The 54,761-nt window shown below is 68.7% G+C and carries 54 protein-coding genes, 1 other RNA gene and 3 pseudogenes (2 of these 58 cut by a window edge); 27 read left to right on the top strand and 31 right to left on the bottom strand.

Annotated elements, in window-relative coordinates; genetic code table 11:
- Positions 1-127, bottom strand: partial view of a LysR substrate-binding domain-containing protein gene (locus AC07NN_RS16580; RefSeq protein ID WP_494643144.1) — the beginning only. Its footprint begins 764 nt before the window's first position; only the first 127 of its 891 coding nucleotides appear in the window; the start codon lies at positions 125-127; the stop codon falls past the left edge of the window.
- Between the two features lie 95 nt (positions 128-222).
- Here AC07NN_RS16580 and AC07NN_RS16585 point away from each other — a divergent pair, with 95 nt between their 5' ends.
- A complete protein-coding gene (locus AC07NN_RS16585; protein WP_494643146.1) occupies positions 223-921 on the top strand; it encodes an FMN-dependent NADH-azoreductase in 699 nt (232 codons plus the stop codon).
- A gap of 47 nt (positions 922-968) precedes the next feature.
- Positions 969-1,550 (top strand): hypothetical protein, encoded by a 582-nt coding sequence (locus AC07NN_RS16590; protein ID WP_494643148.1) that lies wholly within the window; start codon positions 969-971, stop codon positions 1,548-1,550.
- Here the strand turns inward: AC07NN_RS16590 and def are convergent.
- Both def and AC07NN_RS16600 read right to left on the bottom strand, forming a co-directional pair.
- Positions 1,547-2,068: a peptide deformylase gene (gene def / locus AC07NN_RS16595; protein WP_494643150.1), complete on the bottom strand. Its 522-nt coding sequence runs from the start codon at positions 2,066-2,068 to the stop codon at positions 1,547-1,549. The two genes, AC07NN_RS16590 and def, sit on opposite strands and share 4 nt — an antisense overlap.
- An 8-nt stretch (positions 2,069-2,076) precedes the next feature.
- Positions 2,077-3,372 carry a DNA recombination protein RmuC gene (locus AC07NN_RS16600; RefSeq protein ID WP_494643153.1) on the bottom strand — a complete coding sequence of 432 codons (1,296 nt, stop codon included), beginning with the start codon at positions 3,370-3,372 and terminating at the stop codon, positions 2,077-2,079.
- Between the two features lie 50 nt (positions 3,373-3,422).
- Between AC07NN_RS16600 and AC07NN_RS16605 the strand changes: the two are divergent.
- A pseudogene (locus AC07NN_RS16605) lies at positions 3,423-3,535 on the top strand (hypothetical protein); the annotation flags it as partial.
- A gap of 8 nt (positions 3,536-3,543) precedes the next feature.
- Here the strand turns inward: AC07NN_RS16605 and AC07NN_RS16610 are convergent.
- The 6 genes from AC07NN_RS16610 to ffs form a co-directional block, all read right to left on the bottom strand.
- Positions 3,544-3,696 (bottom strand): hypothetical protein, encoded by a 153-nt coding sequence (locus AC07NN_RS16610; RefSeq protein ID WP_494643159.1) that lies wholly within the window; start codon positions 3,694-3,696, stop codon positions 3,544-3,546.
- Between the two features lie 124 nt (positions 3,697-3,820).
- The gene (gene recR, locus AC07NN_RS16615; protein ID WP_494643163.1) at positions 3,821-4,423 is read right to left on the bottom strand and encodes a recombination mediator RecR; all 603 of its coding nucleotides are present in this window, start codon (positions 4,421-4,423) and stop codon (positions 3,821-3,823) included.
- Positions 4,423-4,860, bottom strand: a complete 438-nt coding sequence (locus AC07NN_RS16620; protein ID WP_494643169.1) for a nuclear transport factor 2 family protein — start codon at positions 4,858-4,860, stop codon at positions 4,423-4,425. Before AC07NN_RS16620 ends, recR begins: the two co-directional genes overlap by 1 nt.
- A gap of 34 nt (positions 4,861-4,894) precedes the next feature.
- Positions 4,895-5,224 carry a YbaB/EbfC family nucleoid-associated protein gene (locus AC07NN_RS16625; protein WP_494643171.1) on the bottom strand — a complete coding sequence of 110 codons (330 nt, stop codon included), beginning with the start codon at positions 5,222-5,224 and terminating at the stop codon, positions 4,895-4,897.
- Between the two features lie 152 nt (positions 5,225-5,376).
- Positions 5,377-7,212: a DNA polymerase III subunit gamma/tau gene (locus AC07NN_RS16630; protein ID WP_494643173.1), complete on the bottom strand. Its 1,836-nt coding sequence runs from the start codon at positions 7,210-7,212 to the stop codon at positions 5,377-5,379.
- A gap of 186 nt (positions 7,213-7,398) precedes the next feature.
- An RNA gene (ffs, locus tag AC07NN_RS16635) (signal recognition particle sRNA small type) lies at positions 7,399-7,496 on the bottom strand.
- 93 nt (positions 7,497-7,589) lie between these two features.
- Here ffs and nudC point away from each other — a divergent pair.
- The gene (nudC, locus tag AC07NN_RS16640) at positions 7,590-8,546 is read left to right on the top strand and encodes an NAD(+) diphosphatase (protein WP_494643175.1); all 957 of its coding nucleotides are present in this window, start codon (positions 7,590-7,592) and stop codon (positions 8,544-8,546) included.
- A gap of 63 nt (positions 8,547-8,609) precedes the next feature.
- Entirely contained in the window at positions 8,610-9,848 is a 1,239-nt protein-coding gene (locus AC07NN_RS16645; protein ID WP_494643178.1) for an acetyl-CoA C-acetyltransferase, read from the top strand.
- Between the two features lie 28 nt (positions 9,849-9,876).
- On the opposite strand, the pseudogene AC07NN_RS16650 reads toward AC07NN_RS16645, so the two are convergent.
- Both AC07NN_RS16650 and AC07NN_RS16655 read right to left on the bottom strand, forming a co-directional pair.
- Positions 9,877-10,006, bottom strand: a pseudogene (locus AC07NN_RS16650) (hypothetical protein); the annotation flags it as partial.
- Entirely contained in the window at positions 10,005-11,459 is a 1,455-nt protein-coding gene (locus AC07NN_RS16655) for an AMP nucleosidase (RefSeq protein WP_494643180.1), read from the bottom strand. The pseudogene AC07NN_RS16650 and the gene AC07NN_RS16655, both read right to left, overlap by 2 nt.
- Before the next feature lie 313 nt (positions 11,460-11,772).
- Here AC07NN_RS16655 and AC07NN_RS16660 point away from each other — a divergent pair, with 313 nt between their 5' ends.
- Entirely contained in the window at positions 11,773-13,032 is a 1,260-nt protein-coding gene (locus AC07NN_RS16660) for a dicarboxylate/amino acid:cation symporter (protein ID WP_494643182.1), read from the top strand.
- A 158-nt stretch (positions 13,033-13,190) separates the two neighbouring features.
- Entirely contained in the window at positions 13,191-13,619 is a 429-nt protein-coding gene (locus AC07NN_RS16665; protein WP_494643185.1) for a DUF6491 family protein, read from the top strand.
- Positions 13,620-13,771: 152 nt separating this feature from the next.
- On the opposite strand, the gene AC07NN_RS16670 is transcribed toward AC07NN_RS16665, so the two are convergent.
- Both AC07NN_RS16670 and AC07NN_RS16675 read right to left on the bottom strand, forming a co-directional pair.
- Positions 13,772-14,644, bottom strand: a complete 873-nt coding sequence (locus AC07NN_RS16670; protein ID WP_494643187.1) for a 2-dehydropantoate 2-reductase — start codon at positions 14,642-14,644, stop codon at positions 13,772-13,774.
- Positions 14,645-14,835: 191 nt separating this feature from the next.
- Positions 14,836-15,873, bottom strand: a complete 1,038-nt coding sequence (locus tag AC07NN_RS16675) for a ribonucleotide-diphosphate reductase subunit beta (RefSeq protein ID WP_494643194.1) — start codon at positions 15,871-15,873, stop codon at positions 14,836-14,838.
- 139 nt (positions 15,874-16,012) lie between these two features.
- Here AC07NN_RS16675 and AC07NN_RS16680 point away from each other — a divergent pair, with 139 nt between their 5' ends.
- Together AC07NN_RS16680 and AC07NN_RS16685 are read left to right on the top strand one after the other, a co-directional pair.
- Entirely contained in the window at positions 16,013-16,681 is a 669-nt protein-coding gene (locus AC07NN_RS16680; RefSeq protein WP_494643197.1) for a glutathione S-transferase family protein, read from the top strand.
- Positions 16,682-16,788: 107 nt separating this feature from the next.
- Complete coding sequence (locus AC07NN_RS16685; protein WP_494643199.1) at positions 16,789-17,502, top strand: hypothetical protein; 714 nt, start codon at positions 16,789-16,791, stop codon at positions 17,500-17,502.
- A gap of 7 nt (positions 17,503-17,509) precedes the next feature.
- Here the strand turns inward: AC07NN_RS16685 and AC07NN_RS16690 are convergent, their stop codons facing one another.
- Positions 17,510-18,163 (bottom strand): glutathione S-transferase family protein, encoded by a 654-nt coding sequence (locus AC07NN_RS16690; RefSeq protein ID WP_494643201.1) that lies wholly within the window; start codon positions 18,161-18,163, stop codon positions 17,510-17,512.
- 168 nt (positions 18,164-18,331) lie between these two features.
- On the opposite strand from AC07NN_RS16690, the gene AC07NN_RS16695 reads away from it, so the two are divergent.
- Together AC07NN_RS16695 and AC07NN_RS16700 are read left to right on the top strand one after the other, a co-directional pair.
- Positions 18,332-18,409, top strand: coding sequence for a hypothetical protein (locus tag AC07NN_RS16695; RefSeq protein WP_492816578.1), 78 nt, complete (start codon positions 18,332-18,334; stop codon positions 18,407-18,409).
- Between the two features lie 101 nt (positions 18,410-18,510).
- Positions 18,511-19,554, top strand: coding sequence for an aspartate-semialdehyde dehydrogenase (locus AC07NN_RS16700; RefSeq protein ID WP_494643203.1), 1,044 nt, complete (start codon positions 18,511-18,513; stop codon positions 19,552-19,554).
- Positions 19,555-19,626: 72 nt separating this feature from the next.
- On the opposite strand, the gene AC07NN_RS16705 is transcribed toward AC07NN_RS16700, so the two are convergent.
- Positions 19,627-20,574 (bottom strand): LysR family transcriptional regulator, encoded by a 948-nt coding sequence (locus tag AC07NN_RS16705; protein ID WP_494643205.1) that lies wholly within the window; start codon positions 20,572-20,574, stop codon positions 19,627-19,629.
- A gap of 99 nt (positions 20,575-20,673) precedes the next feature.
- On the opposite strand from AC07NN_RS16705, the gene AC07NN_RS16710 reads away from it, so the two are divergent.
- From AC07NN_RS16710 to AC07NN_RS16735, 6 genes and pseudogenes are all read left to right on the top strand, one after another.
- Positions 20,674-21,837 carry an MFS transporter gene (locus AC07NN_RS16710; protein WP_494643208.1) on the top strand — a complete coding sequence of 388 codons (1,164 nt, stop codon included), beginning with the start codon at positions 20,674-20,676 and terminating at the stop codon, positions 21,835-21,837.
- A 14-nt stretch (positions 21,838-21,851) separates the two neighbouring features.
- Positions 21,852-22,865 carry an aldo/keto reductase gene (locus tag AC07NN_RS16715; protein ID WP_494643212.1) on the top strand — a complete coding sequence of 338 codons (1,014 nt, stop codon included), beginning with the start codon at positions 21,852-21,854 and terminating at the stop codon, positions 22,863-22,865.
- Between the two features lie 10 nt (positions 22,866-22,875).
- Positions 22,876-22,960: pseudogene (locus tag AC07NN_RS16720) on the top strand (hypothetical protein); the annotation flags it as partial.
- Positions 22,961-23,009: 49 nt separating this feature from the next.
- Positions 23,010-23,780, top strand: a complete 771-nt coding sequence (locus AC07NN_RS16725; protein WP_494643218.1) for a sulfite exporter TauE/SafE family protein — start codon at positions 23,010-23,012, stop codon at positions 23,778-23,780.
- A gap of 151 nt (positions 23,781-23,931) precedes the next feature.
- A complete protein-coding gene (trhA, locus tag AC07NN_RS16730) occupies positions 23,932-24,615 on the top strand; it encodes a PAQR family membrane homeostasis protein TrhA (protein ID WP_494643223.1) in 684 nt (227 codons plus the stop codon).
- Positions 24,616-24,642: 27 nt separating this feature from the next.
- Positions 24,643-25,902, top strand: a complete 1,260-nt coding sequence (locus AC07NN_RS16735) for a patatin-like phospholipase family protein (protein WP_494643226.1) — start codon at positions 24,643-24,645, stop codon at positions 25,900-25,902.
- Between the two features lie 65 nt (positions 25,903-25,967).
- On the opposite strand, the gene AC07NN_RS16740 is transcribed toward AC07NN_RS16735, so the two are convergent.
- From AC07NN_RS16740 to AC07NN_RS16800, 13 genes are all read right to left on the bottom strand, one after another.
- The gene (locus AC07NN_RS16740) at positions 25,968-26,459 is read right to left on the bottom strand and encodes an SRPBCC domain-containing protein (RefSeq protein WP_494643229.1); all 492 of its coding nucleotides are present in this window, start codon (positions 26,457-26,459) and stop codon (positions 25,968-25,970) included.
- A complete protein-coding gene (locus AC07NN_RS16745; protein WP_494644016.1) occupies positions 26,440-26,802 on the bottom strand; it encodes an ArsR/SmtB family transcription factor in 363 nt (120 codons plus the stop codon). Before AC07NN_RS16745 ends, AC07NN_RS16740 begins: the two co-directional genes overlap by 20 nt.
- An 80-nt stretch (positions 26,803-26,882) precedes the next feature.
- A complete protein-coding gene (locus AC07NN_RS16750) occupies positions 26,883-27,224 on the bottom strand; it encodes a hypothetical protein (RefSeq protein ID WP_494643233.1) in 342 nt (113 codons plus the stop codon).
- An 83-nt stretch (positions 27,225-27,307) separates the two neighbouring features.
- Entirely contained in the window at positions 27,308-28,312 is a 1,005-nt protein-coding gene (locus AC07NN_RS16755) for a lipid A-modifier LpxR family protein (RefSeq protein WP_494643236.1), read from the bottom strand.
- 187 nt (positions 28,313-28,499) lie between these two features.
- Positions 28,500-30,380, bottom strand: coding sequence for a ribonucleoside-diphosphate reductase subunit alpha (locus AC07NN_RS16760; RefSeq protein ID WP_494644021.1), 1,881 nt, complete (start codon positions 30,378-30,380; stop codon positions 28,500-28,502).
- Between the two features lie 384 nt (positions 30,381-30,764).
- Positions 30,765-31,007, bottom strand: a complete 243-nt coding sequence (locus AC07NN_RS16765; protein ID WP_494643238.1) for a hypothetical protein — start codon at positions 31,005-31,007, stop codon at positions 30,765-30,767.
- Between the two features lie 72 nt (positions 31,008-31,079).
- Positions 31,080-32,315 carry an OmpA family protein gene (locus AC07NN_RS16770; RefSeq protein ID WP_494643241.1) on the bottom strand — a complete coding sequence of 412 codons (1,236 nt, stop codon included), beginning with the start codon at positions 32,313-32,315 and terminating at the stop codon, positions 31,080-31,082.
- A gap of 335 nt (positions 32,316-32,650) precedes the next feature.
- A complete protein-coding gene (locus AC07NN_RS16775; RefSeq protein WP_494643245.1) occupies positions 32,651-33,808 on the bottom strand; it encodes an ABC transporter permease in 1,158 nt (385 codons plus the stop codon).
- A complete protein-coding gene (locus AC07NN_RS16780) occupies positions 33,805-34,725 on the bottom strand; it encodes an ATP-binding cassette domain-containing protein (protein ID WP_494643246.1) in 921 nt (306 codons plus the stop codon). Before AC07NN_RS16780 ends, AC07NN_RS16775 begins: the two co-directional genes overlap by 4 nt.
- The gene (locus AC07NN_RS16785) at positions 34,722-35,717 is read right to left on the bottom strand and encodes an HlyD family secretion protein (RefSeq protein WP_494643249.1); all 996 of its coding nucleotides are present in this window, start codon (positions 35,715-35,717) and stop codon (positions 34,722-34,724) included. Before AC07NN_RS16785 ends, AC07NN_RS16780 begins: the two co-directional genes overlap by 4 nt.
- Positions 35,714-36,355: a TetR/AcrR family transcriptional regulator gene (locus tag AC07NN_RS16790; RefSeq protein ID WP_494643252.1), complete on the bottom strand. Its 642-nt coding sequence runs from the start codon at positions 36,353-36,355 to the stop codon at positions 35,714-35,716. The genes AC07NN_RS16785 and AC07NN_RS16790 overlap by 4 nt, the downstream gene beginning before the upstream one ends.
- 219 nt (positions 36,356-36,574) lie before the next feature.
- Complete coding sequence (locus tag AC07NN_RS16795; RefSeq protein WP_494643254.1) at positions 36,575-37,405, bottom strand: class I SAM-dependent methyltransferase; 831 nt, start codon at positions 37,403-37,405, stop codon at positions 36,575-36,577.
- A 104-nt stretch (positions 37,406-37,509) separates the two neighbouring features.
- On the bottom strand, positions 37,510-39,180 hold the full coding sequence (locus AC07NN_RS16800; RefSeq protein WP_494643258.1) for a serine hydrolase: 1,671 nt from the start codon (positions 39,178-39,180) through the stop codon (positions 37,510-37,512).
- A 127-nt stretch (positions 39,181-39,307) separates the two neighbouring features.
- Here AC07NN_RS16800 and AC07NN_RS16805 point away from each other — a divergent pair, with 127 nt between their 5' ends.
- Positions 39,308-40,717 carry a LytTR family DNA-binding domain-containing protein gene (locus AC07NN_RS16805; RefSeq protein WP_494643261.1) on the top strand — a complete coding sequence of 470 codons (1,410 nt, stop codon included), beginning with the start codon at positions 39,308-39,310 and terminating at the stop codon, positions 40,715-40,717.
- On the opposite strand, the gene AC07NN_RS16810 is transcribed toward AC07NN_RS16805, so the two are convergent.
- The gene (locus AC07NN_RS16810) at positions 40,714-42,504 is read right to left on the bottom strand and encodes a cation:proton antiporter domain-containing protein (RefSeq protein ID WP_494643263.1); all 1,791 of its coding nucleotides are present in this window, start codon (positions 42,502-42,504) and stop codon (positions 40,714-40,716) included. The genes AC07NN_RS16805 and AC07NN_RS16810 overlap by 4 nt on opposite strands.
- Before the next feature lie 19 nt (positions 42,505-42,523).
- Positions 42,524-42,772: a helix-turn-helix domain-containing protein gene (locus AC07NN_RS16815; protein ID WP_494644025.1), complete on the bottom strand. Its 249-nt coding sequence runs from the start codon at positions 42,770-42,772 to the stop codon at positions 42,524-42,526.
- A 71-nt stretch (positions 42,773-42,843) separates the two neighbouring features.
- Between AC07NN_RS16815 and ybaL the strand changes: the two genes are divergently transcribed.
- From ybaL to AC07NN_RS16845, 6 genes are all read left to right on the top strand, one after another.
- Entirely contained in the window at positions 42,844-44,505 is a 1,662-nt protein-coding gene (ybaL, locus tag AC07NN_RS16820; protein ID WP_494643268.1) for a YbaL family putative K(+) efflux transporter, read from the top strand.
- 79 nt (positions 44,506-44,584) lie between these two features.
- Positions 44,585-45,217 (top strand): ankyrin repeat domain-containing protein, encoded by a 633-nt coding sequence (locus tag AC07NN_RS16825; RefSeq protein WP_494643273.1) that lies wholly within the window; start codon positions 44,585-44,587, stop codon positions 45,215-45,217.
- A gap of 111 nt (positions 45,218-45,328) precedes the next feature.
- Entirely contained in the window at positions 45,329-45,703 is a 375-nt protein-coding gene (locus AC07NN_RS16830; RefSeq protein ID WP_494643278.1) for a DUF2946 family protein, read from the top strand.
- Between the two features lie 66 nt (positions 45,704-45,769).
- Positions 45,770-47,818: a TonB-dependent receptor family protein gene (locus AC07NN_RS16835; RefSeq protein WP_494643282.1), complete on the top strand. Its 2,049-nt coding sequence runs from the start codon at positions 45,770-45,772 to the stop codon at positions 47,816-47,818.
- An 11-nt stretch (positions 47,819-47,829) separates the two neighbouring features.
- On the top strand, positions 47,830-48,318 hold the full coding sequence (locus AC07NN_RS16840; protein ID WP_494643284.1) for a copper chaperone PCu(A)C: 489 nt from the start codon (positions 47,830-47,832) through the stop codon (positions 48,316-48,318).
- 103 nt (positions 48,319-48,421) lie between these two features.
- On the top strand, positions 48,422-50,566 hold the full coding sequence (locus AC07NN_RS16845; protein ID WP_494643287.1) for a M13 family metallopeptidase: 2,145 nt from the start codon (positions 48,422-48,424) through the stop codon (positions 50,564-50,566).
- A 57-nt stretch (positions 50,567-50,623) separates the two neighbouring features.
- Here AC07NN_RS16845 and AC07NN_RS16850 read toward each other — a convergent pair whose 3' ends face one another.
- Positions 50,624-52,297 carry a hypothetical protein gene (locus tag AC07NN_RS16850; protein ID WP_494643291.1) on the bottom strand — a complete coding sequence of 558 codons (1,674 nt, stop codon included), beginning with the start codon at positions 52,295-52,297 and terminating at the stop codon, positions 50,624-50,626.
- A 236-nt stretch (positions 52,298-52,533) separates the two neighbouring features.
- Here AC07NN_RS16850 and AC07NN_RS16855 point away from each other — a divergent pair, with 236 nt between their 5' ends.
- The 3 genes from AC07NN_RS16855 to AC07NN_RS16865 form a co-directional block, all read left to right on the top strand.
- Entirely contained in the window at positions 52,534-53,649 is a 1,116-nt protein-coding gene (locus AC07NN_RS16855) for a sensor histidine kinase (protein ID WP_494643294.1), read from the top strand.
- The gene (locus tag AC07NN_RS16860) at positions 53,649-54,377 is read left to right on the top strand and encodes a LytR/AlgR family response regulator transcription factor (RefSeq protein WP_494643296.1); all 729 of its coding nucleotides are present in this window, start codon (positions 53,649-53,651) and stop codon (positions 54,375-54,377) included. The genes AC07NN_RS16855 and AC07NN_RS16860 overlap by 1 nt, the downstream gene beginning before the upstream one ends.
- A gap of 97 nt (positions 54,378-54,474) precedes the next feature.
- Positions 54,475-54,761 carry the 5' portion of a winged helix-turn-helix domain-containing protein gene (locus AC07NN_RS16865; protein ID WP_494643298.1) on the top strand. Its footprint extends 778 nt past the window's final position, so only the first 287 of its 1,065 coding nucleotides appear in the window; the start codon lies at positions 54,475-54,477; its stop codon lies off the right edge, out of view.

Consider the following 54,761-nt stretch of genomic DNA (forward strand, 5'->3'; position numbering starts at 1 on the left):
GGCTGACCGCCGTCGGGGTCACGCCCAGCTCCTCGGCGGCCAGGCGGAAGCTCTCCAGCCGCGCGGCGGCCTCGAAGGCGCGCAGGGCGCCCAGGGGCAGGCGGCGGCGCGAGACAGATGAATTCACCTCATCCATGACCTGACGATTACGCGTTCGTCGGCGCGCCGTCACGCGCGCAGAACGTCCTTCGAGATGATTTCTCATCAGCCTTGGAGTTGTCCATGACCACGGTTCTGCACATCGACGCCAGCGCCCGCCCCGGCCGTTCCGGCCAGACCCCGCACGGCTCGCACACCCGCCGGCTCACCCACCGCTTCATGGAGGCCTGGCGCGCCCTGCGGCCCCAGGACGAGACGCCCTATCGCGACGTCGGCGCGCGGCCGCCCCGTCCGGTCAGCGGCGACTGGGTCCATGCCGCCTTCACCAAGCCCGAGGCGCGCGAGCCCTGGATGCGCGAGGTGCTGTCCGAGAGCGACGCCCTGGTCGCCGAACTGAAGGCCGCCGACGTCATCGTCATCGGCGCGCCGATGTACAATTTCGGCCCGCCCGCGCCGCTGAAGGCCTGGATCGACAACATCGTCCGCGTCGGCCTGACCTTCGGCTTCGACCGGTCGCGCGAGGGCGAGCCCTACTGGCCGCTGCTGGCCGATCACGGCAAGACCCTGGTCGTGCTGACCGCGCGCGGCGACTACGGCTACGACCCCGGCGAGCGGATCGCGGATCGGGAGTTGGTCGTCCCCAGCCTGGCCAAGCCGCTGGCCTATCTCGGGATCACCGATGTCCGCACCGTCGCGGTCGAGTACGACGAGTTCCAGGACGAGCGCCTGGCCGCCTCGCTGGCGAGCGCGGAGGCGGCGGTAACGGCGCTGGCGGAAGCGATCGCGGCGGAACGCGGTGAAGGCGCGGCGCGAGCGGCCTGAGTTCTGCGGGCGGTTGACGGGTCACGGCGCTTCCCTAGGTTGAGACCATGCTCAGTCTCGCCACCTTTGCCCTTGTCGCCGCCCTCGGCCAACCTTCGGCGGTCAGTCCGCTGGAGAAGATCCCGCCCGTGCGGGTGCGCCAGACCTATCGCGTCATGCAGCAAGGCGGCGGCCTCGGCGTCTTCGTCGACGAGGCCGCCGTGTTCCATGAGATCGGCGAGGGCGCGGCGCGGGTCTGGGTGGTCGAGCGGCGGCGGCGCGATGACCGGATGGGCCAGACCACCCTTCGCCACGAATGGATCGATGGTCGCGCCTGTCCGGCGCTGGCGGACGTGCTGACCAACATTGCCGGCATCCCGCCGGTGTCGTTCGCTGGTCCCAAGCCCGGACCGCGCGGCTGGGTCAGCGACACGCCGCTCGTCACCCTGATCGGCCCCACGGCCGACGGCCGCGAGGGCGACGTCATGCTCCAGCGTGATCTGGATGGGGCGGTGTCCGAATGGTGGTGGCGCAGCGAGAAGGCGCTGACGGACTGCTGGACGCCCAAGAAGCCATACATCGCCGGCGCCTACGATCTGCGATCAAAGCTGTCGACGGCTCAGGACGAGGTGGACGTGATGCGGCCCTAGGCCGCGCGGCGGGCCTTCTTCACCTTGGCCATGGCGCGGTCGCGGCGCAGGCGCGAGAGGTGGTCGATGAAGAGCACGCCTTCCAGGTGGTCCATCTCGTGCTGGATGCAGACGGCGAACAGGCCTTCGGCTTCCTCGACGACGGTCTCGCCCTGGTAGTTCATGTAGCGGATCGTGACCTTCGACGGGCGCTCGACCTCGTCGAAATATTCCGGCACCGACAGGCAGCCTTCCTCGTAGCCGAGGGTCTCTTCCGAGGTCGACAGGATCTCGGGATTGACGAAGTAGCGCGGGGCCGGCGCCTCACCCTCGCGGGCCAGGTCCATGACGATCACGCGCACGGGCTCGCCAACCTGCACGGCGGCCAAGCCGATGCCCGGGGCGTCGTACATGGTCTCCAGCATGTCATCCATCAGAGCGCGCAGCTCGTCGGTGACGGTCTCCACGGGGGTGGAGATCTTCTTCAGCGTCGCCAGGTCGGCGGCGCTATCGACGGCAAGGATGCGACGGATGGCCATAACGATGGTCAGGTAGGCGTCTCATTTCCGAGCGTCAAGGTGGGAGATTGTCCCACCGGCCCCGCTCCCAGCTTCGTGAGCGGACGAACGCCCTGCTCCACGGGCGCCGGCTCGGCGATCTCCTTGCCCTCGTGATCGACCGACAGCTCCTCGAAGCGGCGGGCCTGGGTCAGGACCTGGCTCTCCAGCGAGCCGACGAACTGGTTGTACTTGCCCACGGCGCTTTCCAGCGCCTTGCCCATGGCCCCGGCATGGGCGCCCATGACCGATACGCGCTTGTAGAGCTCGCGGCCGACCTCGACGATGCGGGCGGCGTTCTTGGCCTGGTCCTCGGCCCGCCATCCATAGGCGACGGCCTTGCAGAGGGCGAACAGGGTGGTCGGCGTGACCAGCACCACCCGGCGGTCCATGGCTTCGGCCATCAGCTCGGGCAGGCGGTCGAGCGCGGCGGCCAGGAAGCCGTCGCCGGGCACGAACATGGCCACGAAGTCGGGCGAGCCCTCGCCGGCGAACTGGTCCCAATAGGTCTTGGACGACAGGCTCTGCATGTGGGACCGGACGCTGGCGGCGTGGCGGACCATGGCGGCCTCGCGCAGCACCTCGTCGGTGGCCTCCTGCGATTCCAGGAAGGCGTTCAGCGAGCACTTCGCGTCGATCACGAACACCCCGCCGCCCGGCAAGGTGACCTTCACGTCGGGCCGGCGACGGCCTTCCTCGGTGTCGACGCTGAACTGCTCCTGGAAGTCGAAGCGGCTATTGAGGCCGGCGGCCTCGAGAACGTTCCTGAGGGTCTGCTCGCCCCAGCGTCCCTGGACCCCGGCGCCGCGCCGCAGGGCGGCCGACAGCTTGCGGGCTTCGGCCTGGGTGGCGGTCGAGGCTTCCAGCAGGGCGGTGATCTGGGCCTTGAGGCCGCCGGTCTCTTCCGCGCGAGCCTTCTCGACGGCGGTGACCTGGGCCTCGAACTTGGCCAGGGTCTCGGCCACCGGCTTCAGTTGGGCCTCCAGGCGGGCCTCGGCCAGGCGCTCGCGGCTCTTGGCGTTCTCGTCGGCGCGCTTGATCAGCTGCTCGGCGATGCTGTTGGCGCTCTGGGCGGCCTGGGCGCGGATCAGCTCGATCTGGGTGGCGCTCTGGTCCTCGAGGAGACGATGGCGCTCCTCGGCCTGGACGACCTTCTCGTTCAGCATCCAGGCTTGGGCCTCGGCCTTGGCGGCGCGGCGGTGACCGGCCAGCGCCCACAGGGCGCAGGCGACAGCGATCAGCGCGAAGACGATGGTCAGGATGAGGAACGGGTCGGAGAAGTTCATGCTCCGTTCTTAGCGGGAGTCGCTGCGGAGCGGAAGTTTCCCTTCTCCCCTTGCGGGAGAAGGTGTCGCTGCAAGCGACGGGTGAGGGGTCGCGCGGAAAGGCCGGCACAACCCCTCACCCGACCCACTTCGTGGGCCACCCTCTCCCACAAGGGGAGAGGGCTACGATCGTCAGGCGTCGCCGTCCGCGAGGTCGGCGATCAGGCCGTTGATCGGCTCGTCGTTGAAGCTGGTGACGTTGTGGCCCTTGTCGATCACGCCGACCTTGGCGACGTGCGGGGCTTCGGTTTCGGCTTCGGGAGCCTTGTCTTCGGGCGTGCTCATGAACTCAGTCCCTCCACTGGCGCCGGCGGGGGCCGGACGCGGTGGGGGAAGCTAGGCCGGAAGACGCGGTGTTGTCAGCCGTCGATAACGGTCACAGGGCAAAACAACCTGTGGGCGCCCGATCTCAGGCCGGACGGCGGGCCCGCAGCGCCTGGGCGATGGTGCCGTCGTCCAGCCAGTCGAGGTCGCCGCCGACCGGCACGCCGCGCGCCAGCATGGTCACCGGCACATTGGTCCGGGCCAGGCGGTCGGCGATGTAGTGCGCCGTCGTCTGCCCATCGACCGTGGCCGGCAGGGCCAGGATCACCTCGGCCACCGAACCGTCGCTCACCCGGGCGACCAGCTCGCCGATCCGCAGGGCCTCGGGCCCCACGCCATCGAGAGCCGACAGCAAACCGCCCAGCACGTGATAGCGGCCCTTGAACGAGCCGCCGCGCTCCATGGCCCAGACCGAGCCGACCTCCTCGACCACGCAGATCAGCCGGCCGTCGCGGGTGGCGTCGGCGCAGATGGCGCAGGGCTCGGTGACGTCCAGCGAGCCGCAGGTCCCGCAGGTGCGGACCTTCGCCTGGGCCTCGGCCATGGCGGCGGCCAGGGGCGCCAGCAGGGTGTCGCGCTTCTTCAGCAAGGCCAGGGCCGCCCGCCGGCCCGAGCGCGGACCCAAGCCCGGCAGCTTGGACAGCAGGGCGATCAGGCGCTCGATCTCGGGTCCGGCGGAAGACGCCATCAGGGTTTGGCCACTCGCGTGACCTGGCTGTAGACCACGCGCCATTGACCGTCGCGCTTGGCCCAGGTGTCGACGAACCGGACCGTCAGGGCGAACTTCTGACCGCTATCGGTTCCGGTCATGTTGACCCGCCCGCCGAGGAGCGCGGTGTCACCCAGCACCTTCTCGACCGGCGCCTCGATCTTGAACGGATCGAGCTTGAAGCCCGGCGCCATGTAGTCGCGGATCAGGTCGGCCTTGGACTGGACCAGGCCCGCGCCATTGACCAGCACGTAGTCGTCGGCGACCAGCCGCTCGAGCGCTGCGCGGTCGGAATTGACCTGGGCGGCGTCATAGGCGTGGGCCGCCGCCGCCAGTTCGGGCGGCAACGTCTCGGCCAGGGCGGCGATCGGCGTGGCCGCCAGGACGAGGGCCGCGAACAAGGATTGGATCTTCATACGCGGGCTCCTCCCTGGATGGCCGGGCGTGGCGTCAGAACTTCATGCCGGGCATGCCGCCCATCAGGCCCGCCATCGGACCGGCGGCTTCCTGCATCATCTGGGCCTGCTTGGCGTCGAGCTTCTTCTTGGCGTCGGCATGGGCGGCGACGATCAGGTCGGCGATGACCTCGCCCTCGCCCGGCTCGATCAGGCTCTCGTCCAGCACGACCTTGGCCAGCTCGCCCGTGCCCTTCAGCACGACGGTGACCATGCCGCCGCCAGAGGTGCCTTCGACGCTGCTCTCGGCCAGACGCGCCTGGGCGTCGGCGAGTTTCTGCTGCATGGCCTGGGCCTGCTTCATCAGGCCGCCGAGGTCTTTCATGGTCTCAATCTCCAAACTTGCTTGCTCCCCTACCCTCGATGGGGAGGGCTAGGGGTGGGGTGATGCGGCAGCGAAGACGAGCTCCGTCCTGAAACGCTGTCACCCCCATCCCCGCCCTTCCCCCATCAAATGGGGAAGGGAGAATTCCTGCGCTATCCCTCTTCCTCGTCCGGCTCCAGAGGCGCGGCCTCGGGCGTGAGGAGCTTGCGGATCTCGACGATCTCGGCGCCGGGGAAGGCCGACAGCACCGAGGCGACGAACGGATCCTTCTTGATCTCCGCCAGCGCCTCGCGCTCCTCGCGCTTCTGGCGCTCCATCAGGCTCTCGGCCCCGCCGCCGCCCTCGGCGGCCACCAGCCAGGGCTGGCCGGTGTGCTCCTTCAGGAAACGGACCAGACGACCGGCGAGGTTGCCGGGCGCGCCCGGAGCGGCCTCGAAGGTCAGCGCGCCGGGGCGGAAGCTGATCGGGCGGACATACTGCTCGACGTCCAGGCGAAGGCCGATGTCACGCTTGGCGGCGATCAGGGCCATGACGTCGTCGAACGAGGCCACGACCGGCATGGCCTGGGCGCCGGGCGCGGCCATGGTCATGGGCGCATGGGCGGCCGATGAGGCGCCGCCACCGGAGCCGCCCCCCATGGAAACCCCGCCGCCAGGACCACCGCCGCCGCCAATGGGAGCGCCATCACGCAGGGCCTTCAGCGCTTCCTCCGGACCGGGTAGGTCGGCGGCGTAGCACAATCGGATCAGGGCCATCTCGGCCGCCGCCATGGCGTCGGGCGCGCGGCGCACCTCCTCGTGGGCCTTCAGCAGCATCTGCCACAGGCGCGACAGCGTGCCGGCCGAGGTGTGGGCCCCGATGGCGGCCAGGCGCGCGGCCTGCTCCTTGGGCATCGACAGGGCGTCCGGTCCCAGAGCCTTGGCCACCGCGGAGCCGTGGCAGTGATCCAGTATGTCCAGCATCACCACGGCCGGATCGGCCCCGAAGCCCCAGAGCGCGCGGAAACCTTCCAGCGCGTCCTTGGTCTTGCCGGCCATGACGTTTTCGAACAGGGCGATGGTCTGGCCGCGATCGGCCAGGCCCAGCATGTCGCGAACGACCGTCGAGGTGACCGTCTGGCCGCGATCGGTCTGCACGATCGCCTGGTCCAGCAGCGAGAGGCCGTCGCGCACCGAGCCCTCGGCCGCGCGGGCGATCAGGGCCAGGGCGTCGGTCTCGATCCGCGCGCCTTCCTTGGCCGAGATCCTGTCGAAGTGCTTGACCAGCACGTCCGGCTCGACCCGGCGCAGGTCGAAGCGCTGGGTGCGGGACAGGATCGTCACCGGCACCTTGCGGATCTCAGTGGTGGCGAAGATGAATTTGGCGTGCGGCGGCGGCTCTTCCAGCGTCTTCAGCAGAGCGTTGAACGCCGCCGTCGACAGCATGTGCACTTCGTCGATGATGTAGACCTTGTAGCGCGCCTCGACCGGGGCGTAGCGCACCCCGTCCAGCAGCTCGCGCATCTCGTCGACCTTGGTGCGACTGGCGGCGTCGAGTTCCAGCACGTCCATGTGCCGGCCCTCGATGATCGAGCGGCAGTGGTAGCCTTCGACGGTCAGGTCGACCGAGGGGCCTTTGACGGTGTCGGTCTCGTAGTTGAGCGCTCGGGCCAGCAGGCGCGCGGTCGTGGTCTTGCCGACGCCCCGGACGCCGGTGAGCATGAAGGCGTGGGCGATGCGGCCGGTCGAGAACGCGTTGGCCAGGGTGCGGACCATGGCCTCCTGGCCGATGAGGTCCTCGAAGGTGCGCGGACGGTATTTCCGCGCCAGCACCGTATAGGCGTCGCCCTTCTCGTTCTCGGGCGGGGACTCGACGACCGGACGCGCCTCTTCCGTGGCCACAGGCGCGGGCGCCTCGCCGAAGATGTCGGCGGTGTTCTCGTCCCGCTCAGCAGGAGCCTCGTCCCACGGCGGCGCGGAATCAGGCGAGAGGTCGTCGTGGTCGGCCATGGACAGTCCGGTAACGCCGCCCTCGTCCTTCGACAAGCTCAGGATGAGGGCTACTGACAGGGACTGGCGCCAAGGACGAGCCGAGGGCAGTCCAAATCCTCATCCTGAGCTTGTCGAAGGACGAGGGTTTGGTCCAGCGGCCATTGCGGCTGCGCTGTGGACCAATGACGATGTGGGGAAAGAAGAGGGTGGAGACCGGACAGCGACCCAGAGGTGATCTCGTTGTGGCTGCTGCCTCTCGGCCCTGACCAGGTTGGCGAGGCTTCCGTCCGCGCCGATCTCCGAGGCCTATATCGCGAGTCATTGCGGCGGATGCAAGACGCATGATGCTCGTGCGACGTCGTGACGAGCGTTCACGCTCGCGCTAGAGAAGCAGCATGCCTCTCTTGATCATCACCAACACCTTCGCCGGCAACCCGTTGAACCGCGACAGCGAGCGTCGCGGCGACGAGGCTTTCATCGCCGAAAAGCTGGCCGACGCCGAATCCCTGGCCGTGGCGCTGTGGAACGGCAAGCCGCTGGTCGAGGACGTTCTGGGCGACGACGGCAAGCCTGCCCAAGATGGAAGGGGCGGCGTCCAGATCGCCTACCTCCGCGCCGACATGGCCCAGGACCTGGCCGGCGGGAGCGAGAAGCTGCTCTATATGGGCCTCTGGAAGGACATCGCGGTCTTCGCGGTCGACATCGAGGGCGCCGCCGATCCGGCCGAGGGGCCGCTGCAGGGTCTGGGCCGGTTCGAGGACCTGCGCGCCGCCGCCGCGACCCTGCCGCCGGCCGACGCGGGCATCCTGGCCACCGCCAAGTCGATGTTCGAATGGCGTCGCCGCCACCGCTGGTGCGCCGCCTGCGGCCAGAAGACCGAGATCAGCGACGGCGGCTGGAAGCGCGTCTGCCCCGCCTGCGAGGCCGAGCACTTCCCGCGCACCGACCCGGTGGCGATCATGCTGGCCATCCACGATGGCAAGTGCCTGCTGGGCCGCCAGGCGGCCTGGCCTGCCGGCATGTTCTCGGCCCTGGCCGGCTTCGTCGAGCCCGGCGAGACCATCGAGGAAGCCTGCGCCCGCGAGCTGCACGAGGAAGCGGGCCTGAAGGCGACCGCCGTCCGCTACCACTCCAGCCAGCCCTGGCCGTGGCCCGGCTCGCTGATGATGGGCCTGATCGCCGAGGTCGACAGCGCCGACGCCGCGCCGGACCAGACCGAGCTGGAAGAGGTCCGCTGGTTCAGCAAGGAAGAAGCCGCCCAGCTGATCAAGGGCGAGCTGGAGGGGACCTTCGCCCCACCGCCCCTGGCCATCGCCCACCAACTGATCAAGGCCTGGGCCGAGGAAGCGTAAAAGCCTCTGGACTCCCGTAGCGGCGCCCTCGGTTCACTCCTCCCGACAAGAGGAGGAACACGCATGGGCGAAGCCTGGATCATTGACGCCTGCCGCACGCCGCGCGGCATCGGCAAGGTTGGCAAGGGGGCCCTGGCCGACTTCCACCCGCAGCACCTGGCCGCTACGGTCCTGAAGGCCCTGGCCGAGCGCAATGCGCTGAACACCGCCGAGGTCGACGACATCATCTGGGGCACCTCCAGCCAGCGCGGGGCGCAGGCCGGGGACCTGGGCCGCATGGCCGCCCTCGACGCGGGCTACGACACCCGCGCCAGCGGCGTGACCCTGGACCGCTTCTGCGGTTCGGGCATCACCACGGTGAACCTGGCCGCCGCCACGATCATGTCGGGCATGGAGGACCTGGTCATCGCCGGCGGGACCGAGATGATGTCCTACACCTCGGCCACCGCGAACCTGACCTCGCCGCCGATGCTGGACAGCGGCAACCTGCGCCTGCGCGCCCGCCATCCGCAGTCGCACCAGGGCGTCTGCGCCGACGCCATCGCCACGCTGGAAGGCATCACCCGCGCCGATGTCGACGCCCTGGCCCTGGAAAGCCAGCGCCGCGCCGATCTCGCGATCAAGGGCGGTCACTTCGATCGCAGCCTGATCCCCGTCTTGCGCGACGACGGCTCGGTGGCCCTGGCGCACGAGGAGTTCCCGCGGCCGCAGACCACCGCCGAAGGGCTCGCCAGCCTGAAAGCCTCGTTCGCCGCCCTGGCCGAGATCCCGGTCGATGAGGCCGGGAACACCTATGCCGGCCTGATCCGGCAGGTCTATCCGGACCTGAAGATCGAGCACATGCACCACGCCGGCAATTCGTCGGGCGTGGTGGATGGCGCGGCGGCGGTGCTGCTGGCCTCGCCGGACTATGCGCGCAGGAACGGCCTCAAGCCCCGCGCCCGGGTGCTGGCCATGGCCAATGTCGGCGACAGCCCGACCCTGATGCTGAACGCCCCGGTCCCGGCGGCCCGCAAGGCGCTGGCCAAGGCCGGGCTGACGCCGGACGACATCGACCTGTGGGAAATCAACGAGGCCTTCGCGGTCGTGGCCGAGAAGTTCATCCGCGATCTGAAGCTGGACCGCGACAAGGTCAATGTGAACGGCGGAGCGATGGCGCTGGGGCATCCCATCGGCGCGACGGGCTCGATCCTGATCGGCACGATCCTGGACGAGCTGGAGCGGCGGGACCTGAAGCGCGGGCTGGTGACGATGTGCGCCGCGGGCGGGATGGCGCCGGCGATCATCGTGGAGCGGATTTAAAGGGCAAGCGCCCCCTCCGTCTCGTCGCCTATCGGCGCCGATCCACCTCCCCCGCAAGCGGGGCAGGAGAAGATCAGCTGCGTCCTCCTGCCCCGTGAAACGGGGGAGGTGGCGCGATGCGGATACGCATCGTGACGGAGGGGGCGTTCTACAGCCTTACCGGAACGGCGGCTCGTCGAACGCCCGGAGCTTGCGCGAGTGCAGGTTCGGGCCTTCTGCGTGCAGCAGCTTGCAGGTCATGATGCCGATCTGCAGGTGCTGGCTGATCGCCCGCTCGTAGAACGCATTCGCCTGGCCGGGCAGCTTGATCTCGCCGTGCAGCGGCTTGTCGGACACGCACAGCAGCGTCCCGTACGGCACCCGGAAGCGATAGCCCTGGGCCGCGATAGTCGCGCTTTCCATGTCGATGGCCACGGCCCGGCTCTGGTTGAAGCGCAGGGCCGAGAGGCTGTGGCGCAGTTCCCAGTTGCGGTCGTCGGTGGTGACCACGGTGCCGGTGCGCAGGCGCTTCTTCAGCTGATCGCCGCTGTCGCCGCTGATCGCCTTGGAGGCGTCGTAGAGAGCGCGCTGGACCTCGGCGATCGAGGGCACCGGGATCTCCGGCGGCAGCACGGCGTCCAGCACGTGGTCGTCACGCAGATAGGCGTGCGCCAGGACGTAGTCGCCGATGGTCTGGGTGTCGCGCAGGCCGCCGCAGTGACCGATCATCAGCCAGGCCTGCGGGCGCAGCACGGCCAGGTGGTCGCAGATCGTCTTGGCGTTGGACGGGCCGACGCCGATGTTCAGCAGGGTCACGCCCGAGCCGCCCGGCGCCATCAGGTGGTAGGCCGGCATCTGGTGCTTGCGCCAGGTCGACTCCGCCACCGCCAGCTCGGGATTGGCCGTGTTGGCGGTGATGGTCAGGCCGCCCGCGCACGACAGGGCCGTGTAGGGGCTGTCGGGCTGCTGCAGCTGCTCGATGCTCCAGCGGACGAACTCGTCGACATAGCGGTTGTAGTTCGTGAACAGGATGAACTGCTGCACGTCCTCGGCCGGCGTGCCGGTGTAGTGCTTGAGGCGGGCCAGCGAGAAGTCGGTGCGCAGGCCGTCGAACAGCGACAGCGGACGGGTCTCCTCCAGCGCCGGGTTCCAGACGCCGTCGGCGATCTCGTCGCCGATGAAGGCCAGGTCCGTGGTCGGGAAGAAGCGGGCGATGTCCTCTGAGCGGACATCGGCCTGGTTCAGGTCGATGGTGGCGTCCAGCACGTAGGGATAGGGGATTTCCTGGCGCGAGCTCTCGACCTCGATCTCGACTTCGAAGTCGTCCATCAGCAGGGTCAGCTGCTCGACCAGATAGTCGCGGAACTGGGCCGGCTTGGTGATCGTGGTGGCGTAGACGCCAGGACGGCTGACGCGGGCGTACGAACGGGCCAGCTTGGGCGGCAGGGCCTCCGGGTCGTAGGTCAGGCGCAGCTCGGGATAGGCGAACGTGCCATCGAACCGCGTCTGCGGGTCCGGGCGGGTTCCATGTTCGAGATAGGCGCGCAGGGCGGTCCGGAGAGCGTCGACGGCGCGTTCGTATTCGTCATTGAGCCGTTCGACGACGGCGATTGCTTTTTCTTGGTTTGACATGGGCTCTTATAGCGACGTTTTGCGACCTTGGCGAGACACCCGCCCGCCTCAATGAATAATTTTCTTACTTACAGCGACGCAACGACGGTCGGTCCTTACGCGAGAATCTATGTCCGTTTCTTCGGCTTGACGCCCATCAACCGCCCCAGACCATCGTAAGGGCATGGACGAACCCGCGTTCGTCGGCCACAAGGGCTGAAATGCTCAAGGAACGAGCGGATGGCGGCGCGGGCGTTCTCGCGCGTCATTCCATCGTATCTTCGAAGAACCAGAACAAAGACCGTCGACGCCCGAGTTGGCGCCAGGGGGATCCATGAACAAACGTTTCGCCATTTTCATCGTCGCGGCCATGGTGCTGGGCGTGGTGGTCGGCTGGGGCTGTAACCAGTTCCTCGACCCCGCCGGCGCCAAGAAGGCCGCCGAGCTGGCCTCGCTGCTGCCCTACATCTTCCTGCGCCTGATCAAGATGATCATCGCGCCGCTGGTCTTCACCACCCTGGTGGCCGGCATCGCCCACATGGAAGACGCCGCCGCCGTCGGGCGCGTTGGCGTCAAGGCCATCGGCTGGTTCCTGGTCGCCTCGGTGCTGTCGCTGCTGATCGGCATCGGCATGTTCCACCTGCTGGACCCCGCCCACGGCGTGGTGCTGAAGGAAGTCGCCGAAGCTGGGACCCCGCCGTCGGCCGAAGGCGCCTTCACGGTGAAGAGCTTCATCGACCACCTGATCCCGGCCTCGCTGTTCGAGGCCATGGCCAAGAACGAGATCCTGCAGATCGTGGTGTTCTCGGTGTTCGTCGGCACCGCCGTCGCCACCCTGGACGACAAGGCTCCGGCCGTCCTGCAGGTCACCGAGCAGGCCGCCTCGATCATGCTGAAGGTCACCGGCTTCGTGATGTCGCTGGCCCCGCTGGCCATCTTCGGCGCCCTGGTCGCCACGGTCGCCAAGGAAGGCCTGGCCATCCTGGGCGTCTACGCCCGCTTCATTGGCTCGTTCTATGCCGGCCTGGGCGTGCTGTGGCTGCTGCTGTTCCTGGCCGCGCTGTTCTTCCTGGGCAAGCGCGCCCTGCAGCTGTTCGGCTTCATCCGCACCCCGGTGCTGCTGGCCTTCTCGACCGCTAGCTCGGAAGCGGCCTATCCGCGCCTGCTGGACGGCCTGCCCACCGTGGGCGTGCGCCGCAAGATCGTCAGCTTCGTCCTGCCGCTGGGCTACTCGTTCAATCTCGACGGCTCGATGATGTACTGCACGTTCGCCACCCTGTTCATCACGGCGGTGCACGGCGTCCACCTGACCGTCGAGCAGCAGGCCTCGATGCTGCTGCTGCTGATGGTCACCTCCAAGGGCATGGCCGGCGTGCCGCGCGCCTCGCTGGTCGTCATCATGGCCACCCTGACCTATTTCGGCCTGCCGGAAGCCTGGATCGCGCTGGTCCTCGGCGTCGACCACCTGCTGGACATGGGCCGCTCGGCCACCAACGTCGTCGGCAACAGCGTCGCCGCCGCCGTGGTCGCCAAGTGGGAAGGCGAACTGGATCCCTACGAGCCGACGCCGAAGCCGGAAGCCGCCACGGCCTAATCCGGCCTGAAATCCTTAGCCCGCAAGGGCTGGACGAGAGCCCGCCTCCAACCCTGGAGGCGGGCTTTTTCGTGTACAGTTTCAAATGTACAGTAAAAACTTGACAAGCCCCGGGAGAGGTCCAATCTCTTGAGGCGAGGGCTTATTAGGACGACGTCATGAGCAAGATCACCCACATCGCGCGCGCCGCGCTGATCGGGCTCGCCATCGCGGGTCTCGGTGTGTCGAGCGCTTCGGCCGCTCCGTCGGCGAGCGACGACACGGCCAAAGCCGCCAAGCCGGCCCGCCAATGCTTCTACCTGTCCGACTGGCGCGGCTGGACCGCCCCGGACAAGGACACCCTGTACATGAAGGTGCGCGGCCGCGACGTCTATCGCGTCGACCTGGCCTACGGCTCCAACCAGCTGACCTGGCCGGGCACGCACCTTGTCTCGATCATTCGCGGCTCCGACAGCATCTGCCACCCGCTGGACCTGGACCTGCGCGTCTCGGACGACCTTGGCTTCGCCATCCCCATCCGAGCCAAGGCGATCACCAAGCTGACGCCGGAAGAGATCAAGGCTCTGCCGAAGAAGTACCAGCCGTAAAAGGCTGACCTAGAGGCCGGACCAACGAGAACCTCGCCCTTCGACAAGCTCAGGGTGAGGTTTTCTTTTGTCGCTTAGGCTCGAATTTCGAGGCCGATGCCGTAGTCACCTGAGCCCGTCGAAGGGCGAGGACGGTCCCTCCGCCTAGCGCTCTATCCCGCCGCCGCGTTCAGCAGGGCCACGACCATCGCATTGGCTGGCGTCTCGATCCCGTGGGCCGCGCCCTTGCGGACGATGACGCCGTTGCGGGCGTCCAGCTCCATCGGACGGCCGGCGGCGCGGTCGGCGTGTAGCGAGTTCACCCCGTCCGGCGCCTGGCCCCGATAGCCGGCGATCACCTGGTCGGCCATGTCGTCCGGCAGGTCCGCCCCTTCGGCTCGTCCCACCGCCACGCACTCGCGCACCAGGGCCCGCATGACCTGCGCCGCGCCCTCGTCATGGGCGATGCGGGCCGGCTGCAGGGTCAGGGCGTTGACCGCGCCGGCGCAGTTGAGGGCCAGCTTTTTCCAGGCCTCGGTCGTGAAATCGGCCACGACGTCCAGCTGGATCGGCGTGTGGGCGAACAGGGCCGCGAAAGCCTCGCCGGCAGCGCCCACCGGAACCTTGATCCAGCCATAGCGCCGCTGCAGCACCCGCCCCGGCGCCGAGCGCTCGGCCGGGATATCGACCACCGCCGGGACCAGCCGCTCGGCGGCGATCTTGCCTTCGAACGGCGCGGTGTGCTCGACGCCGTTGCGCAGGATCGCCACCCGCGTCTTCGGCCCGACCAGCTTGTCCAGCCAAGCCCAGGTCGCGTCGGTGTCATAGGTCTTGGTCGCGACCAGCACCCAGTCGACGGGCGCCAGACCCGCCGGCAAGGTCGCCACGCGCGGGGTCGCCGTGATCGGTCCTTTGGGGGTCTCGACGGCCAGGCTTTCGAACGGCGTCCGCACGCAGACCGTTACCGCGTGCGTAGAGTTCTGGGCCAACCAGGCGGCGACGGTTCCACCCACGGCCCCCGGGCCGATCACCGCGATGCTGGTCATGTTGAAGCTCCGCACAAAAACACCCTCTCCGACGGGAGAGGGAGGGACCCATGCGCAGCATGGGAGGGTGAGGGATCTAAACCGTAAATCATTGAGATCGGGGGCGGCGCGAACCCTGCCGCGCCTTACCCCTCACCCTCCCATCGCTTTGCGATGGGCCCCGCCCTCTCCCGGTGGGAGAGGGTTTCAACCTATTCCGCCGGCAGGTTCTCGCCGCGCTTGGTCAGCATCTGGTCGAAGCTGGACCACACGCCCTCGGCGCCGTGCCATTGACCCTTGGTCGCGGCTTTCGAGTACTCGGTCGCCCGGGCCTCGAAGAAGTTGGCGTGCTCGACGCCCGACAGCAGCGACTGCAGCCAGGGCAGCGGGTTTTCCTTAATGCCGTACACTTCCGGCAGCTGCAGCTGGCGCAGGCGCCAGTCGGCGATGAAGCGGATGTACTGCTTGATGTCTTCCGGGGTCATGCCCTGGATCTCGCCGGCCTCGAAGGCCAGGTCGATGAAGTTGTCCTCCATGCCGACCACGGTCTTGCAGCAGTCGACGATGTCGTCCGCGACCGACTTGGTGACCGCGCCCGTCTCCTTGTTGAAGGCGTGGTACAGCTTGATGATGCCTTCGCAGTGCAGGCTCTCGTCGCGGATCGACCACGAGACGATCTGGCCCATGCCCTTCATCTTGTTGAAGCGCGGGAAGTTCATCAGCATCGCGAACGAGGCGAACAGCTGCAGGCCTTCGGTGAAGCCGCCGAACATCGCCAGCGTCCGGCAGATGTCGGCATTGGTCTCGACGCCGAACTTCTGCATGAAGTCGTGCTTGTCGCGCATGGCCTGGTATTCCATGAACGCGCCGAACTCGCTTTCCGGCATGCCGATGGTCTCAAGCAGCAACGCGTAGGCCGCGATATGGATGGTCTCCATATTGGCGAACGACGACAGCATCATCTTCACTTCGGTGGGTTTGAACACCCGGCCGTAGCGTTCCATGTAGTTGTCGGCGACCTCGATGTCCGACTGGGTGAAGAAGCGGAAGATCTGCGTCAGCAGGTTCCGTTCCTTGTCGTTCAGCTTGACGGCCCAGTCCTTCAGGTCCTCGCCCAGCGGCACCTCTTCGGGCATCCAGTGGACCTGCTGCTGCTTCTTCCAGAAGTCGTAGGCCCAAGGATAGCGGAACGGCTTGTAGGCGCCGGAGGGGGTCAGGAGGCCGGGCGTGGTGATCAGCTTGGCGGACATGGCGAACCCTGGAGGCGAGAATCGTGGAGGCGCGATAAGATGGTTTCACCCTACCAAAGCCCTCCGGTTCATCTAGTGGTGTCAGCGTCGCACCCCCACAAGATGTTGTGAGTGGGGTGTGGATAACCAGGAGCCACCCATGACCGCCTACCGCCTGTTCAGCGCCCTCGGATCGGGCGGCGTGCCGGTGGAAGCGGCTATGTCCTTGATCGGCCTGCCCTATGAGGTGGTCGAGGCCCCGACCTGGGAAGGCGAGGTCGAACAGGCCAAGGTCGCGACCGTCAATCCGCTGCGCCAGATCCCGGCCCTGGTCACGCCCGAAGGCGAGACCATCACCGAAAGCGCCGCCATCCTGATCTGGCTGGCCGACCGCTATCCGGAGGCGCGGTTGGGTCCGGCGATCGACGACCCGACCCGCGCCCAGTTCCTGCGCTGGATGACCTTCCTGCCGGCCTCGATCTATTCGCTGTTCTGGGTGCGGGACGATCCCTCGCGCCTATGCGGACCTGATCCGGAGATCCAGGCGCGGATCAAGGCGGCGACCGCCGAGCGCATCGTCGACTGCTGGGCGATGATGGAGAGCCAGCTCACGCCCGGGCGGTATCTGCTGGGGGACGAGCTGACGGTGCTGGATCTGTACGTCACGGTGCTCAGCCGCTGGGGCCCGCGCCGCGTGCGATTCTACGACGCAGCGCCAAGGATGACCGAGGTGGTCCGCCGCGTAGACGCCGACCCGAGACTGGCCGATTTCTGGCCCAAGCGGTTCCCGTTCTTCGAGGGTTGGGAGCGGCTGGGGCAGCAGGCGTGACACACCCGTAAAATCTTTTGAAAACGGGATGTTGGCCGCCTTGACGGCGCCCAGGAAGCGATCACACTCCTCAACCTAGGATCGCTTCTTTCGGGACCTGTTTTCCCATGCTCGCGGCTCTCGCCCTCATGGCCCTTCACGCCGCCCCCGCCGCGGCGACCCTGGACATCGGTCCGGCCTTTGCCGCGACCTATGAGTTCCACGCCAACACCCGATTTGTTGTCCGTCCCGATCGTCAGGGCGGGAAGACGACCCTGACCCTGACGCCCCGGCTGCTCGCGCCGCTGGGCGGCGACCGCTACGCGCTGGTCATCGCCGAGGACGATCCCATGGGCGCCCACGCCAGCACCGGCGCGATATCGATCGCGTACCTGCAAAGGCAGGGCGACAACTGGACCCTGATCCAGCGCTGGGACGAGATCGCGTGGACGGGCGATAGCGGCTACGCGGCCGATTATGTGCGGGTCGAGCAACTGCCCGGCCAATCGCCGATGGTCTTCGCGGTGAAGGGCTACATGGGACAAGGCGAAGGAACGACGACCGCCTGGGTCGTCCGCCTGGGGCCGCAGGCGCCGAAGCTCCTGGGCGAAGCGCGCGTGGGCGGCTCGCTGGAGCCCGGGGCGTGCGAGGTCTGCGGCGTCTGGGACTACGAAGGCCAGGTCGGTCCGCCGACCGCCAAGGGCGCGCTGTTCTCGGTGACCTATCGCGGCTGGATCAAGCGGCCGGAGATCAAGGGGCGACGCCCCATCGCCGAGACCGTGAACTATGTCCGCACGGCCAGCGGACTGGCGCCGACGCCCAAACCCCAACTGCCGAACTGATGAACGACTAGGAACCCGCCGAAGTCGCCACGAACACCGCCGCCTGATCCTCATAAGCCCGCTTGAACGCCGGCCGCGCTTCGGCCCGCGCCACATAGGCCGCCAGGTTCGGGTAGTCCGCCAGGACCCCCGAACTCCCCAACCGCCGCAGCACGCCGACCATCAGCAGGTCCCCGGCGCTGAAATCCCCATCCAGCCAATCCCCCTCGCCCAGGCGGTCGGACAGTTGGCCCAGCCGCGTCCGCACAGCCTGCTCCAGGACCGGCTGGCGATCAGCGAACCACGGCTTGTCGCGCTCGAAGATCGAGGCCATGCCGAACTCGACGACCGGCGGCTGCATCGTGGCGTGGGCGGCGAACATCCAGGCGATGGCGCGGGCCCGGGCGTCCGGATCGGCCGGCAGCAGCCCCGCATGGCGCTCGGCCAGGTGCAGCACGATGGCGCCGCTCTCGAACAGGGCCAGCCCCCCGTCCTCATAGGTCGGGATCTGGCCGAACGGCTGGATCGCCATGTGCTCGGGCGTCTTCATCTCGGGGAAGGTGACCAGGCGGACGTCGTAGGCCACGCCCAGCTCCTCCAGCGCCCAGCGCACCTGCATGTCGCGAGCCAGGCCCCGGCCACGGTCCGGCGAGGCCTTGAAGGCGGTGATCGTGGGGCTCATGGGAGATCTCCAATCTCTTGCGTGTCCCGAGGACGAACGACCAACGCGCGACCCGACATCCACCGGCAATCTTTTCGAGACGAAAGCCGACAGGGCTGAGGCAAAGGGGCTGAGGCAAATTCAACCCCATCTTTACGTGGCGACGCTTCTTGGTTAGAAGCCCCTTCGATGCAATTCGCCGCGACTAAAATTATTACCCGCAAAACGACCCGCTTCGGTGGGGCGGCGGGTATGCGCGCGATCTAGACGCAGCATCCCCGAACCAGCCCCGCCGAAAGCGCGGGGCGGCTCTCACTCACGAGACCTGACAGCTCCCCGCGCTCCACACACCCAGGAGTACGCGACCCATGAGCTTCAAGTTTTCCCGATCCAATCCTCCCCGCGTCGGCGTCGTCGGCGCCACCGGCCTCGTCGGCGGCATGATGCGCGAGCTGCTGGCCGAGCGCGACTTCCCGGTCGCCGAGCTGCGCCTGTTCGCCTCGGCCCGTTCGGCCGGGAGCAAGATCGACTTCAAGGGGACCGAAGTGGTCGTCGAGGACGCCTCGACCGCCGACTTCTCGGGCCTGGACATCGTGTTCTTCTCGGCCGGCGGCGACACCTCGCGCCAGCTGGCCCCCAAGGCCGCCGCGGCCGGGGCCGTGGTGATCGACAACTCGTCGGCCTGGCGCTCGGACCCGGACGTCCCGCTGGTGGTGGCCGAGGTCAATCCGCACGCGCTGAACAACATTCCCAAGGGCATCGTCGCCAACCCCAACTGCACCACCATGGCCGCCATGCCGGTGCTGAAGCCCCTGCACGAGAAGGCGGGCCTGAAGCGCCTGACCGTCAGCACCTACCAGGCCGCGTCGGGCGGCGGGGTCGAGGGCATCCAGGTGCTGTCCGAGCAGCTGCGCGCGGGCGCGGCGGGCGACCTGGACGGCCTGGCGATGTCGCCGAGCGCCGCGCCGCTGCCGGAAGCCCGCAAGTGGGCCGTGCCGCTGGCCTACAACGTCGTGCCGCTGAACTACGTGCTGGGCGAGGACGGCTACACCGAGGAAGAGCTGAAGCTGCGCGACGAGAGCCGCAAGATCCTCGAGCTGCCGGGCCTGCCGGTCTCGGGCACCTGCGTGCGCGTGCCGGTGTTCACCGGCCACTCGCTGTCGATCAACGCCGAGTTCGAGCGCCCGCTGTCGGTGGCTGAAGCGACCGAACTGCTGGGCGCCGCGCCGGGCGTGGTGGTGGAAGCCGTGCCGAACCCGCTGGCGGCGACGGGCCAGGACCCGGTGTTCGTCGGCCGCATCCGCCCGGACCCGACCGTCGAGCACGGCCTGGCCCTGTTCGTGGTCGGCGACAACCTGCGCAAGGGCGCCGCGCTGAACGCGGTGCAGATCGCCGAAGTGATGCTGGGCTGATGCGGTGCGTTGTCCTCGCCCTTCGACAAGCTCAGGGTGAGGACAAAGTTCAAGCCGCCTCAGTAGGGACCCTCACCCTGAGCCCGTCGAAGGGCGAGGGTTCCGCCCCATCGGCCAATCCACATCGACCTCCGCCGCCAGGAAGTCGATGAACGCCCGAACCCGCGCGGGCAGCGGTCCGGCGTGGCCGACATAGACCGCGCTGATCGTCTCCATCTCGCGCGAGTTGAACTCCTCCAGCACCGGAACCAGCCGTCCCGCCGCGATGTCGTCGGCGATGTGGAACATGGACAGCCGCGTGATCCCCTGCCCGGCCATGGCCAGCCGCGCGGCGCTCTCGCCGTCGCCGACCATGGCGCGGCCGTGGGCCGGATAGCAGATCCGCTCCCCGCCGATCAGGAACGGCCACTCGTCGCAATGGCGGGCGAAGTTGAAGACCACCAGGTCATGCGCCGCCAGCTCATCCGGATGCGTCGGCGCCCCGCGTCGCGCCAGGTAGTCGGGCGAGGCCACCAGCGCCATGCGGCTGTCGCCCAGCTTCCGGGCCACCAATTGCGAGGGCCGCAGCGGCCCGACGCGGATCGCCAGCTCGGCACGTTCGTCCAAGAGATCGATCACCTGGTCCGTCAGGGTGACGTCGACCTGCACCTCGGGATGCAGGGCGGCGAACCTCGGAACCAGGGGCAACAGGTGATGCAGGCCGAACGGCACGTTCGAATTGATCCGCAGCCGCCCCTTGGGCGCGGCGCTGGCCGCCACGGCGCGCTCGGCCTCGTCCAGGTCGGCCAGCACCCGCAGCGCCCGCTCGTGGAAGGTCAGGCCCTCTGCGGTCAGCTGCAGCTTGCGGGTCGAGCGGACGACCAGGCGCGCGCCCAGGCGGGCCTCCAGCCGCGCCACCAGCTTGCTGACCGCCGACGGGGTCATCGACATCGCCTTGGCGGCGGCGGTGAAGCCGCCCTCCTCCACGACGCGGGCGAAGACCTCCATCTCCCCCGAGCGGTTGATCTCCTGACGCGCCATCGTGCCCTCAGGTCACAAGTGAAGTTCCTACCCGCAATCTAATTCATCGAACGAAAAGGCGCCATCTGGGTGCTCGAACAACCACGGGAGCCGGCTGTCATGCCCCTCGCCCTCTATGCCCTGACTGTCGGCGCCTTCGGTATCGGCGTCACCGAATTCATCATCATGGGCCTGCTGATCCAGGTCTCCGCCGATCTCGGCGTCTCGATCCCGGCCGCCGGCCTGCTGATGACCGGCTATGCGCTGGGCGTCTTCGTCGGCGCGCCGATCCTGACCCTGGCGACCCGCCGCCTGCCTCGGAAGACCACCCTCTTGGTGCTGATGGCGATCTTCACCCTGGGCAACGTTCTGGCCGCCGTCGCGCCGAGCTACGCGATCCTGATGGGCGCGCGCCTCGTGACTGCCCTGGCCCACGGGACCTTCTTCGGCGTCGGCTCCCTGGTCGCCGTCTCCCTGGTCCCGCCCGAGCGCAAGGCCTCGGCCATCTCGATCATGTTCACCGGCCTGACCATCGCCACCCTGCTGGGCGTGCCGTTCGGCGCGTGGCTGGGCCTGGCCTTCGGTTGGCGCGCGGCGTTCTGGGCCGTGGCCGGCGTCGGCCTGCTGGCCTTCGCGGTCCTGGCCGCCCTGGTCCCCAGCGCCCAGGACAAGATCGAGCCCGCGCCGCTGCGGGAGGAGTTCGCCGTCCTGGCCCGCCCGCAGGTGCAGCTGGGCCTGCTGATGACCGTCCTCGGCTTCGGCGGGGTGTTCGCGGTCTTCACCTACATCCAGCCGATCCTGACCGAGCTGGCCGGGTTCTCGAAGGAGGCCGTCTCGCCGATCCTGCTGGTGTTCGGCGCGGGCCTGGTCGGCGGCAACCTCGTGGGCGGCCGCTGGGCCGACAAGGGACTGAACGCGGCCCTGGTCGGGACCTTGATCCTGCTGTCCGTGGTCATGGGCGGCTCGGCCTTCGCCTTCCACAGCCAGGTCGGGGCGGTGATCGCCGCCTTCCTGCTGGGCGCGGCCGCCTTCGCCACCGTCGCGCCGCTGCAGATGCGAGTGCTGAGCCAGGCCGGCGGCGCGGGCCAGGGCCTGGCCTCCAGCCTGAACATCGCCGCCTTCAACCTCGGCAACGCCTTCGGCGCCTGGCTGGGCGGGGCGGTGATCGCTCACGGCCCGGGACTGGGCGCCGTGCCCTTGATCGCCGCCGCCGTGCCGGCCTCGGCCCTACTGCTCGCCCTCTTCAGCCTGAGCCTGGAACGCCGCGCCCCCGCGCTGGCCTAGTTAGGAAAACCGCCATGGAATACCGCACGCTGGGCCGCTCCGGCCTGAAGGTCCCCGCCCTCTCGTTCGGGGCCGGCACGTTCGGCGGCCAGGGCCCGCTGTTCTCGGCCTGGGGCGACACCGACATCGCCGGCGCCCGTCGCATCGTCGACATCGCCCTTGAAGCCGGCATGACCCTGTTCGACACCGCCGACGTCTATTCGAACGGCGCGTCGGAGGAGATCCTCGGCGCGGCCCTGGAAGGCCGCCGCGACCAGGCGCTGATCTCGACCAAACTGGGCCTTAACGGCGGGGCCTCGCGCCAGCGCCTGATCCCCGGCGTCGAGGCGGCCCTGAAGCGCCTGAAGACCGACCGCATCGACCTGCTGCAGCTGCACGCCTTCGACGGGACGACCCCGGTCGAAGAGACACTCGCCGCCCTCGACGACCTCGTCCGCGCGGGCAAGGTCCTCTATGTCGGCGCCTCGAACTTCTCCGGCTGGGAGCTGATGAAATCCCTGGCCGCCGCCGATCGTGACGGACGCCCGCGCTATGTCGCCCACCAGGCCTACTATTCGCTGGTCGGCCGCGACTACGAGTGGGAGCTGATGCCGCTGGCCGCCGACCAAGGCGTCGGGGCCATGGTCTGGAGCCCGCTGGGCTGGGGCCGCCTGACGGGCAAGATCCGTCGCGGCCAGCCGCTGCCGGAAACCAGCCGCCTGCACGAGACCGCCGACGCCGGCCCGCCGGTCGACGACGAGCGCCTTTACCGCGTGGTCGACGCCCTCGACGAGATCGCCGCCGAGACCGGCAAGACGGTCCCGCAGATCGCCATCAACTGGCTGCTGCGCCGCCCCACGGTCTCCAGCGTCATCATCGGCGCTCGCACTGAGGCGCAACTGCGCCAGAACCTCGGCGCGGTCGGCTGGGCGCTCACCGCTGAGCAGGTCGCCAAGCTGGACGCCGCCAGCGCCGTCACCCCGGCCTATCCCTACTACCCCTACTGGCGCGAGGGCGGCTTCCGGCAGGTGAACCCGCCGCTGGTCTAGGGGGCGAAACCTCGTCCTTCGACAAGCTCAGGATGAGATTTCTACTGCGCGGCCCGAACTATGATCCTCACCCTGAGCTCGTCGAAGGGCGAGGATCACGCACGGACCTCGCCAAACGTCGCTTTGCCGCCTATGCCTCCGCCCATGCTGACCGATCCGTTCTTCTACGCGGTGGCGATTCCCGCCGTGATCCTGCTGGGCCTGGCCAAGGGCGGGTTCGCGGGGATCGGGGTGGTGGCGGTGCCGATGATGGCCCTGGCGGTGTCGCCGGTCATGGCCGCCTCGATCACCCTGCCGATCCTGCTGGTCCAGGACGTGGTCAGCGTCTGGGCGTTCCGGAAGAGCTGGGACAAGGGCCTGCTGATCCTGATGCTGCCCGCCGCCGCCGTCGGCATCTTCCTGGGCTGGGCCCTGGCCGCCTTCGTCAAGGAAGCGGCCGTCGAGCTGGCCGTCGGCCTGATCTCGGTGGTCTTCGCCCTGCAGCGCCTGTGGGCCGAGCGCGCGGTCAAGGCCGCCGAGCAGGTCGAGGCTGGTCCCGGTCGTCCCTGGCTGGGCGCCCTGTGCGGCGCGGCGGCCGGCTTCACCAGCCAGATCGCCCACGCCGGTGGCCCGCCGTTCCAGATCTACGTGCTGCCGCGCCGGCTGGCCCGCGACACCTTTATCGGCACCAGCGCCATCTTCTTCGCCGTCGTGAACTGGATGAAGGTGCCGGCCTATATCGCGCTGGGCCAGTTCACCCCCAAGGTGTTGATGACCGCCGGCGTGCTGCTGCCGCTGGCCATCGCCTCGACCTGGGCCGGGGTCTGGCTGGTTCGGCGCGTGCCGGCCGAGGGCTTCTACAAGGTCATCTACGTGCTGCTGGTGGCGGTCGGCGGCAAGCTGGCCTTCGACGGCGCGCGTGGGCTGTTCTTCTAGACACGGCGACCTCGCGCCGCCCCGCTCGCGCGCCATGCGTTTTTCACATCGATCGTGTCGCGCGCGCCCTTTCGCGGCCACGATGATCGACGCTTATATGTCACGGAACGAACCTAGCGTTCGCACGTACTCCCACCGATGGGACGGGGCCATGACTGACACCACGACCGAGATCGTCGTCGCCAAGCCGCCGGCGCACTATCCCACGGCCGGCGCCAAATGCGCGGACCTGGTGGTGCACTTGGCCGGTCTGGCCTGCGCTCTGCTGGGCGGCGGCATCCTGCTGGGCCTGGCCTTCGGCATGGGCGATCTGCATCAGGTCGCCGCCATCAGCGTCTACACCGTCGGCCTGATCCTGATGCTGTCGCTGTCGACCGCCTACAACTTCGCCAAGGCCCGCTGGCGGCCGCTGCTGCGCCGCTTCGACCACGCCGGCATCTTCGTGATGATCGCCGCCTCGTACACGCCCTTCACCACCCAGAACCTGACCGGCTGGTGGGCCATCGGCATGACGACGGCGGTGTGGACCGTCGCGGGCATCGGCGTCGCGGCCAAGCTGTTCCTGCCGGGCCTGGACAAGCGCTTCTGGGTCGGCCTGTACCTGGCCCTCGGCTGGCTCGTCCTGGTCGCCATCAAGCCGATGATCGACGGCCTGTCTTGGGTGGCCCTGCTGCTGCTCGCCATCGGCGGCCTTGTCTATTCGACCGGCACCATCTTCTACCTCATGCGTCGCCTGAAGTTCCGCCGCGCCATCTGGCACGGCCACGTGATCGGCGGCGCCGGCCTGCACTACGCGGCCGTGCTGGTGGGCGTGGTGCTGGCCAGTTCTCACTAAACCGTTCGCACGAAGTCAGAGGACGCCTTGGACAAGGACCCGTTCAGCCTCCAGGGCTTCCTCAAGGACTGGAACGACCCGCTGAAGGGCAAGCGCCTGCCGACGCCGCCCGCCGACCGTCAGGTGCAGGCGGTCGGCTTTCCCGGCGTGCGCCTCACCATCGACCAGGCCGACGACGCGCTGAAGCAGGCGGCCGATCGCCTGGCCCCGCTGCGCTCGCTGATCGGTCGCGACGAGTTCAACATCCTGGCCCTCTCCGGCGGCGCGGCCGGCGGCTCGTACGGCGCGGGCGTGCTGGTGGGCCTGTCCAAGGCCGGCCGCCGGCCCGACTTCGCCATCGTCACCGGCGTCAGCACCGGCGCCCTGATCGCGCCCCTGGCCTTCCTGGGCTCGGCCTGGGACGACCGCCTCAGCGAGGCCTATACCGGCGGCCACGCCACCGAATTGCTCAGCCTGCGCCGCCTGGCCCCGGCCCTGGGTCCCAGCATCTTCAAGGGCGAGTCGCTGGACACCCTGGTCGAGACCTTCGTCGACCAGGAGATGGTCGACGCCATCGCCGTCGAGCACGCCAAGGGCCGCCGCCTGCTGATCGCCACCACCAATCTCGACAGCCAGCGGGCCGTCGTCTGGGACATGGGCGAGATCGCCACGCGCGGCGGCGAGGACGCGTTGAAACTGTTCCGCACCCTGCTGGTCGCCTCGTCCTCGGTGCCGGGCATCTTCCCGCCCAAGCTGATCGAGGTGGAGGTCGACGGCCACGTCTATCAGGAGATGCACGTCGACGGCGGCGTCGCCGCGCCGCTGTTCCTGATGCCCGACGCCCTGCTGCATTGGCGGAACCTCGGCCCACGCTTCCGGCGCGGCCGGGTGCATGTGATCGTCAACACCGTGCTGGAGCCTTCCAGCCAGTCGACCCCGCCGGGCGTGGCCTCGATCATGAGCCGCAGCTTCGACACCATGCTGCGCTTCTCGTACCGCCAGGCGCTGAGCCTGACGGCCGGCTTCTGTTCGCGCCACAACCTGCCGCTCAGCGTGGCCTCGATCCCCAACAGCTTCGAGGGGATGAACCTTCTGAAGTTCGACACCGACCTGATGCGCCGCATCCACGACGCCGGCGTCCAGCAGGCGATGGACGGCTCGGTCTGGACCAGCGCGGTCGAGGAGCAGAGCCTCTGGCGCGGCCTCTTCCGCAAGCAGGTCCCGGTGACCCCGATGACCCACGGCACGGGCGTGATCATCCGCGACGAGCCCGGCCCGGTGGGCATCGAGGCCCCGCTGGAGCCCTGAAGACGGGCGCGAGACTTAGATGGCCGAGCCCGCGCCCTAGGCGACGCGGACTCGGCGCTCGGACGTCACACCGTCGCGATCAGGGACTTAAGCAGCTCGTCCAGCTGCGCGAACTGCTCGGGCAGCGCCTCTTCCGCACCGCCGTGCTCCTCGAACGCTTCCTTCGAGGGATAGCGTTCGTGAAGGACCAGACGCGTCTTGTCGTCGCCTTCCGCCTCGAAGGTCACCGTGGTGACGGCCCCCTCTTCGCCTTCATCATTGGTCCAGACCAGACGTGAAAGCGGCGTGACTTCCAGGTACTTGCCGTAGAAGGCCATCGCGTTTTCCGCGTCCTTGCCGAACACGACGCGATAGCCGCCGCCCGTGCGGACATCCATTTCGCAGGACAGCATGGGCACGCCGCCCGACTTCGGCGACCACCAGATCTGGAACAGCTCGGCCTTGGTCCACGCATCGAACACCAGGCGGACGGGACCATTGAAGATCCGTGTCACCACCAGGTCGCGATCGGATGTCCGTTCGATCGTCGTGCGGCCGTCACTCACTCTTTCGCCCATCGGCTTTCTCCCTGCGTTTCATGGCTTCGATCACCTGATCCAGCGCGTCGAAGCGCGTGCTCCAGACCCGATGACGTTCTTCGATCCAGGCGATCTCGTCTTCGAGACCGCGTTGTCCCAACCGGCAGGTCCGCACCCGTCCGATCTTCTCGGTCGAGACCAGCCCGGCCTGCTCCAGGACGCCGACGTGCTTCTTCATGCCCGTCAGGGTCATGTGGAAGCGGTCCGCCAGCTCGGTGATCGACGCGTCTCCCCGCTCGAGCTGCTCTAGGACCCCACGGCGGGTGGCGTCCGACAGCGCGGCGAAGGAGGCGTCGAGGCGGGCTGTTGAATACTGAACCATTGAGTTCAGTATATGCATGTCGTTTATCGCGCCGCAAGAGGCGCGAAGAGGCAGACTTCAGATGTGGGCGGGGTCGGCCCCTAGGCCTTCTTCAGCCAGCGGGCGCGCAGCTTGGCCACGTTCGGCGGGTCGCTGCGGAAGTCGCTGGCCAGGCCCAGGCGGGCGTTGCACGAGGGGCAGCGGACCGACTCCTCGTCGGGCAGGTCGGTCGGCGGGTCGAAGCGCGTGCCGCACGGCTTGCACTTCCAGTCACCGGTCACGACCGGCGCCGGTGGGGGCGGCGGAGGCGCGGCCTGGGGCGTGAACACGGTGGTGCGAGCCGACGGCTTGACCATGCGCTCGAGCGGCGGCGGGCCGCCAGGGGCGGCGACGCCGCTCTTGAGGCTCAGGGTCTTGCGGCGCGGGGGCTCGCTCTCGCTCATGATCTCGCTAGCAGCTTAAGGACAGACCCCGGCTTGCTGCATGAAAGCGGCCGGAAACACAAGCCTTGTGCGGGGAAACGCGGTTACCAGTGCGGCTTCAGGCTGAACGACAGGGCGACCACGTCGTCCTTCTGCGTCGCCAGGCCCATGATGCCTTCCTTGGCGCGGATCTCGCGGTGGATGTAGCCGAACGAGGCCTGCATCGGCCCCTTGCGCCAGGCGACCCCGGCCTGGCTGTCGCCGATCAGGCGGCTGGTGACGTCCTGGGTCAGGCCCGCGCGGGTCCAGTCGCCGTTCTGGCCGCGCAGCATGTTCAGGCCCACGGCCCGGCCGCTGGCGGCGGCGTAGATGTACCAGCGCCCGCGCGTCCCGAAGGCCTCGTCGCCTTCGCGCACGTTCAGGGCGTCGTTCACCCGGTCGCCCATGTTCTTCTTCTTGCCCAGGCGCACCGTGGCGCCGGCCTCGGCCGAACCACCGGCGCCGCCGAAGCCCACGCCCGCGTGCGGGGTGACGTCGAGGGCGAACCTGCGCCCTGACAGGGCCACAGCGGAGGGCCAGCCGCGCGTCACGGTCACGTCGACATCCTGGACGTCGTAGGCGTCGCTATCGGGACGGACCAGCATCAGGGGCGCGACGGCGGCGTTGCGCGCCACCCCGGCCACCGAGACGCGGACCTGGTCGATCGGACCGCCGGCCACGCCCTGGTAGGCGACGGCGTTCGAGCGCCAGGCCACCGGGCCGGCGCCATCGTAATAGCGGTCGGCGTCGAGAATGCGGACATCGCCGGCCACCGCCGCGGCGGGCGACAGGGCGAAACCGCCTTCGAGCTCGGCCTCGGGCGCGTCGACATCGCGCGCCACGAAACCGGTCGCATTGGCCGACAGGTCCAGCGGACGGACGGCCTCGGGCTTCACCTGGAAGGAAATCGTTGCGGCAGGGGTCTTGTCGGCGGCCGGAGCGGCCCCATCTACCGGCTTGGCGACCTTGCCGGCCTTCTGCGCCGCGCAGGCCGATGTGGCGTGGGCGCTTGATACGGCCAGAACGATGGCCGTGACACACAGGACGCTACGCTTCCCAATCGCCCGCATCGCGGACTCCCCAAACCCCGATATGCCCAGCCTACGCGACTCGCCCCGACTGTCTATCGTGGCGAAAGCGCACAGGCATGAACCACTCTGCGCTCGCGTGGTTCCCGGAACGTAAACCGGCGGCGCGATTGCTCGCGCCGCCGGATCACATGCCCGTCATTTGGGCCGTTACGGAGCCTTGGACGCCTTACTGGCAGGCCAGGCACTCGTCGTAGTCGGTCTTGGCCGGAGCGTCGAAGCCGCCGGTCACCTCGGCCTTCTCGCCGGCGCCGGCATAGGCCGCGCGCTGCACCGACTTGGAGCGCAGGTAGTAGAGGCTCTTCACGCCGCGTTCCCAGGCCTGCCAGTGCAGCATGTGCAGGTCCCACTTATCGACATCGCCCGGCAGGAAGATGTTGACCGACTGGCTCTGGCAGATTTCCGGCGTGCGGTCGGCGGCCAGCTCGACCACCCAGCGCTGATCCAGTTCGAAGGCCGTCTTGTAGACGTCCTTGTCGTCCTGGCTGAGGAAGTCCAGGTGCTGGACCGAGCCCTCGTGCTCCAGGATCGAACCCCACACCGCGTCGGTGTTCTGGCCCTTCTCCTCGAGCAGCTTCTCCAGATAGGGGTTCTTCACCGCGAACGAACCCGACAGGGTCTTGTGGGTGTAGATGTTGGCCGGGATCGGCTCGATGCCCGCCGACGTGCCGCCGCAGATGATCGAGATCGAGGCGGTCGGGGCGATGGCCAGCTTGTGCGAGAAGCGCTCCTTGGAACCGCGATCGGCGGCGTCCGGGCACGGCCCCTTCTCTTCGCCCAGCGCGATCGAGGCCTTGTCGGCTTCGCGGCGCAGGTGCTTGAACATCCGCATGTTCCAGCTCTTGGCCAGAGCGCTCTCGAACGGGACGTTCTGGCTCTGCAGGAAGCTGTGGAAGCCCATCAGGCCCAGGCCCACCGAACGCTCGCGCATCGCGGCGTAGGCGGCGGTCGAGGCCGCGTCCGGGGCGCGATCGATGAAGTCCTGCAGGACGTTGTCGAGGAAGCGCATGACGTCCTCGATGAACGTCGGGTGGTCGCGCCACTCCAGATAGGTCTCGGCATTGACCGACGACAGGCAGCAGACGGCGGTGCGCTCCTGGCCCAGGTGGTCGGTGCCGGTGTGCAGCATGATCTCGCTGCACAGGTTCGACTGGCGAACCTTCAGGCCCAGCTCGCGCTGGAACGAGGGCATCGCGTTGTTCACCGTGTCGGAGAAGATCAGGTAGGGCTCGCCGGTCTGCAGGCGCAGCTCCAGCACCTTCTGCCACAGGGCGCGGGCGTCGACTTCGCGCAGGACCTCGTTGGTCTTGGGCGAGCGCAGGCCGAACTTCGCGCCATCACGCACGGCGTGCATGAACTCGTCGGTGATCGACAGGCCGTGGTGCAGGTTCAGGGACTTGCGGTTGAAGTCGCCCGAGGGTTTACGGATCTCGAGGAACTCCTCGATTTCCGGGTGATGGATGTCGAGATAGACGGCGGCCGAGCCGCGACGCAGCGAGCCTTGCGAGATCGCGAGGGTCAGCGAGTCCATCACGCGGATGAAGGGGATGATGCCCGAGGTCTGGCCCTGGCCCTTGACCTTCTCGCCGATGGAGCGGACGCCGCCCCAGTAGGTGCCGATGCCGCCGCCATTGGCCGCCAGCCAGACGTTCTCGTTCCAGACGCCCAGGATGCCGTCCAGGCTGTCGTTGACGGCGTTGAGGAAGCAGCTGATCGGCAGGCCGCGATCCGCGCCGCCGTTCGACAGCACCGGAGTGGCCGGCATGAACCACAGGCGGCTCATATAGTCGTAGACGCGCTGGGCGTGCTCGGCGTCGTCGGCGAAGGCCGTCGACACGCGGGCGAACATGTCCTGGTAGCTCTCGCCGGGCAGGAGGTAGCGATCCTCCAGCGTGGTCTTGCCGAAATCGGTCAGCAGGGCGTCGCGCGAGCGATCGACCTCGACCTTCTGGACCAGCGCCAGCTGCGGGCGCTTGGCGGGCTTGATCGCCGCCAGTCGGGCCTCGTTTCGGACGCTCGTCTTCGCCGCTTCACTGCCGTTCATGACCAAATCCATTGCTCAATCAGCGTGTTCCGGTGAAGGGATAGTCCCGACCAGCCGCTATATCTTGTGGCTGAGGAGCCCCCTCAACCCAGATATGGGGCCACAGTGGTGAACGACTCGTCAACGCCTCGGGGGCGAGTTTTTCGTTAACAACCTGTGAACGGCCGGAACTTGCGTAGGCGGGACAAGGGGTTGCCTCACCGAACTTTTTTCACCCGCGACAGGACGCCGCAAGGCGCCTCAGGACATCCGCCCCCGGACAACGATGTTCGCTCACAGGATGACCACAAGGGATAGTGGCGGACGGTGGACGGCGCCCTCTGGCCAGCGCTGTCGAGGACTCCGCCGAAAGGCCCGGAAATCGGGGTTTCCAACGGAGGACGGCGTCCATCAGGCCGAAGTTCCGCTCTCCAGCGCGTCCAGATATCGGCGAAAGCGCTCGGCGATGCGGTCGCGCCAGGGCGACACCTCGGGCTTGGCGATTCCCTCGGCGCGGAGCACGAGATTCGCGAAGCGCTCGGGAGACAGCCCCTCCGTCGCCAAGATGGCCTCCACGGCCTCGGCGGACAGGCAGAAGCCCCATTCCACACAGAGCCAGGCGAACAGGGCGTCCAGATCGTCCGTCTCGATCACGGGATGCTCCGGACAAAGAGAAAGGGCCCGGCGTTTCCGCCGGGCCCTCCCGAGTAGTCAGTCGATTCGATCTTAGAAGTTGATCGAGATCGTCGAACGACGGTTCAGCGGTTCCTTCACGCCGTCGCCGGTAGCAACGGCCGGAGCGCTTTCGCCCTTCCAGTCGACGCCCAGGACAGCGGCCGGGACGCCTTGCGAGACCAGCGCGTCAGCCACGGCGCGCGCACGGCGCTCCGAGAGCTTGGCGTTGTACTTCGGCGAGCCCGAGGTGTCGGTGTGACCGACGACCACCAGCTTGGTCGCGTGACCATCGTTGGCGTACTTCGCGGCTTCCGAAACCACCGATTGCGCTTCCGGCGTCAGGACCGATTGGTCGAACGGGAAGTACACGATGAACTCGCGGGCCTCGTACTGCGGCGGCGGCGGCGGAGGCGGCGGCGGCGGCGGGGGAGGCGGCGGAGGCGGAGGCGGCGGCGGCGGGGGAGGCGGCGGCGGCGGGGGCGGCGGAGGCGGCGACGCGAACGAGTAGCGCAGACCCACGGTCAGCGACTGGTCGCGATATTGGCCTTCGAACGCGCCGGGTTGCAGCGCGTTGGACCCCAGCGACTGCCACTTGTGGTCGGCGCCGGTGGTGTAGCGGTAGGTGAAGTCGATCTTCAGCTTGTCGGTTGCCTTGATCGAGGCGCCCGCGATGGCCTGCCAAGCGATGGCCATGTCATCGTCGTCGACCGTCAGGTTCTGGACCGGCGGGTTCAGAGCGATCTGAGCCGCGGTCGAACCGGGCGGGTTCGGCTGGGTGCCGCTGAACTGACCCAGGGTCTTCACGTCCAGACGGTTCAGGCCGACGCCGGCGCCGATGAACGGGTTGAGCCACGAGTCCGGCGAGAAGTCATAAATGACGTTCGCCATGAGGGTCCACGAGTCGATCGAACCGTCCGGAGCGCCGCAGCGCTGCGAGGCCGACGTACGGGTGACGCCCGGGGTGCAGAGGCCGACCGGCTGCTGGCGAACGGCCGAGCCGTGGACGCTGTCGAGGTCGCCGGGGCGATAGCCGCCTTCGACTTCAGCGCGCCAATGCGGGTTGAACTGGTAGCCAAGACGCACGAAGCCGGTCCAGTCGTTCTGCGACTTCCAGGCCCAGTGGTAAGGAGCGCCATCCGGAGCGAAGGCGTCAGACTCGGTCTTGACGCTTTGCGGCCAGTGGTAGCCGAGGTCGACCGCGCCGTACCAGCCGGTCTCTTGGGCCGAAACGCCCGACGCGGCGAACACCGCGGCCAGAGCAGCTCCCGCCAGGAGGTTGAGTTTCATCGTTGAAGAGCCCTCTATTGCCCTGCCCAGGCCGGATACCGACCGAGCATCGTTATACCAAGGCGAACGCCACGGGAAAGTGTCAGCAAAGACACACTCGTCAGGTTTCGCCCCCCTGCCCTTTGCTCAGGAAAGCTAAACAAGACCGCCCCTCAGAATCAACTTCCGAGCGTGCTCGTCGACATCCGCTGAAGTTAGCGTCAGCTCCACTGCGTTCGCACGTGAACCGTTTGCGCGCAAGGGCTTGCAGCCATGAAAAGCTCAAGCATTCACGGATCGTGGCTGAAAATTCGCATCCTTACGCGTAATTCGTCAGGTGCTCGACCAAGTGAGGCTTAGTCCAGAGTGGTCCGGTAGCGCGCCATGGCCAGGCCCGAGATCACGAGTACGAACAGTCCGAGCGCGGAGAGACTTGGCCATAGCTCGGCGACTCCCAGCCCTTTCAGGAGGGCGCCGCGCACGACTCGCAGGAAGTGTGTCACCGGTATCACGCTGCCCAGGGCCTGGGCCCAGGCCGGCATGCCCCGGAACGGGAACATGAAGCCCGACAGCAGGATCGACGGCATGATGTAGAAGAACGACATCTGCATCGCCTGCAGCTGGGTCCTGGCCACCGTCGAGATCAGGAAGCCCAGGGCCAGCGAGCCGATGATGAACAGCATCACGCCCAGGCACAGAGCGCCCCACCCTCCGGCCATCGGCACGGCGAACAGCGCCCGCGCCAGCAGCAGGATCACGCAGGTCTGGATCACACCGACCGCCACATAGGGCGTCAGCTTGCCGATCATCACCTCGATCGGCCGGGCCGGCGTGGCCAGCAGGCTCTCCATCGTGCCGCGCTCGTACTCCCGCGTGACGCCCAGCGAGGTCATCATCACCAGGGTCATCGACAGGATCACGCCCAAGAGGCCGGGCACGATGTTGTACGAGGTGATGGCCTCGGGATTGTAGCGGCGGTGGATCACCACCTCGAACGGGTCGCCGCCGGGTTTCGCCACGGCGCCGACCAGATCGCGGGTCAGGGCCGTACGCGGAAGATTGGCCAGGGCCGCGATGGCTCCGCCGGTGGCGGCGGGGTCGGAAGCGTCGGCCTCGACCAGGATCTGCGCCCCGTCGCCCCGCACCACCTTGCGCGTGAAGTCGGCCGGAATGGTCAGGGCGAACTGCACCTCGCCGCGCGCCACGGCCTCGTCCAGCTCCCGGGGCGAGGTCGCCGTGCGGACGATCTCGAAATAACCGCTGTTGGTCAGGGCCGAGAGCGTCGAGCGCGCCATCGGCCCCTGGTCCTGCACCAGCACCGCCGTCGGCAGGTCGCGCGGGTCGTTGTTGATGGCGTAGCCGAACAGCATCAGCTGCACGATCGGCATCACCAGGATCATGGCGTAGGTCAGCCGGTCGCGGGTGAGCTGGATGAACTCCTTGATCAGCACCGCCAGGATGCGGGCGCCCGAGAGGCCGCTGGAGACCACGCCCCTGTCCGCCGCGCCACTCATTGAAAATTATCCGAGGACTGGCCCATCAGCCGGATGAACACGTCCTCCAGCGTCGGCTGGACCTCGGTCCAGGTCCGCGGCGGCTTGCGATAAGGAGCGATGGCGGCCTCCAGCGCCGCGCGGTCGGTTCCGCTGACATGCAGGGCCGCGCCGAACGGAGCGGCCATGATCACGCCGGGCTTGGCCGCCAGCTCACGCGACAGGCGGTCGGCCCCCTGCCCCTCCGCCCGGAAGGTCACCAGGCCCGATTGGTCGATGACCTCATCGGCCGTGCCTCGCGCCATCAGCTTGCCGTAGGCGATGTAGGCGATGTCGTGGCAGCGCTCGGCCTCGTCCATGTAGTGGGTCGAGACCATGACGGTCAGGCCCTCGGCCGACAGGGCGTGGATCTCGTCCCAGAACTCGCGCCGCGCCTTGGGATCGACGCCGGCGGTCGGCTCGTCCAGCAGCAGCAGGCGCGGCCCGTGCATGACGCTGGCGGCCAGGGCCAGGCGCTGCTTCCAGCCGCCGGACAGACTCCCGGCCAGCTGCTTCTTGCGCGCGGTCAGGCCCAGGCGGTCCAGGCTCTCCGTCACCCGTTCGCGGCGACGGTCCAGCTCGTGGACGCGGGCCACGAAGTCGAGGTTCTCCTCGATCGACAGGTCCTCGTAGAGCGAGAACTTCTGCGTCATGTAGCCGGTCTGGCGCTTCACGGCCTCCGCGTCCTTGCGGAAGTCCAGGCCCAGCACCTCGCCCTCGCCGCTGTCGGGGGTCAGCAGGCCGCACAGCATCCGCAGGGTGGTGGTCTTGCCCGAGCCGTTGGGACCCAGGAAGCCGGTGATGCGGCCCTTCTCGACCTGGATCGAGACGTCCTGCACCACGTGGCGCGGGCCGAACGACTTGTTCAGCCCCCGGACATCGACGGCGAGCTCGGTCACTTTCCGCCCCCTTGGCCGCTCTCCAGCGGCACGATGTCGACGGGCTGACCGGGCGCCAGGGTCGCACCGGGCTCGGGCCGCGCCTCGACCAGGAACACCAGCCGCTGGCGAGCCTCGCGGCTGTAGATCACCGGCGGCGTGAACTCCGACCGGGGACTGACATAGTTGATCCGCGCCGAGCGCTCGGCCCCGCAGCCGTCGCACGAGAAGCGGACGGTCATGCCGGGGCGATAGCGCGCGACCTCGGCCTCGGGCACGAAGAAGCGCAGGCGCACGCGGTCGTCGGCTAACAGGGCCACGACCGGCTGGTTGGCCGCCGCCCACTCGCCGGGCTGATAGAAGACGTCCTGCACCCGGGCCGCCGTCGGCGAGCGCGGGCTGATCTGGTCGAGGCGGCTCTGGGCGGCCGCCAGGGTCTCGCGGGCCGAGGCCACGGCGGACTGCGCCGCGCTCGCGGCGTCGGGCCGCGCGCCCAACTCGCCGACATTCTTGCGGCGCGCGACGGCGGCGGCGTTGGCGCGGGCGGTGTCGAGGGCGGCCTTGACCTGGTCCAGCCGCGCGGGGGCGTAGATGCCCTTCTGCACCAGCGGCGCGATGCGGTTGTAGTCGGCTTGGGCCTGGCGCACCTGGGCCTGGGCGGCCGCGCTCTCGGCGTCGTAGACGGCCAGTTCCTGCGGACGCTGACCCTTCTCGGCGTCGCGCAACTGGGCCTGGGCGATCGCCACCTGGGCGGACGCCTGGTCGCGGGCGGCGGTCAGCTGGGCGGCGTCCAGGGCGAACAGCGGCTGGTTGGCCTTCACCCGATCGCCGCGCTGCACGGCGACGGTCGAGACCGGACCGGCATTGGCGGCGGCGACATAGAGGGTCTCGCCCTCGACATAGCCGGACAGGCGGTGTGGCCGGTGGGCGTCGGGGCCCAGCAGCTTCCAGCCGACAAAGCCGACGACGCTGAGGCCGACCACGGCGGCGATGATGCGGACGGGAGGCTTCAAAACAGAACTCCCGCCCTAGGCGCGAGGCCGGCCAGCACTGTTTCCCGATGCTGAATGAACAAGCCCTTGAGATCGGCGGACGGCGCGCCCACGGGCGCAAATGTCTCCTGCCAGATCACGCCCATCAGGATGGGGCCCATGATGCTGAAAGCCTGAATGCGAGGATCGCCCAACCGGATCTCGCCACGCATCTGGGCTCGATTGAGCGCCCCGACCATCGCCCCCAGCGCCCGACTGACTACTTCGTCGTGCCAGACCCTGGCGAGCTCCGGAAAATTGCGCGACTCCCCGATCACCAGCTTAGCCACAGCCCCAAGCCGAGAGCCCTCGATGACGGTTTCCATCCGCGCGAACGCCAGGCGCAGCATGTCCGGAAACGGAATCGTCGCCTGGGCCAGCATGGCCTCAACCATGCCGATGTTGGGGACGACGGCCTCGCGGACCACCGCGCGGAAGATGTCTTCCTTGGTCTCGAAGTAGAGATAGAGCGCGCCCTTCGAGATTCCGGCCTTGGCGGCGATCTCGTCCAGCTTCGCCGCGGCGAAGCCCTTCTCCGCGAACACCTCGAGCGCCGCCTGGACGATCTCGCCCGGCCTCGCCTCGCTGCGCCGCCGCCACTTGGGGGTACCGGCCTGCATGTTTCTGGGTCCAGATATATAACTGACTGGTAGGTTATATATTGAACCTGTGGATAATTCAAGAGGGCTGACCTCACCATAAAACCCGTCATCCCGCGCTTTATGCGCGGGACCCATGGTTCAGCCTCCACGTAAGAATTTAGACCCGCACTTCCCTTGCGGCGGGCAGATGGGTCCCGCGCATAAAGCGCGGGATGACGGCGATCTGGGTTGAGCTTCCTACCCTTCCGCCGTCACCAGCCAGCACGCCGAGTTCATCTCAGCCACCCCATCGCGCGCATACGGCGCCAGCGCCGCCGTTACCGCCTCGGTCACCTTCGCTCGCACGCCCTCGTCCTGCCCCGCCAAGATCGGGTTCAGCGGCCCCACGCGCAGGCTCATGGTCAGGAGCTCCTCGAAGCTGACCGGCGTCGGCTCATCCAGCGGTTCGATCGCGACCTTCGACCAGCCGGCCGCCTCCAGGATCCGCCGCACCCGGTCGGGGTCAGCGAAACCGAACCGGCCCGGCGCATCCTTCTCGAAGGCCGGAACCGACGGCAGGAACGGCGCGGCCGCTTGCAGCGGGACCAGCGAGATCGCGTTTTCCTCGGGACCGCGCCAGCTGGCGAACGCCAGCCGCCCACCCGGCTTCAGGGCCTGGCGCAGATTGGCGAAGGCCGCCACCGGATCGGGGAAGAACATCACCCCGAACCGCGAGACGATGGCGTCAAACTCCGGCTTGAAGTCATGAGTCTGGGCGTCGGCCAGCACGAAATTGACGCCCTCCAGCCCCGCCTCGCCCGCGCGGCGACGGGCCAGCTCCACCAGCGCGCCCGAGATGTCGACCCCGACCGCGCGGCCCTCCGGCCCCGTACGCCAGGCGCCTTCGAACGTCGTCGCGCCCGAGCCGCAGCCGACGTCCAGCACCGCCTCCCCGGCTCGAGGATCGACCGAGTCGACCACCGCCCTGGCGATCGGGGCATAGAGACGGTCCAGCAGGGCCTGCTGCTCGACCCAGACCTTCCCGGCGCGGTCCCAGTAGGCCGACATGTCCTGCGCTTGATCCGTCATCCGCGTCACTCCGTTCGCATCGCAGGTGGGGACCGGGGAGCGGCTAACGCAAGGCCCCAGACCTGACGAATTGCCCGCACTTGCGGGCCGAGGCGGTCCGCCCCTCACTGCCGCGCGAACAGCAGGTTGCGCACCCCACCCGCCCAGGCGCGCACGCCGGTGACCTTTCCGCTCGCGTCCCGCTCGAAGACGAAGGTCGTCGAGCCGCGCAGGCGCGTGGTGAAGCCGTCGGCGAAGCTGGGGGCCAGCGGCCATTCGACGGCGAACCGCTGGCGCATGACCAGGGCGTCGCCCTGCTGGACCACCGTGACCCGGGTATCGAGCTCGGTGCTGTAATAGGTCCCGACATAGGCCGCCAGCGTCGCGGCGTCGGTCACGGCCGGCGCCATGGCGACGAACCGCCGACGGACATCTCCCCGGCTAAGGGTCAACTCGCCGGTCGCTGCGCCGGAGCGCTTGAATTCCACGATCTCGCCGTTCGGACGCTGGAAACGGTCGCCGCCCAGCGGGACCAGCGCCTGGACGCCGCCCTGCCGGAGGGTGAGCTGACCACCCACGGCCTGCAGCTGGAGAAGCTCGCCCGTCACTGGATTGCGGAACAGGCCCTGGTACGGCGTGAAGTCCTTGGGCGCCTGCGCCGCCGCGACGGCCTTGGGGGCCTCGGCCACGGCCTGGGGATAGCCCGCCGCCGCCAGCGCCCGCTCGGCGATCTGCTCGCCCGTGGCGATCGGGTCGACGCCGCCGTTGTTGCACATCACGGCGATCGACACGCCCTCGTCCGGATAGCGTCCCAGCCAGGTCTTGTAGCCGCCGGTCGAGCCGCTGTGCGAAACCAGCCGCCGGCCGTGGTCGCGGGTGATCTCCAGACCCAGGCCATACTCCAGTGGCGCGCCATTGCTCAGGCGGCCCGGCGTCTGCAGGGCGGCGACCAGCGCCGGGCCGCCGGGCAGGTCCGACGGCTTATCCAGGAAGGCGTTCCAGCGCAGCAGGTCGCCGACCGTCGTCAGCAGACCGCCGTTTCCGTAGACATTGGTGAAGGGCATGTTCGCGACGAAGCCCGTCTCGGCCGGCGCGTATGCAGTCGCGCGTCCCGGGACCACGGTGCGGAAGTCCTCCCGCCAGCGCGTGTGGCCCATGCCCAGCGGCTGGAACAGGCGCTGGTCGGTGAACTTCTGCAGGCTGCCCCCGCTGATCCGTTCGACGATCATCGCGGCCAGGGCGTAGTTGGTGTTGGTGTAGAGAAACTCGGTCCCCGGCGTGAAGTTCAGCCCTTTCTGGCGCGAGGCCATGTCCAGGATCATCGCCATGCTGTGCGCCTGCGCGCCCGGTCCGTTGCCGGTCAGGGCCATCAGGCTCCACTGCTCGCGCAGGCCGCTGGTGTGGGTCAGCAGGTGGCGCAGGGTGATCGGGGTCCCGTAGTCCGGCATCTCCGGCAGGTGGCGGCGGATGTCGTCGTCCAGGCTGGCCTTGCCGTCCTGGACCAGCAGCATCACGGCGGCGGCGGTGAACTGCTTGGCCAGGGAGCCGGTTTCCACAATGCTGTCGGCGGTCAGCGGGTCGGCATGCTCCAGGTCCGACCAGCCCCGCGCGACGATCCTGGCGGGCGCGCCGGGCAGTTTCACGCCGGCCACGCAGCCGGGACCATCTGGCGCGATGTCGGCGAGCGCGGGCGCGAGGTCGAGACTGGGAGCCCCGCCAGCTTGAGGCGCGGCGGCGGCGGACCCGAAGGCGGACAAGGCGCAGAACAGAGCGACGGCGTGAACGACTGGACGCATGGAAATCCCCGGTGACGCTTCAGCCCTTAGAGCCCGTCCCGCGCGCCGCCAACGGCCCATCGGCGAACGCCACTGGCCAGCGGTGAACGACCACGACAGCCACGCTCGCCGTCGCTAGGGTCGCCGCGTGCGACGTCCCGCTTTCCTCCTCGCCCTGCTCGGCGCCCTGCTCCTCGTGGCCTCGGCCGGCGCCCAGTCGCTGACCCTGTGCCGCGCCGACGGAAGCGACTGCCGCCCCGGATCGCTGGCGGACGCGGGCCGGCTGGGCGAGACGTTCGTGGTCCGGCAGACCATCGATCCGTCGACCTTCGACAGCGCTCTCCCCGTCGCGGTGACGGTGACCGCCATGGCCGACAGCCAGGTGCTGTGGAACGGCGTGCCGCTGGCGCGCAACGGCGATCCGGACGGCGCCGGCCGCTCGGGCCGCTTCGTCTTCACGGTGATCGTTCCGCGTGACCAGGTGCGCCCCGGACCGAACGAGGCGACCGTCCGCTTCAAGCGCCCGCGCGACCCCTGGCCGATCGCCACGCCGGTGCACGTCTTCCGGGTCGCGCCCTATGTCGATCCGCGCCTGGACGCCCTGGAGCTCTACCTGCCGGCCATGCTGATGGGCGGAGCCCTGGCCGCCGCCGGCCTGTGGTTCGGCATCGCCTACGCCCTGGATCGGACCGAGCGCGGCGCCCGCCTGCTGGCCCTGGCCGCCCTCGGCGCGGTCGCGCAGCTGGCCCTGGAGACGGCGCGGGTCTTTGTCGACTACCCCCATGCCTGGCAGCCGCCCCGGCTGGCGCTGATCGCCGGGCTGGGCGCGGTCATCGGCGTGGTGCTGGCCCGCTACGCCGCGTGGCGGTTCGCGCCGGCCCTGCGCGACAAGGTCACCCTGGCCTGCGCAGTAGCGGTCCTCGCCATCCTGCTTCTGGTCCCCGGCTTCGACCGGAAGACGCTGGACGCCTTCGCGGTCTGCATGATCGTCATCGCGGCCCTGGCGGCCTGGGCGCTGGCGCGGGGCGCAAAGGTGGCGGTCGTCGCCCTGGCCGGGTCGCTGGGCGCCCTGGCCTGGATCGTCCACGACGGCGCGCGGTTCCTGGATCGCGGCTACTATTTCGCGCTCGGCTGTATCTTCCTGGCCCTGGCCATCGAGCAGGCCCGCAGCATCCGCCGCCGCGCCGATCCTGCCCAGGACGACCCGGCCGAACCGACGCCTTCCGAGCCCGCGACCTGGCGTATCGTCACCGGCGCCCAGGTGCGGTTCGAGCCCATCGCGACCATCGCCCTGCTGACCGCCGCCGACGACTATACCGAGGTTCGCTTCACCGACGGCCGGACCTGCCTGCACACCGCCAGCCTGTCCCAGGCCGTGCTGGCCGGCGGCGGGACCTTCGTGCGGGTCCACCGCAGCCACGCGATCAACCGCCATCTGATAAAGACCGCCGCGCCGCGCCCCGGCGGCGGCATGCGCCTGACCCTGGAGGGGGGAGCGACGGCGCCCGTCGGACGCACTTTCCAGCGCGCCGTTCGCGAAGCCCTGGGCCTGGCCTAACGCAGGCTGGCGTCGCGCAGGCGCCGCCGCTTGCCGCCCAGCGCGTCCGGACGGTTCAGCACCTTGCGGTACTCGTCTCGGCGCTCGTGGATCGAGGCGATGACGAGACCCATCGGCACGCCGATATCGACCAGCACCGCTTCGGAGAGCTGCAACGAGGCCTCGATGGTCTCGGGCACGGCGTCGGTGGCGCCCAGTTCGTAGAGCCGCGCGGCATGGCGGGCGTCGCGGGCGCGGACCACGATCGGCACGTCCGGTCGCTCGCCGCGCACGGCCACGACCACCGCCTCGGCGACCTCGAAGGCGTCCATGGTCACCACCACCGCCCGCGCCGTGGTCAGGCCGCAGCGTTCCAGGAGCTCGATGCGCGAGGCGTCGCCGTAATAGATGCGCGAGCCGTCGCGGCGGCCCTGCTCGACCAGGCGAGCGTCACGCTCGATGGCGATCCAGGGCAGGTCGTGGCGGCCCAGCATGTCGCCGACCAGCTTGCCGACCCGGCCATAGCCGATGACCAGCACCTGGCCGGCGGGCTCGGGGCCCACCCGGTCGGGCGCGCCAGCCGGCGCCTCACTGGTCTGGGGCGCGTTGGCCTTGCGGCCCAGGCGTCCGCCCAGGGCGGCCAGGGCCGGGATCAGGAACATGGTCAGGGTCGCCGAGACCAGCACCGCCTGGCCCAGCTCCGGCGAGACCACCTTGGCCCCGATGGCGTTGTCGAGCAGCACGAAGGCGAACTCGCCGCCGGCCGCCAGGACCAGGGCCGCCTCGATCGCCGCGCGCCGGTTCAGGCCCATCAGCAGGCCGCTGACGAACACCACCACCGTCTTCAGCGCCAGCAGGCCCACGGCGGTGGCCAGGATCTCCACCGGCTCGGCGGCCAGCAGCGAGAGGTCCAGCCGGATGCCCAGCGACACGAAGAACAGGGAAAGCAGCAGCCCCTTGAACGGCTCGATCTTGACCTCGACCTCGTGGCGATACTCGGTCTCGGCCAGCAGGATGCCGGCCACGAAGGCGCCCAGCGCCATCGACAGGCCCGACAGCGCGCTGACCATGCCCGCGCCGATGATCACCAGCAGGCAGGCGGCCATGAACATCTCTTCGCTCTTGGCCTTGGCGACGGACTTCAGCATGGGCCGTAGCGCCAGGCGCCCGACCAGCACGATCGCGCCCAGGCCGAGGGCGGCGGGGGCCAGGGCCAACAGGTCCTTGACCTGGAACGTGCCGTTGCCGCGCCCCAGGATCGCCAGGGTGATCAGGATCGGGGCCACGGCCAGGTCCTGGAACAGCAGCACCGAGAAGGTGGCGCGGCCAGCCTCCGAGTGAAGGCGGCGGCGCTCGGCCAGCACCGGCACGGCGATGGCGGTCGAGGACAGGGTCAGGGCCGCGCCCAGGGTCAGGGCCGCAACCGGGTTCTGGCCCAGCATCATCGCCCCTGCGCCCAGGGCCAGCGAGCAGCCGATCACCTGGATCGCCCCCAGGCCGAACACCCACTTGCGCATCAGGCGCAGGCGTTCCCACGACAGCTCCAGCCCGATCATGAACAGCAGGAAGACGACCCCGAACTCGGCCAGCTGGGCGATTTCCTCGGGATTGTCGACGGTGACGTAGTCCAGCCACGGCGCGTAGGGGATGAACCGGCCCAGGCCGAACGGCCCCAGGATCACCCCGGCCAGCAGGTAGCCCAGGATCGGATTGATCTTCAGGCGCTTGAAGATCGGCGCGACGATGCCGGCGGTCGCCAGGAACAGGACCAGGTCCTTGTAGCTCTCTGGGGAAACCTCGTGCGCCACGCGCCCTCCTTGCTTTGTCCTACGTCGGTCTCTTCAAACGCACGCCCGCGCCCGCTTCGTCGGCCGCGATCAGCGACACCCCGCCGGCCTCGATCGCGTCGATCAGGAGCCGTTCGGTGCTATGGTGCAAGGCGTGACGCTCGGTCTCGAAGTCCTTGACCGTGCTTCGCGACACGCCCGCCCGATCGGCGAGCTCGCCTTGGGACCAATTGATCAGTCCGCGGGCGGCCCGGCATTGCGCCGGAAGGAGAATTTTTGCGTGTGGCATCTGGCGCACCCGGGCTTGGTCACCCATATTGGTTGAGTACGCCCGAAAAAGCTGATCGTCAAGGAGAGCCTTTGCACCACACCTCGCTGATCGCCACCATCGTCGCGGGCCTGGGCCTCGCCTTCATCTTCGGCGCCATCGCCAACCGGCTGAAGCTGCCGGTGTTGGTCGGCTACCTGCTGGCGGGCGTATTGGTCGGGCCGTTCACGCCCGGCTATGTGGCGGATCAGGAGCTGGCCCCGCAGCTGGCCGAGATCGGCGTGATCCTGCTGATGTTCGGCGTCGGCCTGCACTTCTCGCTGAAGGACCTGATGGCGGTGCGCAAGATCGCCATCCCGGGCGCGGTCGTGCAGATCGTGGCGGCGACGGTGATGGGCCTGGGGCTGGCGGTCGTGCTGGGCTGGAGCGTCGGGGCGGGTCTGGTGTTCGGCCTGGCCTTGTCGGTCGCCTCGACCGTGGTGCTGCTGCGCGCCCTGCAGGAGCGGCGGCTGATCGAGACCGGGCGCGGCAAGATCGCGGTCGGCTGGCTGATCGTCGAGGACCTGGCCATGGTGCTGGCGCTGGTTCTGCTGCCGGCCCTGTCAGGCATGCTGGGCGGCCAGGCCCCGGCCAATGCCAGCAGCGGCGTCGCCATGGCCTTCGCCATCACCATCGGCAAGGTCGTGGCGTTCGTCGCCTTCATGCTGATCGTCGGCCGCCGGGTGATCCCCTGGATCCTGCACCGCATCGCCCACACCGGCTCACGCGAGCTGTTCCGCCTGGGCGTGCTGGCCATCGCTCTTGGTGTCGCGTTCGGCTCGGCGGCCCTGTTCGGCGTGTCGTTCGCCCTGGGGGCCTTCTTCGCCGGCATGATCATGGCCGAGAGCGAGCTTTCCCAGCAGGCCGCCAACGAGACCCTGCCCCTGCGCGACGCCTTCGCGGTGCTGTTCTTCGTCTCGATCGGCATGCTGTTCGACCCGATGGTGCTGCTGCGCGAACCCGTCGCCGTGCTGGCCACCCTGGCGATCATCGTCGTGGGCAAGTCGATCGCCGCCCTGATCATCGTCCTGGCCTTCCGCCGCCCGATGAGCACGGCCCTGACCATCTCGGCCAGCCTGGCCCAGATCGGCGAGTTCTCGTTCATCCTGGCGGGCCTGGGCGTTTCGCTGAAGCTGCTGCCGCCGGAAGGCCGCGACCTGATCCTGGCCGGCGCCATCCTGTCGATCCTGGTCAACCCGCTGCTGTTCGTGCTGCTGGACCGCATCCTGCCCGGCATGATCGCCAAGGAGCGCGAAGCCGCCGGCGAGCCGCCGATCCTGGCCGCCCTCAAGCCGCACGCCCTGCTGGTCGGCTACGGCCGCGTCGGCAAGGCCGTGGCCGAGGGCCTGAAGGGCAAGAAGATGCCGCTGGTGGTCATCGAGGACGACGCCGAGCGCGCCACCGAACTCAAGGCCGCCGGCTTCGAGACGATCGGCGGCAATGCGGTCAAGCCCGAGGTCCTGCTGAAGGCCGGCCTCGACAAGGCCACCCACCTGTTCATCGCCGTCCCCAACCCCTTCGAAGCCGCCCGCATCATCGAACAGGCCCGCGCCGCCAACCCCGACTGCGAGATCGTCGCGCGGGCTTATACGGATGCGGATGTCCTGCTGCTCAAGCAGATGGGGGCGACGCACGCGCTGATCGGCGAGGAGGAGATCGCGAAGGGGATGTTGGCGCGTGCGCCGAAGAAGAAGGCAGCGGCGACGCACCATTGACGCGGCGCCACGGCGCGGACACGACCAGCAGGATCGAGGGGATATGTTGAGCTTCAGGTTTGCGTTTATCGCCGCGGCCATGCTGGCGCAGACGGGCTGCGCGCCTGCCCCTGAAACGGCGCTCTCGAATGCAATCGCCGAGCGAGATCCGGCCGCCGTGCAGAAGGCGCTGGAGCGTAAACCGAACCTCGAGCCGACCTGCGCGTCCAACGCGATCTGCAAACCCCTCGCCCAGGCCGCCAGCGCATGCCAGTCGACGATCGTCGACCAACTGCTCAAGGCGGGCGCCGACCCGAATGGGAAGAACGCCTACGGCGATACGGCCTACATGGTCGCCTGCGACGGCGCCGCCGCGAACGGGCGGCCGGAGGGCGACGCCCACGCCATCCGCAGCCTCCTGCTCCGGAACGGAACCGACCCAAACCAGACCAACCAGCACGGCGCCAGCGCGTTCATGGGCGCCGCCGCGATGGGTGACCTGCCCGCCCTGCAGGCCTGCCTGGACCATGGCGGTCAGATCAATCGCCAGTCCCTCGAAACGGGCTATTCGCCACTGATGGGCGCGGCCCAGTTCGGTCAGGTCGAGGCCATCCGCTGGCTCCTGGACCACGGCGCCGACCCGCGCCTCAAGGACGCGAGCGGCCGCACGCCGAGGCAGATCGCCCAGGAAGAGGGCCATGACACGGCCGCTCGCCTGCTACCCGCTCCATAACCCCCTTAAGTACCCAGCCCCCGCCCCGCCTCACTCCGTCACATTGACCCCGCCGGCCCCGCGCCCTACTCCGTCATCATCATGACCGCCCGTCCCGGACATCTCCGAGTCTTGCTCGCCGCGCTCGCGGCGGTGCTGGCGGTGTTTGTCCAGGCGCTGACGCCCGCCGCCGCCATGGCGCATGACCTGCGCGAGAGCGGGTCGGCGATCGTCATCTGTACGGCCGAGGGCTCCAAGGTCGTGATCCTGGGCCAGGACGGTTCGGTCCGCACCGAGCCCGCCAAGGGCTTCATGGGGCTGAAGTGCTCCAACTGCGTGGGCCCGACCCTGGCCGCCACGCTGGACACGCCCGTCCCGGCCGTCGCGCCCGTCCAGTACGCCGAGTTCGTCGAGACGCCGGTCGAGCGCGTCCTCGGCGTGCGGGGTCACGCCCGCGCTCCGCCACGTCCGCCCAGCCAGGGCCCGCCCGCCAACCTGAACGCCTGACCCTTTGTCGCCGCGCCGCGTTGAAGACGCCGCGCGCCTTGTCACGCCTTCAGGACTGCCCGTTCCATGTCGACCTTCCGCCACGCCCTCCTGGGCGCCGCCGCGCTTGCTTGTCTGAGCTCCACCGCCCACGCCGCCGAGACCGAAGACACCCAGGTCTCCTCGGTCATCGTCACCGCTCGCCCCAATCCCGAGGATCCGCCCGTCGTCGCCGACGCCCGCAAGCGGCTGTCCGAGACCCCCGGCGCGGTGTCGGTGATCTCCCAGGAGAGCTACATCAACCGCCAGGCGCTGGCCCTGGACGACATGCTGCGCGACGCGCCCGGGGTCTACGCCCAGCGCAAGTGGGGCGGCGACATCCGCATCTCGATCCGAGGCTCGGGCATCGGCAACGCCAGCCACAACCGGGGCCTCTTGCTAGCCCAGGACGGCGTGCCGCTGAACGAGGCCGACGGCTATGGCGACAGCCAGGTCGCCGACCCGCTGAACACCCGCTACGCCGAGGTCTATCGCGGCGGCAACGCCCTGCGCTTCGGCGGGGCGTTGCTGGGCGGGGCGATCAACATGGTGACGCCGACGGGCAAGGATGCGGGCTTCGCGAACCAGGTTCGCCTCGACGGCGGCTCGTTCGGCCTCGCCCGCGAGCACGTCGCCATCGCCCGTCAATCGGGCGACTGGGACGTCTTCGCCGCCGCCACCAACCAGACGAGCCAGGGCTGGCGCTCACAGAGCCAGCAGAACATCCAGTTCGGCGCGCTGAATATCGGCCGCAGCTTCGGCGAGGACCGCGAGGTCCGCTTCATCGTCAACGGCTCGAACATCGCCCAGGAGATCCCCGGCTCGCTGACGGTGGCCCAGTTCCAGGCCAATCCGCGCCAGTCGGCGGCGGCGAACCTGGCCAGCGACCAGGGTCGCAACCAGCGCGGCCTGCGCGGCTCGCTGCGCACCACCTGGCGGCTCTCCGACCAGCTGGTGTTCGAGGGCGCGGTCTATGCGGTGTGGAAGGACCTGGACCACCCGATCTTCCAGGTCATCGACCAGCAGAGCCGCAACTACGGCGCCTTCGGCCGCTTCGACTGGGACGGCGAGGTCGCCGGCAAGCGGGCCGACGCCTTCTTCGGCGCCTGGTACCGCTCGGGCGACATGGACTCGAACTTCTACGTCAACAATCGCGGGGCGCGCGGCGCCCCGACCTCGCGGACCTTGCAGAACGCCAAGGCCATGGACCTGTTCGGCGAGGGCCGCGTGTTCGTCACCGACCAGGTCGCCCTGGTGGCCGGCGCGACCTGGGGCCAGGCCAAGCGCGACTATGCCAGCTTCGCCGTGCCGGGCGTGGCCACGACCTTCAACCTCAAGGCCGGCAAGACCTATGACTGGGTTTCGCCGCGCGTCGGCCTGCTGTGGCAGGACGAGAGCGGCGACCAGGTCTTCGCCAACCTGACCCGCTCGGTCGAGCCGCCGAACTTCAGTTCGATGAGCCCGACCAACACCGGCTTCGCCCCCGTCCGCGCCCAGAAGGCCTGGACCGGCGAGATCGGGACGCGCGGCCATCGCGGGCCGTTCACCTACGACCTGACGCTCTACCGGGCGAACCTGACGAACGAGATGCTGCAATACACGGTGAACTCGTCGATCCCGGCCGCGACCTTCAACGCCGACAGGACGATCCACCAGGGGGTCGAGGCGGCGCTGGACTGGGCCGTGGCGCCGCGCTGGCGCCTCCGCCAGACCTGGACGCTGTCGGACTTCCGCTTCGACGGCGACGTCCAGTACGGCGACAACCGCCTGCCGATCGTGCCCAAGCACTTCTACCGCTCGGAGGTCCGCTACGACGATCCGCGCGGCTGGTTCGTGGCCCCGTCGCTGGAATGGTCGGCGAGCGACCCGTGGATCGACTACAAGAACACCCGGACCGCGCCGGGCTATGCGATCGTCAACCTGAACGCCGGCTGGAAGCTGGGCGACAAGGTCTCGCTGTTCCTGGATGCGCGGAACCTGGCCGACAAGGCCTATGTGTCCAACACCCAGGCCGCCGTCGCCTGGACCGCCGCGACCGCCACCCTGTGGCCGGGGGATGGCCGCTCGGTGTTCGGCGGCGTTACGGTGACCTTCTAAGGGAGAATGAGATGAAGACCCTGCTGACCAGCGCCCTCGTCGTCGCCGCCCTCTCGGCTCCGCTGGCTCACGCCGCCGACGCCAAGCTGGGCGCCGTGACCGTCCGCCAGCCCTGGAGCCGTCCGGCCCAGGCGGGCATGAACGGCGTCGGCTTCATGACCATCGCCAACGCCGGCAAGACGCCGATCACCCTGAAGAGCGCGCAGAGCCCGGCGGCGGGCAAGGTCGAGGTCCATCAGTCAGCCATGGCCGGCGGCGTCATGACCATGCGCCGCCAGGACGCGGGCGTCGTTATCCCCGCCGGCGGCCAGGTCGCCTTCGCCCCCGGCGGCTACCACTTCATGCTGTTAGGCCTGAAGCAGGCGCAAGGGGTGGGGCAGAAAATTCCCGTAACGCTGATCTTCGACAATGGCCGCAAACTGATGGTCGAGCTGACCGTGCAGCTGACGCCACCCGCCAATTCAATGGGCGGTCAGGCGGCGCCGGAACACGTGCATTGAGACGCGGTTCCAAAAAATGGGCGAACATGAACTTTATTTAAGGGAGTAAATATTCCGCGCCGTTGCAGATTGCCGCCAGCTCACACCAACGGATGCGACTTCCATGAAACGAGTTTGGTTCGGCGCCGCGGCTATGGCGGCGCTGTCTCTGTCGGCCTTCGGGGCTCAGGCTCAGACCCTGGCCCACGAAGAACACCCCTGCCTCAACGACGCCTGCACGGTCCAATCCCTGCTTCCGGCCCTCCTTGCTGGTGGTGGGGCCGAAGGCGCCGCCGGCGACGTGACGTCGCTGGAATCCCCGAAGTACGGGACCTGGGGTTTCGACATCTCGGGCATGGACACCTCGGCCAAGCCGGGCGACGACTTCTACAAGTTCGCCAACGGCGCCTGGGACACCAAGACGACGATCCCGTCGGACCGTGTCCGCTATGGCAACTTCGACAAGCTCGGCGAGCTCTCGGAAGCCCGCACCAAGGCGATCATCGAAGCCGCCGCCGCCGACAAGGCCGCGACCGGCGACAAGGCCAAGATCGGCGCCGCCTACCGCTCGTTCATGGACGAGGCCGCGATCGAGAAGCTCGACGCCGCCCCGATCAAGCCGTGGCTGGCCGGCATCCAGAAGGTCAAGACCAAGGACGAGTTCACGGCCCTGATGGGCAAGAACTCGACCACGCCCTACGCGGCCCTGATCGGCCTGGGCATCTCGACCGACGCCAAGAACCCGCAGGCCTACGCCGTGTACGCCGCGACCGGCGGCACCTCGCTGCCCGACCGCGACTACTATCTGGACGCCAAGTTCGCCGACAAGAAGACGGCCTATCTGGCCTATGTCGAGAAGATGCTGACCCTGGCGGGCTGGGAAAAGCCGGCCGAGAACGCCAAGGCCATCGTCGACTTCGAGACCCAGCTGGCCGACGCCACCTGGACCCGCGTCGAGCGCCGTAACCGCGACAAGACCTACAACCCGGCCACCCTGGCCGAGCTGCAGGCCCTAACGCCCGGCTACGACTGGAACAAGTACCTGGTCGGCACCGAGCTGCCGAAGGTCGACCGCTTCATCGTGACGACCAACACCTCGTTCCCGAAGTACGCCAAGATCTATGCCGACACCCCGCTCGAGACCCTGAAGGCCTGGCAGGCGTTCAAGGTGATCGACGGCGCGGCCCCGATGCTGTCCAAGCGCTTCGTCGACGCCAACTTCGAGTTCCGCAACAAGACCCTGGCCGGCCAGCCCGAGCAGCGTCCGCGCTGGAAGCGCGCCGTCGGCGCCGTCAACGGCATGCTGGGCGAAGCGGTCGGCAAGGAATACGTCGCCGCCTACTTCCCCGCCTCGTCCAAGGCCAAGATGATCGACCTGGTCAGCGACATCCGCACGGTCCTGGGCGCGCGCATCACCGCCTCGGAATGGATGGGCCCGGAGACCAAGGCCAAGGCCCAGGAAAAGCTGGCCAAGTTCACCGTCAAGATCGGCTATCCCGACAAGTGGCGTGACTACTCCAAGCTGGAGATCAAGGAAGGCGACGCTTACGGCAACGCCCAGCGCGTCGGCGTCTGGAACTACCGTCGCGACGTGGCCCGCCTGAACCAGCCGGTCGACAAGTCCGAGTGGGGCATGAGCCCGCAGACGGTCAACGCCTACTACAGCCCGGTCAACAACGAGATCGTGTTCCCGGCCGCCATCCTGCAGGCGCCGTTCTTCCATCCGGACGCGGATCCGGCCGTCAACTACGGCGGCATCGGCGGCGTGATCGGCCACGAGATCGGCCACGGCTTCGACGACCAGGGCCGCAAGTCGGACGGCGACGGCGTGCTGCGCGACTGGTGGACGGCGGAAGACGCCGCCAAGTTCAAGACCCAGGCCGACCGCCTCGGCGCCCAGTACTCGGCGTTCGAGCCCTTCCCGGGCGTGCACGTCAACGGCGGCCTGACCATGGGCGAGAACATCGGCGACCTGTCGGGCCTGGCCTTCGCGCTGGACGCCTACCACGTCTCGCTGAAGGGCCAGCCCTCGCCGGTCCTGGACGGCTTCACCGGCGACCAGCGCGTCTATCTGGGCTGGGCCCAGGTGTGGCGCGGCAAGTCGCGCGACGACGCCCTGAAGCAGCAGATCGCCAGCGATCCGCACTCGCCGGGCTACTACCGCGTCAACGGCACCATCCGGAACCAAGCCGGCTGGTACTCGGCCTTCGACGTCAAGGCCGGCGACAAGCTGTACGTCGCGCCGGAAGATCGCGTGAAGATCTGGTAGTTCCGACTACCAACGGAAATGGAAGGGCCGGCGCATGCGCCGGCCCTTCTTCCTTGATCAGAGATTATACTCGGGCCTGCCATAGGCCCCGACCAGGTCCACCGCGAACGGGCCGCCATCGGCCAGGTCGGTGAAGTAGGCGTTGCTGGCGCCGGCGAACTGGCCGACGTCGGCCTTCATCGCCTCGGCCAGCAGCCAGCCGACCATGGCCGCCTTCGTGCCCAGGTCCGTCTTGCCATACGCGGTGAAGTAGTCGACGCGGGGGTCCAGCAGGGCGTGGACCTTGGCGTCGTCCGGCGAAGTTCCGAAGATCTTGGCGTAGGCCGAGCGGGTGGCCTCGAACAGGGTCTTGGTCGCGTATTCGCCCGCGAACTTCAGACTGCCCTCGCCGTCGCGACCCAGATTGACCGCGAAGTTGATGTAGCGGTTCTCGGCGTTGAAGTTGGTGTAGTAGGCCGAGTTCAGATTGTTCGGGTTCGGACCGATCGGCGACAGCAGATAGTCCATCCCACCTTCGCCCGGCGTCTTGCCGGTGAAGAACTGATACGACGTGGTCGCCACCGCGGCCGAGGCGTCGGCCAGGTTGATGATCGTCTTCAGCGCGTTGGCCTCGGTCATCTGGCCCGAGACGACCTTGTCGGCGAGACCCTGGACATAGGCCCGGTCCGCGTCGCTGGCGGGGCTGTAGCGCAGCAGGTTGTCGAAGGCGTTGGTCAGCCGCACCAGGGTGTTGGCGCCGGTCGTCACCAGGCCGTTGAAATAGGCCAGCGTGCCGGTGACCTTCTCGACACGGATCGTGCCGCCTTCCCAGGTCAGGATCGTGCCGCCCGCGCCGTCGCCGCCGATGGCGGTGAACAGCTTGCCGTCCAGGTCGAAGCGGTCGCCCTCGGCTTCCGAGAAGTCGCGGATGCGGTCATTGCCCTGGCCGAGCCCTGAGAAGGCGAAGCGGTCGGCGCCCGTACCGCCCCACAGCTCGTCGTCACCCGCGCCGCCGATGATGACGTCCGCCCCGCCGCCGCCGACCAGGAAGTCCGCGCCCGCGCCGCCGTCCAGCTGGTCGTTGCCGTCGCTGCCCAGCACGCCTTCCTGGTCGCCATAGAGCGTGTCGTTACCGTCGCCGCCGATCAGGCGGTCATGGCCGCCGTCGCCGCGCAGGCTGTCATTGCCCGCCTCGCCGCGCAGGGTGTCGTTGTCGGCCATGCCATAGAGGAAGTCCTGGCCGTCGCCGCCATAGAGGGCGTCATGCCCGCCGCCGCCGTGAATCTTGTCCGACGCCGCCGCGCCCTTGATCCGGTCCGAGGCCGATCCGGTCCAGATCTCGATCTGCTCGACCTCGACGATGCTGCCGCCGCCGGCGATCTGCTGCACGCCCGAGGCGTTCATGTCCAGGATCACCGAGGCGGTCAGCGCGGTCAGGTTCACATAGGCGAAGTCGCCGAACGCGCCGTTGGCGCCGCCATCGAAGTGATCGCCCACGCCGCCGTACAGCCGGTCGAAGCCCGCGCCGCCCTTGAGGATGTCGCTGAAATTGTCAGAGTCGTTGCCGCCTCCGCCATAGACGTAGTCGTCGCCATCGCCGCCATCCAGCGTATCGGCGCCGTCGTCGCCATAGAGGGCGTCGCCGCCGTCCAGGCCGTTCAGGGTGTCGTTGCCCTTGTAGCCGATGAGGGTGTCGCCGGCCGCCGTGCCGGTCAGGATGTCATTGCCGTCGGTGCCAGGAATATTGGCCACGTTCGCCTCGCTGTTTCGGGGATGAAAAGGATGGCGGTGGGGGCCGCCTGACCTCCGAAGGCCACGCGATCGGCGACGACGAAATTCCACTGCGACGAGCGCTCGCGCGATTTCGACCAGCCTGCGTCCTGGCGCGACGAACCCCGGGGACCACCCCGCGCCGGCTGTCGACGAACGGCCGGTTTGGAACGACGGGCGCATTGGGCCGCAAGCGCGACCTTTGCTAGGCTCGCCCCATGAGATTTCCGACCGCCCCGCGGCTCCGGGCCTGGGCGATCGCCGCCCTGCTCTGGACCGTGAACATCCCCCCGCTGTTCGCCCCCGCGCTGGTGGCCGGGCAGATCACGCCCGGCGTGCTGATCACGGTGGCGACCTTCGTGGTGGCGGGATGGCTGCTCTGCGCCGGCCTCTACGAGTGGCTGCGCGGTCGCTCGCAATCCGCGCCGAGGCGCTATCTGGCCTCGGCCATCGTCGGCGCGATCGTCGCGTCGCTGCTTCTGGGACTGATCGACGGGCTGGGCGGCATGATCCTGGCCAAGGTCGGCCTGACCGAGCCCAGACCCCTGCGCTACATGGCCGTGCGCGCCATCGCCAATACGATCTTCCTGGGCTGGATCTTCGTGATCTTCGCCGCCGCGACCATGCTGATCGAGTTCAGCGCCCGCCTGCGCCGGCGTGAGGAGCAACTGGTCTTCGCCGAAAGCCAGACCGCCCAGGCCCGCGCGACGGCAACCGCCGCCCGCCTGGCCGCCCTGCGCTACCAGCTGAACCCGCACTTCCTGTTCAACACGCTGAACGCGGTCAGCTCGGCCGTGGTGACGGAGCGCACCGCCGACGCCGAGACCATGCTGGCCCGCCTGGCCTCCTTCCTGCGCCAGACCCTGTCGACCGACGCCAACGCCTTCATCCCCCTCGAGGACGAGCTCGGCACGGTCGAGGCTTATCTGGAGATCGAGGCCGAACGCTTCCGAGAGCGTCTGTCGACCCAGATCCTCTGCCCCGAGCCGCTGCGCGACGCGCCCGTGCCCAGCTTCATCCTCCAGCCGCTGGTCGAGAACGCCATCAAGCACGGCGTCTCGCGCAGCCGGAACCGCGTCAGCCTGGTCATCCGCATCGAGGCCCAGGCTCAGGCGGCGGGCCAAGACCTGGTGATCACCGTTTCCGATGACGCCCGCCCCTTGAGCTCCAGCCTGCCTGCGCCCAGCAGCGGCATCGGCCTGGCGGCCATCCGCGAGCGCCTCGAAGTGCTCTACGGCCCACGCGGCGTCCTCGTCGCCGAGCCGAAGGATCCGGGCTTCACCGTCACGCTTCGCCTGCCGCTGGGCGGCGTCGCCAGCCAGGAGGCGGCCTGATGCGAGTCCTGATCGTCGACGACGAACCCGCCGCCCTTGAGCGGCTCGAGGTCCTGATCCGCCAGATCCCCGGCGTCGAGCTGATCGGCTCGGCCGCCGACGGCGAGAGCGCCCTGGCGGCGATCGGCGACCTGCGGCCTGACCTCGTGCTGCTGGACATCCAGATGCCCGATCTCAACGGCCTGACGGTCGCCAGCCTGCTGCCGCCGCAGCAGCGCCCGGAGATCGTCTTCGTCACCGCCTTCGAGATCTTCGCCGCCGACGCCTTCGAGGTCGAGGCGCTGGACTATCTGCTGAAACCCGTCCGCTTCGACCGCCTCCGCCAGGCCATGGAGCGCGCCAAGCGCCGCCGCGAGACCACCGCCCGCCCCGCCGACCCGATGATCGACGGTCGCGCCATCTGGGTGCAGACCCGCACCGGCTCGGTCCGCGTGGCCCTGTCCGAGATCGACTGGATCGAGGCCGCCAAGGACTATGTCCTGCTGCACACCTCGACCCGCAGCTACCTGCACCGCTCGACCATGTCGGCGCTGGAGAAGGAGCTGCGCGGCGCGGGCCTGCTGCGCGTCCACCGCTCCGCCTTCGTCCGCGCCAGTCGCGTCCGCGAGGTCAAGGGCCATGGCCGCGCCATCACCGCCGTGGTCCTCGCCGACGACATCAAGGTGCCGGTCGGCTCGACCTACGCCTTCCAGGTCGTCGAAACCCTGAGCCTGGCCGCGCCGGAGTAGAGCGGACCGCCCGACCTTCCGTCATTGCCTTTCGCGCGGCCTTGAAAGAGTCTCCGCTTCGGCCTCGGTTCGCAGGCCTCGCGAGGTTTCGCCGACATTGGCTTCGGACAGTTTCCGCTTCGACCGCTTCGAGCTCGACCTCGCCGACCGCCGCCTGACCCGCGACGGCGCGGTCGTCGCTCTGAACGCCCGCTATTTCGACGCCCTGGCCCTGCTGGTCCGCGAGCACGGCAAGCTGGTCTCCAAGGAGCGCTTCCTGGAGGAGGTCTGGCGCGGTGTTCCGGTCACGGACGAAGCCCTGACCCAGTGCGTGCGCACGCTGCGCCGAACCCTCGACGACGCGGTCGACGCCCCGCGCTTCATCCAGACCGTGCCCAAGCACGG

The organism is Caulobacter sp. GW821-FHT09H08 (assembly GCF_059415885.1).

What these genes read in the sequence shown, in the direction of transcription:
- AC07NN_RS16585 (WP_494643146.1), top strand. Translation starts at nt 223, where the DNA reads ATGACCACGGTTCTGCACATCGACGCCAGCGCCCGCCCCGGCCGTTCC.
- AC07NN_RS16590 (WP_494643148.1), top strand. Translation starts at nt 969, where the DNA reads ATGCTCAGTCTCGCCACCTTTGCCCTTGTCGCCGCCCTCGGCCAACCT.
- def (WP_494643150.1), bottom strand. Translation starts at nt 2,068, where the DNA reads ATGGCCATCCGTCGCATCCTTGCCGTCGATAGCGCCGCCGACCTGGCG.
- AC07NN_RS16600 (WP_494643153.1), bottom strand. Translation starts at nt 3,372, where the DNA reads ATGAACTTCTCCGACCCGTTCCTCATCCTGACCATCGTCTTCGCGCTG.
- AC07NN_RS16610 (WP_494643159.1), bottom strand. Translation starts at nt 3,696, where the DNA reads ATGAGCACGCCCGAAGACAAGGCTCCCGAAGCCGAAACCGAAGCCCCG.
- recR (WP_494643163.1), bottom strand. Translation starts at nt 4,423, where the DNA reads ATGGCGTCTTCCGCCGGACCCGAGATCGAGCGCCTGATCGCCCTGCTG.
- AC07NN_RS16620 (WP_494643169.1), bottom strand. Translation starts at nt 4,860, where the DNA reads ATGAAGATCCAATCCTTGTTCGCGGCCCTCGTCCTGGCGGCCACGCCG.
- AC07NN_RS16625 (WP_494643171.1), bottom strand. Translation starts at nt 5,224, where the DNA reads ATGAAAGACCTCGGCGGCCTGATGAAGCAGGCCCAGGCCATGCAGCAG.
- AC07NN_RS16630 (WP_494643173.1), bottom strand. Translation starts at nt 7,212, where the DNA reads ATGGCCGACCACGACGACCTCTCGCCTGATTCCGCGCCGCCGTGGGAC.
- nudC (WP_494643175.1), top strand. Translation starts at nt 7,590, where the DNA reads ATGCCTCTCTTGATCATCACCAACACCTTCGCCGGCAACCCGTTGAAC.
- AC07NN_RS16645 (WP_494643178.1), top strand. Translation starts at nt 8,610, where the DNA reads ATGGGCGAAGCCTGGATCATTGACGCCTGCCGCACGCCGCGCGGCATC.
- AC07NN_RS16655 (WP_494643180.1), bottom strand. Translation starts at nt 11,459, where the DNA reads ATGTCAAACCAAGAAAAAGCAATCGCCGTCGTCGAACGGCTCAATGAC.
- AC07NN_RS16660 (WP_494643182.1), top strand. Translation starts at nt 11,773, where the DNA reads ATGAACAAACGTTTCGCCATTTTCATCGTCGCGGCCATGGTGCTGGGC.
- AC07NN_RS16665 (WP_494643185.1), top strand. Translation starts at nt 13,191, where the DNA reads ATGAGCAAGATCACCCACATCGCGCGCGCCGCGCTGATCGGGCTCGCC.
- AC07NN_RS16670 (WP_494643187.1), bottom strand. Translation starts at nt 14,644, where the DNA reads ATGACCAGCATCGCGGTGATCGGCCCGGGGGCCGTGGGTGGAACCGTC.
- AC07NN_RS16675 (WP_494643194.1), bottom strand. Translation starts at nt 15,873, where the DNA reads ATGTCCGCCAAGCTGATCACCACGCCCGGCCTCCTGACCCCCTCCGGC.
- AC07NN_RS16680 (WP_494643197.1), top strand. Translation starts at nt 16,013, where the DNA reads ATGACCGCCTACCGCCTGTTCAGCGCCCTCGGATCGGGCGGCGTGCCG.
- AC07NN_RS16685 (WP_494643199.1), top strand. Translation starts at nt 16,789, where the DNA reads ATGCTCGCGGCTCTCGCCCTCATGGCCCTTCACGCCGCCCCCGCCGCG.
- AC07NN_RS16690 (WP_494643201.1), bottom strand. Translation starts at nt 18,163, where the DNA reads ATGAGCCCCACGATCACCGCCTTCAAGGCCTCGCCGGACCGTGGCCGG.
- AC07NN_RS16695 (WP_492816578.1), top strand. Translation starts at nt 18,332, where the DNA reads ATGCAATTCGCCGCGACTAAAATTATTACCCGCAAAACGACCCGCTTC.
- AC07NN_RS16700 (WP_494643203.1), top strand. Translation starts at nt 18,511, where the DNA reads ATGAGCTTCAAGTTTTCCCGATCCAATCCTCCCCGCGTCGGCGTCGTC.
- AC07NN_RS16705 (WP_494643205.1), bottom strand. Translation starts at nt 20,574, where the DNA reads ATGGCGCGTCAGGAGATCAACCGCTCGGGGGAGATGGAGGTCTTCGCC.
- AC07NN_RS16710 (WP_494643208.1), top strand. Translation starts at nt 20,674, where the DNA reads ATGCCCCTCGCCCTCTATGCCCTGACTGTCGGCGCCTTCGGTATCGGC.
- AC07NN_RS16715 (WP_494643212.1), top strand. Translation starts at nt 21,852, where the DNA reads ATGGAATACCGCACGCTGGGCCGCTCCGGCCTGAAGGTCCCCGCCCTC.
- AC07NN_RS16725 (WP_494643218.1), top strand. Translation starts at nt 23,010, where the DNA reads ATGCTGACCGATCCGTTCTTCTACGCGGTGGCGATTCCCGCCGTGATC.
- trhA (WP_494643223.1), top strand. Translation starts at nt 23,932, where the DNA reads ATGACTGACACCACGACCGAGATCGTCGTCGCCAAGCCGCCGGCGCAC.
- AC07NN_RS16740 (WP_494643229.1), bottom strand. Translation starts at nt 26,459, where the DNA reads ATGGGCGAAAGAGTGAGTGACGGCCGCACGACGATCGAACGGACATCC.
- AC07NN_RS16745 (WP_494644016.1), bottom strand. Translation starts at nt 26,802, where the DNA reads ATGGTTCAGTATTCAACAGCCCGCCTCGACGCCTCCTTCGCCGCGCTG.
- AC07NN_RS16750 (WP_494643233.1), bottom strand. Translation starts at nt 27,224, where the DNA reads ATGAGCGAGAGCGAGCCCCCGCGCCGCAAGACCCTGAGCCTCAAGAGC.
- AC07NN_RS16755 (WP_494643236.1), bottom strand. Translation starts at nt 28,312, where the DNA reads ATGCGGGCGATTGGGAAGCGTAGCGTCCTGTGTGTCACGGCCATCGTT.
- AC07NN_RS16770 (WP_494643241.1), bottom strand. Translation starts at nt 32,315, where the DNA reads ATGAAACTCAACCTCCTGGCGGGAGCTGCTCTGGCCGCGGTGTTCGCC.
- AC07NN_RS16775 (WP_494643245.1), bottom strand. Translation starts at nt 33,808, where the DNA reads ATGAGTGGCGCGGCGGACAGGGGCGTGGTCTCCAGCGGCCTCTCGGGC.
- AC07NN_RS16790 (WP_494643252.1), bottom strand. Translation starts at nt 36,355, where the DNA reads ATGCAGGCCGGTACCCCCAAGTGGCGGCGGCGCAGCGAGGCGAGGCCG.
- AC07NN_RS16795 (WP_494643254.1), bottom strand. Translation starts at nt 37,405, where the DNA reads ATGACGGATCAAGCGCAGGACATGTCGGCCTACTGGGACCGCGCCGGG.
- AC07NN_RS16800 (WP_494643258.1), bottom strand. Translation starts at nt 39,180, where the DNA reads ATGCGTCCAGTCGTTCACGCCGTCGCTCTGTTCTGCGCCTTGTCCGCC.
- AC07NN_RS16815 (WP_494644025.1), bottom strand. Translation starts at nt 42,772, where the DNA reads ATGCCACACGCAAAAATTCTCCTTCCGGCGCAATGCCGGGCCGCCCGC.
- AC07NN_RS16825 (WP_494643273.1), top strand. Translation starts at nt 44,585, where the DNA reads ATGCTGGCGCAGACGGGCTGCGCGCCTGCCCCTGAAACGGCGCTCTCG.
- AC07NN_RS16835 (WP_494643282.1), top strand. Translation starts at nt 45,770, where the DNA reads ATGTCGACCTTCCGCCACGCCCTCCTGGGCGCCGCCGCGCTTGCTTGT.
- AC07NN_RS16840 (WP_494643284.1), top strand. Translation starts at nt 47,830, where the DNA reads ATGAAGACCCTGCTGACCAGCGCCCTCGTCGTCGCCGCCCTCTCGGCT.
- AC07NN_RS16845 (WP_494643287.1), top strand. Translation starts at nt 48,422, where the DNA reads ATGAAACGAGTTTGGTTCGGCGCCGCGGCTATGGCGGCGCTGTCTCTG.
- AC07NN_RS16855 (WP_494643294.1), top strand. Translation starts at nt 52,534, where the DNA reads ATGAGATTTCCGACCGCCCCGCGGCTCCGGGCCTGGGCGATCGCCGCC.
- AC07NN_RS16860 (WP_494643296.1), top strand. Translation starts at nt 53,649, where the DNA reads ATGCGAGTCCTGATCGTCGACGACGAACCCGCCGCCCTTGAGCGGCTC.